The organism is Streptomyces sp. NPDC002888, from assembly GCF_042888465.1.
Taxonomy (GTDB): Bacteria; Actinomycetota; Actinomycetes; order Streptomycetales; family Streptomycetaceae; genus Streptomyces.
The window spans coordinates 56599-112132 of sequence record NZ_JBIAPU010000003.1; the positions used below are offsets into that span (position 1 = coordinate 56599).

At 68.7% G+C, this 55534-nt stretch carries 57 protein-coding genes (2 of these 57 running past the window's edge); 16 read left to right on the forward strand and 41 right to left on the reverse strand.

Annotated features, from left to right (window positions below; translation table 11 throughout):
• The 3 genes in view from ACFYWX_RS05750 to ACFYWX_RS05760 are tightly spaced (each overlapping or abutting the next) and all read left to right on the forward strand, a layout consistent with a single transcriptional unit that may run on beyond the window.
• Positions 1-122: the end of a PadR family transcriptional regulator gene (locus ACFYWX_RS05750; RefSeq protein ID WP_389422703.1), read on the forward strand. It extends 403 nt beyond the left edge of the window; 122 of the gene's 525 nt are visible here — the last part of the coding sequence; its start codon lies off the left edge, out of view; it ends in the stop codon at positions 120-122.
• On the forward strand, positions 119-811 hold the full coding sequence (locus ACFYWX_RS05755; protein WP_389422704.1) for an ABC transporter ATP-binding protein: 693 nt from the start codon (positions 119-121) through the stop codon (positions 809-811). Before ACFYWX_RS05750 ends, ACFYWX_RS05755 begins: the two co-directional genes overlap by 4 nt.
• Positions 808-3138, forward strand: a complete 2331-nt coding sequence (locus ACFYWX_RS05760) for an ABC transporter permease (protein ID WP_389422705.1) — start codon at positions 808-810, stop codon at positions 3136-3138. Before ACFYWX_RS05755 ends, ACFYWX_RS05760 begins: the two co-directional genes overlap by 4 nt.
• Before the next feature lie 93 nt (positions 3139-3231).
• Here the strand turns inward: ACFYWX_RS05760 and ACFYWX_RS05765 are convergent, their stop codons facing one another.
• From ACFYWX_RS05765 to ACFYWX_RS05780, 4 genes are all read right to left on the reverse strand, one after another.
• A complete protein-coding gene (locus ACFYWX_RS05765; protein ID WP_389422706.1) occupies positions 3232-3660 on the reverse strand; it encodes a hypothetical protein in 429 nt (142 codons plus the stop codon).
• Positions 3661-3664: 4 nt separating this feature from the next.
• On the reverse strand, positions 3665-4051 hold the full coding sequence (locus ACFYWX_RS05770; RefSeq protein ID WP_389422707.1) for a roadblock/LC7 domain-containing protein: 387 nt from the start codon (positions 4049-4051) through the stop codon (positions 3665-3667).
• 51 nt (positions 4052-4102) lie between these two features.
• Positions 4103-5017, reverse strand: a complete 915-nt coding sequence (locus ACFYWX_RS05775) for a MarR family transcriptional regulator (protein ID WP_389422708.1) — start codon at positions 5015-5017, stop codon at positions 4103-4105.
• Positions 5018-5224: 207 nt separating this feature from the next.
• Positions 5225-6166 (reverse strand): LysR substrate-binding domain-containing protein, encoded by a 942-nt coding sequence (locus ACFYWX_RS05780; protein ID WP_389422709.1) that lies wholly within the window; start codon positions 6164-6166, stop codon positions 5225-5227.
• Between the two features lie 164 nt (positions 6167-6330).
• On the opposite strand from ACFYWX_RS05780, the gene ACFYWX_RS05785 reads away from it, so the two are divergent.
• Both ACFYWX_RS05785 and ACFYWX_RS05790 read left to right on the forward strand, forming a co-directional pair.
• A complete protein-coding gene (locus ACFYWX_RS05785) occupies positions 6331-6885 on the forward strand; it encodes a peroxiredoxin (protein ID WP_389422710.1) in 555 nt (184 codons plus the stop codon).
• Positions 6886-6891: 6 nt separating this feature from the next.
• Positions 6892-7425: an alkyl hydroperoxide reductase gene (locus ACFYWX_RS05790; protein ID WP_389422711.1), complete on the forward strand. Its 534-nt coding sequence runs from the start codon at positions 6892-6894 to the stop codon at positions 7423-7425.
• Positions 7426-7459: 34 nt separating this feature from the next.
• Here ACFYWX_RS05790 and ACFYWX_RS05795 read toward each other — a convergent pair whose 3' ends face one another.
• The 5 genes from ACFYWX_RS05795 to ACFYWX_RS05815 all read right to left on the reverse strand — a co-directional run bounded on the left by ACFYWX_RS05795 (position 7460) and on the right by ACFYWX_RS05815 (position 13290).
• Entirely contained in the window at positions 7460-8824 is a 1365-nt protein-coding gene (locus ACFYWX_RS05795) for an AI-2E family transporter (protein ID WP_389422712.1), read from the reverse strand.
• Between the two features lie 157 nt (positions 8825-8981).
• Positions 8982-9710, reverse strand: coding sequence for a transglycosylase SLT domain-containing protein (locus ACFYWX_RS05800; RefSeq protein WP_389422713.1), 729 nt, complete (start codon positions 9708-9710; stop codon positions 8982-8984).
• A gap of 59 nt (positions 9711-9769) precedes the next feature.
• Entirely contained in the window at positions 9770-10456 is a 687-nt protein-coding gene (locus ACFYWX_RS05805; protein ID WP_389422714.1) for a transglycosylase SLT domain-containing protein, read from the reverse strand.
• Between the two features lie 421 nt (positions 10457-10877).
• Positions 10878-12203, reverse strand: coding sequence for a PhoH family protein (locus ACFYWX_RS05810; RefSeq protein WP_389422715.1), 1326 nt, complete (start codon positions 12201-12203; stop codon positions 10878-10880).
• A gap of 313 nt (positions 12204-12516) precedes the next feature.
• Entirely contained in the window at positions 12517-13290 is a 774-nt protein-coding gene (locus tag ACFYWX_RS05815; RefSeq protein WP_389422716.1) for an isoprenyl transferase, read from the reverse strand.
• Positions 13291-13956: 666 nt separating this feature from the next.
• Between ACFYWX_RS05815 and ACFYWX_RS05820 the strand changes: the two genes are divergently transcribed.
• Positions 13957-15114, forward strand: a complete 1158-nt coding sequence (locus tag ACFYWX_RS05820) for a winged helix DNA-binding domain-containing protein (protein ID WP_389422717.1) — start codon at positions 13957-13959, stop codon at positions 15112-15114.
• A gap of 11 nt (positions 15115-15125) precedes the next feature.
• Here ACFYWX_RS05820 and ACFYWX_RS05825 read toward each other — a convergent pair whose 3' ends face one another.
• Positions 15126-15914 (reverse strand): methyltransferase domain-containing protein, encoded by a 789-nt coding sequence (locus ACFYWX_RS05825; protein ID WP_389422718.1) that lies wholly within the window; start codon positions 15912-15914, stop codon positions 15126-15128.
• 52 nt (positions 15915-15966) lie between these two features.
• Here ACFYWX_RS05825 and ACFYWX_RS05830 point away from each other — a divergent pair, with 52 nt between their 5' ends.
• The gene (locus tag ACFYWX_RS05830; RefSeq protein WP_389422719.1) at positions 15967-16488 is read left to right on the forward strand and encodes a DinB family protein; all 522 of its coding nucleotides are present in this window, start codon (positions 15967-15969) and stop codon (positions 16486-16488) included.
• Between the two features lie 110 nt (positions 16489-16598).
• On the opposite strand, the gene ACFYWX_RS05835 is transcribed toward ACFYWX_RS05830, so the two are convergent.
• Positions 16599-17471 (reverse strand): LLM class flavin-dependent oxidoreductase, encoded by an 873-nt coding sequence (locus ACFYWX_RS05835; RefSeq protein WP_389422720.1) that lies wholly within the window; start codon positions 17469-17471, stop codon positions 16599-16601.
• A gap of 40 nt (positions 17472-17511) precedes the next feature.
• On the reverse strand, positions 17512-18087 hold the full coding sequence (locus ACFYWX_RS05840) for a dihydrofolate reductase family protein (RefSeq protein WP_389422721.1): 576 nt from the start codon (positions 18085-18087) through the stop codon (positions 17512-17514).
• A 125-nt stretch (positions 18088-18212) separates the two neighbouring features.
• On the opposite strand from ACFYWX_RS05840, the gene ACFYWX_RS05845 reads away from it, so the two are divergent.
• The 4 genes from ACFYWX_RS05845 (at position 18213) to ACFYWX_RS05860 (ending at position 22354) form a co-directional block, all read left to right on the forward strand.
• On the forward strand, positions 18213-18581 hold the full coding sequence (locus ACFYWX_RS05845; RefSeq protein ID WP_389422722.1) for a DUF192 domain-containing protein: 369 nt from the start codon (positions 18213-18215) through the stop codon (positions 18579-18581).
• A gap of 490 nt (positions 18582-19071) precedes the next feature.
• The gene (locus ACFYWX_RS05850; protein ID WP_389422723.1) at positions 19072-19518 is read left to right on the forward strand and encodes a hypothetical protein; all 447 of its coding nucleotides are present in this window, start codon (positions 19072-19074) and stop codon (positions 19516-19518) included.
• Positions 19519-19523: 5 nt separating this feature from the next.
• Positions 19524-21695 carry a hypothetical protein gene (locus ACFYWX_RS05855; RefSeq protein WP_389422724.1) on the forward strand — a complete coding sequence of 724 codons (2172 nt, stop codon included), beginning with the start codon at positions 19524-19526 and terminating at the stop codon, positions 21693-21695.
• The gene (locus ACFYWX_RS05860; RefSeq protein ID WP_389422725.1) at positions 21695-22354 is read left to right on the forward strand and encodes a hypothetical protein; all 660 of its coding nucleotides are present in this window, start codon (positions 21695-21697) and stop codon (positions 22352-22354) included. Before ACFYWX_RS05855 ends, ACFYWX_RS05860 begins: the two co-directional genes overlap by 1 nt.
• 953 nt (positions 22355-23307) lie before the next feature.
• Here the strand turns inward: ACFYWX_RS05860 and ACFYWX_RS05865 are convergent.
• The 3 genes from ACFYWX_RS05865 to ACFYWX_RS05875 are packed head-to-tail and all read right to left on the reverse strand — an operon-like array spanning position 23308 to position 24082.
• Positions 23308-23511, reverse strand: a complete 204-nt coding sequence (locus ACFYWX_RS05865) for a hypothetical protein (RefSeq protein ID WP_389422726.1) — start codon at positions 23509-23511, stop codon at positions 23308-23310.
• The gene (locus ACFYWX_RS05870; RefSeq protein ID WP_389422727.1) at positions 23508-23723 is read right to left on the reverse strand and encodes a hypothetical protein; all 216 of its coding nucleotides are present in this window, start codon (positions 23721-23723) and stop codon (positions 23508-23510) included. The genes ACFYWX_RS05865 and ACFYWX_RS05870 overlap by 4 nt, the downstream gene beginning before the upstream one ends.
• Entirely contained in the window at positions 23723-24082 is a 360-nt protein-coding gene (locus tag ACFYWX_RS05875) for a hypothetical protein (protein WP_389422728.1), read from the reverse strand. The genes ACFYWX_RS05870 and ACFYWX_RS05875 overlap by 1 nt, the downstream gene beginning before the upstream one ends.
• A 164-nt stretch (positions 24083-24246) precedes the next feature.
• On the opposite strand from ACFYWX_RS05875, the gene ACFYWX_RS05880 reads away from it, so the two are divergent.
• Entirely contained in the window at positions 24247-24525 is a 279-nt protein-coding gene (locus ACFYWX_RS05880) for a GntR family transcriptional regulator (RefSeq protein WP_389422729.1), read from the forward strand.
• A 230-nt stretch (positions 24526-24755) separates the two neighbouring features.
• Here ACFYWX_RS05880 and ACFYWX_RS05885 read toward each other — a convergent pair whose 3' ends face one another.
• The 3 genes from ACFYWX_RS05885 to ACFYWX_RS05895 form a co-directional block, all read right to left on the reverse strand.
• A complete protein-coding gene (locus ACFYWX_RS05885) occupies positions 24756-25148 on the reverse strand; it encodes a hypothetical protein (protein WP_389422730.1) in 393 nt (130 codons plus the stop codon).
• Complete coding sequence (locus tag ACFYWX_RS05890) at positions 25145-25426, reverse strand: Arc family DNA-binding protein (protein ID WP_389422731.1); 282 nt, start codon at positions 25424-25426, stop codon at positions 25145-25147. Before ACFYWX_RS05890 ends, ACFYWX_RS05885 begins: the two co-directional genes overlap by 4 nt.
• A 567-nt stretch (positions 25427-25993) precedes the next feature.
• Entirely contained in the window at positions 25994-26626 is a 633-nt protein-coding gene (locus ACFYWX_RS05895) for a DUF2461 family protein (protein ID WP_389422732.1), read from the reverse strand.
• 453 nt (positions 26627-27079) lie between these two features.
• Between ACFYWX_RS05895 and ACFYWX_RS05900 the strand changes: the two genes are divergently transcribed.
• On the forward strand, positions 27080-27643 hold the full coding sequence (locus tag ACFYWX_RS05900; protein WP_389422733.1) for a dihydrofolate reductase family protein: 564 nt from the start codon (positions 27080-27082) through the stop codon (positions 27641-27643).
• Between the two features lie 206 nt (positions 27644-27849).
• Here the strand turns inward: ACFYWX_RS05900 and ACFYWX_RS05905 are convergent, their stop codons facing one another.
• The 14 genes from ACFYWX_RS05905 to ACFYWX_RS05970 form a co-directional block, all read right to left on the reverse strand.
• A complete protein-coding gene (locus ACFYWX_RS05905) occupies positions 27850-28494 on the reverse strand; it encodes an OmpA family protein (protein ID WP_389422734.1) in 645 nt (214 codons plus the stop codon).
• 7 nt (positions 28495-28501) lie between these two features.
• Positions 28502-29089: a hypothetical protein gene (locus ACFYWX_RS05910; protein WP_389422735.1), complete on the reverse strand. Its 588-nt coding sequence runs from the start codon at positions 29087-29089 to the stop codon at positions 28502-28504.
• 34 nt (positions 29090-29123) lie between these two features.
• Positions 29124-29717, reverse strand: a complete 594-nt coding sequence (locus tag ACFYWX_RS05915) for a pilus assembly protein TadG-related protein (RefSeq protein ID WP_389422736.1) — start codon at positions 29715-29717, stop codon at positions 29124-29126.
• A complete protein-coding gene (locus ACFYWX_RS05920; RefSeq protein ID WP_389422737.1) occupies positions 29717-29947 on the reverse strand; it encodes a Flp family type IVb pilin in 231 nt (76 codons plus the stop codon). The genes ACFYWX_RS05915 and ACFYWX_RS05920 overlap by 1 nt, the downstream gene beginning before the upstream one ends.
• A gap of 123 nt (positions 29948-30070) precedes the next feature.
• The gene (locus ACFYWX_RS05925; protein ID WP_389422738.1) at positions 30071-30832 is read right to left on the reverse strand and encodes a response regulator; all 762 of its coding nucleotides are present in this window, start codon (positions 30830-30832) and stop codon (positions 30071-30073) included.
• A gap of 61 nt (positions 30833-30893) precedes the next feature.
• Positions 30894-32393, reverse strand: coding sequence for a sensor histidine kinase (locus tag ACFYWX_RS05930; RefSeq protein ID WP_389422739.1), 1500 nt, complete (start codon positions 32391-32393; stop codon positions 30894-30896).
• A 14-nt stretch (positions 32394-32407) separates the two neighbouring features.
• Positions 32408-33295 carry a DUF5936 domain-containing protein gene (locus tag ACFYWX_RS05935; protein WP_389422740.1) on the reverse strand — a complete coding sequence of 296 codons (888 nt, stop codon included), beginning with the start codon at positions 33293-33295 and terminating at the stop codon, positions 32408-32410.
• Positions 33296-33309: 14 nt separating this feature from the next.
• The gene (locus ACFYWX_RS05940; RefSeq protein WP_389422741.1) at positions 33310-34254 is read right to left on the reverse strand and encodes a type II secretion system F family protein; all 945 of its coding nucleotides are present in this window, start codon (positions 34252-34254) and stop codon (positions 33310-33312) included.
• A gap of 12 nt (positions 34255-34266) precedes the next feature.
• Entirely contained in the window at positions 34267-35604 is a 1338-nt protein-coding gene (locus tag ACFYWX_RS05945; RefSeq protein WP_389422742.1) for a CpaF family protein, read from the reverse strand.
• 28 nt (positions 35605-35632) lie between these two features.
• Complete coding sequence (locus ACFYWX_RS05950) at positions 35633-36007, reverse strand: TadE/TadG family type IV pilus assembly protein (protein ID WP_389422743.1); 375 nt, start codon at positions 36005-36007, stop codon at positions 35633-35635.
• A 1-nt stretch (position 36008) separates the two neighbouring features.
• A complete protein-coding gene (locus ACFYWX_RS05955) occupies positions 36009-36395 on the reverse strand; it encodes a TadE/TadG family type IV pilus assembly protein (protein ID WP_389422744.1) in 387 nt (128 codons plus the stop codon).
• A 2-nt stretch (positions 36396-36397) separates the two neighbouring features.
• On the reverse strand, positions 36398-37636 hold the full coding sequence (locus tag ACFYWX_RS05960) for a CpaE family protein (RefSeq protein WP_389422745.1): 1239 nt from the start codon (positions 37634-37636) through the stop codon (positions 36398-36400).
• A 9-nt stretch (positions 37637-37645) separates the two neighbouring features.
• A complete protein-coding gene (gene cpaB / locus ACFYWX_RS05965) occupies positions 37646-38353 on the reverse strand; it encodes a Flp pilus assembly protein CpaB (RefSeq protein WP_389422746.1) in 708 nt (235 codons plus the stop codon).
• Between the two features lie 65 nt (positions 38354-38418).
• Positions 38419-39264 carry a hypothetical protein gene (locus ACFYWX_RS05970; protein ID WP_389423056.1) on the reverse strand — a complete coding sequence of 282 codons (846 nt, stop codon included), beginning with the start codon at positions 39262-39264 and terminating at the stop codon, positions 38419-38421.
• Between the two features lie 315 nt (positions 39265-39579).
• On the opposite strand from ACFYWX_RS05970, the gene ACFYWX_RS05975 reads away from it, so the two are divergent.
• The gene (locus ACFYWX_RS05975; protein WP_389422747.1) at positions 39580-41250 is read left to right on the forward strand and encodes a chitinase; all 1671 of its coding nucleotides are present in this window, start codon (positions 39580-39582) and stop codon (positions 41248-41250) included.
• 234 nt (positions 41251-41484) lie between these two features.
• Here the strand turns inward: ACFYWX_RS05975 and ACFYWX_RS05980 are convergent, their stop codons facing one another.
• The 9 genes from ACFYWX_RS05980 to ACFYWX_RS06020 form a co-directional block, all read right to left on the reverse strand.
• Complete coding sequence (locus ACFYWX_RS05980; RefSeq protein WP_389422748.1) at positions 41485-41901, reverse strand: contact-dependent growth inhibition system immunity protein; 417 nt, start codon at positions 41899-41901, stop codon at positions 41485-41487.
• A complete protein-coding gene (locus ACFYWX_RS05985) occupies positions 41867-42166 on the reverse strand; it encodes a polymorphic toxin type 28 domain-containing protein (RefSeq protein ID WP_389423057.1) in 300 nt (99 codons plus the stop codon). The genes ACFYWX_RS05980 and ACFYWX_RS05985 overlap by 35 nt, the downstream gene beginning before the upstream one ends.
• A 172-nt stretch (positions 42167-42338) precedes the next feature.
• Positions 42339-42758, reverse strand: coding sequence for a hypothetical protein (locus ACFYWX_RS05990; RefSeq protein WP_389422749.1), 420 nt, complete (start codon positions 42756-42758; stop codon positions 42339-42341).
• Positions 42755-47461: a putative T7SS-secreted protein gene (locus ACFYWX_RS05995; protein ID WP_389422750.1), complete on the reverse strand. Its 4707-nt coding sequence runs from the start codon at positions 47459-47461 to the stop codon at positions 42755-42757. The genes ACFYWX_RS05990 and ACFYWX_RS05995 overlap by 4 nt, the downstream gene beginning before the upstream one ends.
• 170 nt (positions 47462-47631) lie before the next feature.
• Positions 47632-47916, reverse strand: coding sequence for a hypothetical protein (locus tag ACFYWX_RS06000; protein ID WP_389422751.1), 285 nt, complete (start codon positions 47914-47916; stop codon positions 47632-47634).
• A complete protein-coding gene (locus ACFYWX_RS06005) occupies positions 47916-52637 on the reverse strand; it encodes a putative T7SS-secreted protein (protein ID WP_389422752.1) in 4722 nt (1573 codons plus the stop codon). The genes ACFYWX_RS06000 and ACFYWX_RS06005 overlap by 1 nt, the downstream gene beginning before the upstream one ends.
• Positions 52637-53344, reverse strand: a complete 708-nt coding sequence (locus ACFYWX_RS06010) for a hypothetical protein (protein ID WP_389422753.1) — start codon at positions 53342-53344, stop codon at positions 52637-52639. The genes ACFYWX_RS06005 and ACFYWX_RS06010 overlap by 1 nt, the downstream gene beginning before the upstream one ends.
• A complete protein-coding gene (locus ACFYWX_RS06015) occupies positions 53341-53925 on the reverse strand; it encodes a hypothetical protein (protein WP_389422754.1) in 585 nt (194 codons plus the stop codon). The genes ACFYWX_RS06010 and ACFYWX_RS06015 overlap by 4 nt, the downstream gene beginning before the upstream one ends.
• A 96-nt stretch (positions 53926-54021) precedes the next feature.
• On the reverse strand, positions 54022-54414 hold the full coding sequence (locus ACFYWX_RS06020; protein WP_389422755.1) for a hypothetical protein: 393 nt from the start codon (positions 54412-54414) through the stop codon (positions 54022-54024).
• 210 nt (positions 54415-54624) lie between these two features.
• Between ACFYWX_RS06020 and ACFYWX_RS06025 the strand changes: the two genes are divergently transcribed.
• Together ACFYWX_RS06025 and ACFYWX_RS06030 are read left to right on the forward strand one after the other, a co-directional pair.
• Complete coding sequence (locus tag ACFYWX_RS06025; protein ID WP_389422756.1) at positions 54625-55131, forward strand: SigE family RNA polymerase sigma factor; 507 nt, start codon at positions 54625-54627, stop codon at positions 55129-55131.
• 57 nt (positions 55132-55188) lie between these two features.
• Positions 55189-55534, forward strand: the beginning of a protein-coding gene (locus ACFYWX_RS06030; protein ID WP_389422757.1) for a hypothetical protein. The gene runs 935 nt beyond the window's last position; only the first 346 of its 1281 coding nucleotides appear in the window; its start codon is at positions 55189-55191; its stop codon lies beyond the right edge, outside the window.

Genomic DNA, 55534 nt, shown 5'->3' on the forward strand with positions numbered 1-55534 from the left:
AGGGCGACCTCGCCGACCAGCTCATCTGCGACCACGCGCTGTTCCACCTGGAGGCGGACCTGCGCTGGCTCGAGCTGACGGCGGCACGCCTCGACAAACTTCGTGAGGCGGTGTCCCAGTGACGACGTTTCCCCCCGGTTCCCTGCTCGCAGCCGAGAACCTTCGCAAGGCGTACGGGCCGACCACCGCGCTCGACGGCGCCGAGTTCTCCATCCACCCCGGTGAGGTCGTCGCCGTGATGGGCCCCTCCGGGTCCGGCAAGTCGACGCTGCTGCACTGCCTCGCCGGGATCGTGACGCCCGACTCCGGGTCGATCACGTACAACGGGCGCGAGCTGGCCGGCATGAGTGACGCCCAGCGCAGTGCGCTGCGCCGGTCCGAGTTCGGGTTCGTGTTCCAGTTCGGGCAGCTGGTGCCCGAGCTGACCTGTGTGGAGAACGTGGCGCTGCCGCTGCGGCTGAACGGCACCTCCCGCAAGGAGGCCGAGCGGGCCGCGCTCACCTGGATGGAGCAGCTCGAGGTCGACGACCTGAGCAAGAAGCGTCCCGGTGAGGTCTCCGGCGGTCAGGGGCAGCGGGTGGCCGTGGCCCGGGCGCTGGTCACCAACCCCCGGGTGCTGTTCGCCGACGAGCCGACCGGCGCGCTCGACTCACTCAACGGCGAGCGCGTGATGGAGCTGCTGACGCACGCGGCCCGCTCGGCCAACGCGGCCGTCGTGCTCGTCACGCACGAGGCACGGGTCGCCGCCTACTCCGACCGCGAGATCGTCGTACGGGACGGGAAGTCCCGGGACATGGAGCGCGTCGTATGAGACTGCGCCAGTGGTCCAGGGACCTGGGCATGGGGGCCAGGTTCGCCTTCGCCGGCGGACGCGAGGGGTGGGCGCGGATGCTGCTCACCGCCGTCGGTGTGGGGCTCGGCGTGGCGCTGCTGCTGCTCACCACCGCGATCCCGAACGCGCTGTCCGTCCGGCACGACCGGGAGGAAGCGCGCACGGACGTCACGTACAACAACGCGAAAATACCGAAAGGCAACAACACGCTGCTGGTCGCCGATGTCCCCACGACCTTCCGCGAGAAGGACGTGCGCGGGCGGGAGGTGCAGCCCGAGGGGCCCCGGGCGCCGCTGCCGCCGGGAGTCGCGAAGTACCCCGGGGTGGGCGAGATGGTGGTCTCCCCGGCGCTGAAGCGGCTGCTGGAGTCGGACGACGGGAAGCTGCTGCGGGAGCGGCTGTCGGACCGGATCGTCGGCACCATCGGTGAGACCGGCCTGATCGGCTCCCAGGAGCTCGCCTTCTTCCGCGGCGTGGACACCCTCGCGCTCTCGGACGACACCTACCGGATCGCCCGCATCGACCACTTCGGCGACACCGAGCCGACCGAGGAGCAGACGGACCCCATCCTTGTCCTGCTGGTCCTCGTGGTGTTCGTGGTGCTGCTGATGCCGGTCGGCGTCTTCATCGCCGCGGCCGTGCGGTTCGGCGGCGAGCGGCGGGACCGGCGACTCGCGGCCCTCAGGCTGGTGGGCTCCGACAGCCGGATGACCCGGCGGATCGCCGCGGGCGAGGCCCTCGCGGGCTCGGTGGTGGGCCTGGTCCTCGGCACGGTCTTCTTCCTGATCGGCCGGGAGGCCGCCGGCTCCATGGAGCTGGAGGACGTGAGCGTGTTCCCCAGCTATCTGACCCCCTCCCCCGCGCTGGCCCTGCTGGTCGCGGTCGCGGTTCCGGCCGCCGCCGTGCTGGTCACCCTGCTCGCGCTGCGGGGCGTGGTGATCGAGCCCCTCGGCGTGGTGCGTACGGCGAAGCCCCCGCGGCGCCGGCTGTGGTGGCGGCTGCTGCTGCCACTGGGCGGGCTCGGGATGCTCTACCCGATGATCGGCAACGGCCGGAACAGCGGGGAGTTCAACCAGTACCTGGTCACCGGCGGTGTCCTGCTGCTGCTCGTCGGCGTGACCGCGCTGCTGCCGTGGATCGTGGAGGCGGTCGTCAACCGGCTCGGCTCCGGCGGCGTCGCCTGGCAACTGGCCATCCGGCGCCTTCAGTTGAGCAGCGGCACGGCCGCCCGCATGGTCAACGGCATCGCGGTCGCGGTGGCGGGCGCCATCGCGCTGCAGATGCTGTTCTCCGGGGTGGAGGGTCAGTACACCAAGGACTCCGCGAACGACCTCAGCCGCGCCCAGATGCAGGTGGCCCTGTCGGACGGGACCCCGCTCGCCAAGGCGGCGGCCGAGTACGAGGCGACCAAGGGAGTGGAGAAGGTCTTCGCCTTCAACGAGGGCTACCTCGGTGACCGGCGCAAGGGCTCCGATGATTTCACCCCGGTCACCATCGCCGACTGCGCGTCCCTGCGCGAGGTGGCTTCCCTGCCCTCCTGCGAGGAGGGTGACGCCTTCGCCGTGCCGTACGACGGGTACGAAGCGGAGACGCCCGATCTGGCGAAGCCCGGCACGACGCTGTGGTTCGACCCGGCCGACGAGGACGGTGGGGAGAAGCCTGTCGCCTGGAAGGTGCCGGCGGACGTGAAGCAGGGTCGACCGATCGACGACCCGACCGGGATGAAGCGCGGCGGCTTCCTGATGACGCCGAGCGCAATGCCCGCGGGGGCCGAGCAGGGGATCGACGGCCAGATCTACCTCGGGCTCGACCATGCGCTGGCGGACGCACCCGAGTACGTGCGCAACACGACCCACCGGATCGACCCGGCCGCCGACCCGATGATGTGGGCGTCCAGCACGCGCGCGGATTCCTTCGACAAGATCCGCACCGGCCTCTTCGTCGGCGCCGCCTGTGTGCTGGCGCTGATCGGCGCGAGCCTGCTGGTGTCGCAGCTGGAGCAACTGCGCGAGCGCAAGAAGCTCCTGTCGGCGCTGGTCGCCTTCGGCACCCGGCGCCGCACGCTGAGCCTGTCGGTGCTGTGGCAGACGGCGATCCCGATCGGTCTCGGCCTGGCACTGGCCTCGACGGTGGGGCTGACGCTGGGGGCGGTCCTGCTGAAGATGACCGACACCCCGGTGGCCGTGGACTGGGCGAGCATGCTGTCGATGACCGGCATCGGCGCCGCCGTCGTCCTGGTGGTGACGCTGCTCAGCCTGCCGCCGCTGCTGCGGCTGCTGCGGCCGGACGGCTTGCGCACCGAGTAGGCACCCGGTGAGCACCGAATGAACCGAGGGCCCCTCCCCCTGACGCCGGGAGGGGCCCTCGCTCGTTTCGGAGGCCTGTTTCAGAGGCTCGCCTTAGAGGCTGTACTCCTTCACCACCCGCCGTACCTGGGCGAAGAGCATGCCCACGTTCACCGACTTGCGGCACACGACCACGGCGACGACGTCCTGCTGCTCGTTCATCCTCACGAACAGGTGGGTGAGGTTCTCGCTGTTGACGAGGATCTCCTGGAAGAAGTGGTCGTCGTTGGTGATCCCGCGACGCTCCTTGAAGACGTCCTCGATCATCACGACCGTACGGCCCTGGAACAGGTCGAGGGTCGCGCCCGCCAGCAGGTCCAGCACCTCGGGCGGGTGGTTGTCGACGGTCTCGTACGACAGCAGCATGCCCGTGGACATGTCGACCAGGCCGGCGGCCACGCAGTCGGGGGCATCGGTGCGCAGGGACTTGACCAGGCCCATCACCTGGTCGGAGAAATTGGGGGACATTCGCTTCGTCGACATCCCTTCACACTCCCTCGGGGGCCTTCTGAGTGAGGATCGATCCGATCCGGTCGAGGGTCGGCTGGGTCGCCCGGTGCAGCCGCTCCACGTCCAGTCCCTCGTCGCCGAGCACGACCATCAGCGCGGTGTTGCCGACGGCGTAGAAAGCGGCGCAGCCGTGGCTGCCGTAGGTCACCGTCCGGTGCAGGGCGCCGCGGTCGGTCGCCTCGGCGGTGCGGCGGGCGAGGCCGAGCCCGGCCGCGGCGAGGGCGGCGAGGCCCTCCGGGTCGATGGAGTCGGCGGTGTCGGCCGCGATGAGCAGTCCGTCGGCGGCGGCCACCGCCGTGTCGGTGATTCCGGCCACCTGCTCCCGCAGGCCACGCATTTCCAGCGCGAGGGCTTTGTGGTCCATATACGCAACTCCCGTGGTTCGGTTCGGTTCAGTTCGGTCAACTGGCGTGCGTCACTTCGTGGTCGAGTTCCGGAGGCGGAAGAACTCCTTCCAGCTCGATCCGCCCTTCGGCGGGTCGAGCGCTTCGCCGATGCCGCTGGCACCGGGTTGCCGTCGGGGCAGCGCGGCGGGGGCGGAGAGGGGCGGTTCGGGGCCCGGCGGTGGTGTGGGCCGCGGCCCGGGCGGCGGGGCCGGTTCACGCGGCCGTACGCCGTGGCCGTCGGCCGGCAGCCGCACCGGGATCGGCACGGGCGCCCCCGCGCACTCCAGGAACCCCTCGGCGAGCATCCGGGCGATCTCGACGGTGACGGTGTAGACCCCGCGCCCCGTGCGGAAGGCGAGGTCGCGGGCGGTGCGGCGGCCGTCGGCGTGCGCGAGCAACTCGTTCTGCAGGGCGGTCATCCGCGCCCCGACGCAGGAAAGCAGCGCGGGTACGGGGCGTTCCCGGTCGGGGCGCACGGGGTACGGCAGCGCGGCGATCGCGGCCAGTTTGCGGGCCGTGTCCTGGAGCAGCCGGGTCGGCGTCTCACCGACGGCGACCGGGGCGGCGGGCGGCTCGGCACCGGGGACGGGCTCGCAGCCGTCGACGCGGCCCACGGCGACCGCGAACGCCGCGTCCCGCAGCGCCATCACGCACACCACCCGCAACTGGGCGGCCCCGGCGTACCCGTGGGCGATCAGCGCGGCTGCCGGCCAGGGCGAGCCGCCGCACTCGCGCACCAGCTCGCCCCACCGCTCGCCGCCGACCCGGCCGGAGCGCAGCAGCAGCGCCTCCGGGCCCGGCGCGCCGGGGGAGGCGACCGAGACGACGAGTCCGTCACGCAGGTGGAAGGTGCCGCCGGGGGTCCCGAACACCCGCAGTTCGCCGGTGAAGCCGTCACGCCCGCACGCGGCGAGGTCGCGTGCCAGCAGCTCGTAGCCCGACATCACTCCCCTTGCCAGCTCGCACACACGCCTGACGCGTAGCGCTGAGGGGGGAAGATGTATCAGTCCGGGCGCATATTCCAGCGGGGGATTTTCGCAGGCTTTGCCACCTGTCCCTACCTGCCCCCGCCTGACGGAAGTTGCCTTCTCGCGGGGCCCAATTCGCTGTGTTCGGCGCTCATTTGACCGAACGGGAGGGGGGCGGCGGGATCAGTCCTCGCCGTCCACCACCCGTACCGGCAACGGTCGCAGCGCCTCACGCAGGGCGGCCGCCAGCTCCCCGTACTCGGCACCGCGCGCGGCCCCCGTCCGCATGGCCAGCGCGATGCACCGGGTGGGGGCGGGGTCGGCGAAGTAGCCGGTGAGGAGCCGGTCGCTGCGGGTCGTCTCCAGCTTGAGGGCGGTGCGCGGCAGCAGCGTGCAGCCGAGGCCGCCGGCGACGAGCTGGACCAGCGTGGACAGGCCGGCGGCGGTGGTGGTCACCGGGGCGTCCTCGCGGCCCGCCTCCCGGCAGATGTCGAGGGCCTGGTCGCGCAGGCAGTGTCCCTCGTCGAGGAGGAGCAGGTTGAGCTCCTTGAGCGCCTCGCGCGGGATGCCCTCCCGGCCGCCGAGCCAGTGGTCGAGGGGGGTGACGAGCACGAAGTCCTCGTCGAAGAGAGGCAGTTCGACAACACCGGGCACACCGAGCGGCACTGCGAGCAGCAGCAGGTCGAGCCGCCCGGTGTTCAGGCCGTCGATCAGGCTCGCGGTCTGCTCCTCGTGCACCTGGAGGTCGAGGTGCGGATAGCGGTCGTGGACCAGGCGCAGGACGGTGGGCAGGAGGTAGGGCGCCACGGTGGGGATGACGCCGAGCCGCAGGGCCCCGGTGAAGGGCGCCCGGACCGCATCGGCCTCCTCCATCAGGGCGCCTACCTCGGCCAGCACCGCCTTCGCCCGGACGGCGAGCCGCGCACCCGCCGCGGAGAGCAGCACCTTGCGCGTCGTACGCTCCAACAGGGTCACCCCCAGCACCTCCTCCAGCGCGGAGACGGCACCCGAGAGGGCGGGCTGGCTCATGCCGATCGCGGCCGCCGCGTCCCGGAAGTGGAGGTGCTCGGCGACGGCGGCGAAGGCGCGCAGCTGCGCGAGACTGGGCTGACGCCTCTTGCCCACGGCACTCTTTCCCACGGTGCCGACACTCACTGATAGATCCCTCCGATCAACCTGACCGAGTGTAGCTATTTCACTAATCAATGCACCCTGTGCCAACATCGACAACGTCCAACCCATGGGAAACGCCCATATTTAGGGGCGTTTCTTCGCTGCAAGGAGAGCATGTGCTCACTGTCGGTGACAAGTTCCCCGAGTTCGAACTGAACGCCTGCGTCTCGCTGGAGAAGGGCGAGGAGTTCGAGAGGATCAACCACAAGACCTACGAAGGCAAGTGGAAGGTGATCTTCGCTTGGCCCAAGGACTTCACCTTCGTGTGCCCGACCGAGATCGCCGCCTTCGGCAAGCTGAACGAGGAGTTCGCCGACCGCGACGCCCAGGTCCTCGGTTTCTCCGGCGACTCCGAGTTCGTCCACCACGCCTGGCGCAAGGACCACGACGACCTGCGTGACCTGCCGTTCCCGATGATGGCGGACTCCAAGCACGAGCTGATGCGCGACCTGGGCATCGAGGACGAGGACGGCTTCGCCAAGCGCGCGGTCTTCGTCGTCGACCAGAACAACGAGATCCAGTTCTCCATGGTGACCGCCGGCTCCGTCGGCCGTAACCCCAAGGAGGTCCTGCGGGTCCTGGACGCCCTGCAGACCGACGAGCTGTGCCCGTGCAACTGGAGCAAGGGCGACGAGACGCTCGACCCGGTCAAGCTGCTGGCCGGGGAGTGATCTGACATGTCGCTGGATGCGCTGAAGTCCTCGATACCGGACTACGCCAAGGACCTGAAGCTCAACCTGGGCTCGGTCATCGGCAATTCGGACCTGCCGGCCCAGCAGCTGTGGGGCACCGTGCTCGCGACCGCCATCGCGTCGCGCTCACCGATCGTGCTGCGCGAGCTGGAGCCGGAGGCGAAGGCGAACCTCTCGCCGGAGGCGTACACCGCCGCCAAGTCGGCCGCCGCCGTCATGGCGATGAACAACGTCTTCTACCGCACCCGTCACCTGTTGTCGGACCACGAGTACGGCAACCTGCGCGCGGGACTGCGGATGAACGTCATCGGCAACCCCGGGGTCGACAAGGTCGACTTCGAGCTGTGGTCGTTCGCGGTGTCCGCCATCAACGGCTGCGGGATGTGCCTCGACTCGCACGAGCAGGTGCTCCGCAAGGCGGGCCTCGACCGCGAGGTCATCCAGGAGGCGTTCAAGATCGCCTCGGTGATCCAGGCGGTCGGCGTGACCCTCGACGCGGAGGCGATTCTCTCCGAGTAACGCCGGTTCGGCTCCAAGGACCCCCGAGCCCCGCTCACCCTTGGTGGGCGGGGCTTTCGGCGTTGGCGGCGTCCTGCACCGGAGAAGCGTTCTCGCTATGACTTTCCGGCGCCGCCACAGGTGCCGTATCCGCTGCCGTGTCCTCCCTCGGCTGCGGTGTCTGTCGTTGCGCCGGCTCCCGGGAGTAGGCGTGCAGATAACCCACCACCGTGTTGGTCACGGCAACCAGGGGTACGGCGACGATCGCGCCGCCGATGCCGGCCACCATGCCTCCTGTCGCGACCGAGAGGACCACCGCGAGCGGGTGGACCCGCACCGCGCGGCCGAGGATGAACGGCTGGAGGATGTGGCCCTCGATCTGCTGCACCGCCAGCACGACCACCAGGGTCATCACCGCGGTGAAAACGCCCTGCGTGACCAGCGCGACGACGACGGCCAGCGCCCCGGAGGCCACCGCGCCGACCAGCGGGATGAAGGAGAACAGGAAGATGAACACGGCGAGCGGGACGGCCATGGGCACATCGAGGAAGTAGATGCCGAGGCCGATGAAGATGGCGTCGATCAACGCCACCAGCACCGTGCCGCGCACATACGCCGTGAGCGTCGCCCAGGCCCGCGGCCCCGCACCCGCCACGCCCGGCCGGGCCGCGGCGGGGACCAGCTTGAGCGTCCACTCCCAGATGCGCTTGCCGTCGTAGAGCAGGAAGAGGGTGGAGAAGAAGGAGAGCAGGATGCCGGTGAGGCTCTCGACCACGACCGTGACACCCTCCAGTCCCGCCGAGGTGATCGAGTCGGTGTTGGCGCCGACCGCCTCGCGCAGGTTCTTGGCGATGCCGTTGATCTGCTTGTCAGTGACGTGGAAGGGGCTGTTGAGCAGCCAGAGGCGCAGATCGTCGATGCCGTCCTGGACCTGGTCGGAGACGTCGTCGATGTTCTCCATGACCTGCCAGGTCACGAACCAGCCCATCAGGCCGATCACGACGAACCCGAGGATCGCCGTCATCGCGGTCGCGGGCCCCTGGGGCACGCCGAGGCGCTTCAGCCGGGCGACGGTGGGTTCCAGCAGCGCGGTGAGCAACAGCGCGACGACAAAGGCCAGGACGACCAGCTGCACGGCGCTGATGACCTTCATCAGGACCCAGACGGTCCCGGCGAGCACCAGCAGTCGCCAGCCCGCCTCAGCGGCGACCCTGACCCCCCACGGCACGGCCTGCGCGGGATCAGGGCGCGGAGCGGGGGGCGGGAGCGGTTCGGCGGGCGTGACGACGGCGCCGGACGGTGCCGGTTCCGGCGCGGCGGCGTCTTCCCGCCCGGCTTCGGCGCGGCGCTCGTCGAGCCGCTCCCCCACCTCGGACAGACCGGCGCCCAGCCGACCGAGCCACCCTGGCACTCGCGACATGATCGGTCCTCTTCCCCCGTCTCTCGACACCACTTACCCAGGAGTCGTCGGTTCCGGCCGCACGGGCGGCCGTACAGGCGACCGTACAGGGCGAAAGCCCCTCCCCTGAGGACGGGGAGGGGCTGCGCGAGGTTGAGCGGTCCGCGGCGGCGTCGGCTCAGTAGGAGCCGTTGGCCTGCCAGTAGCCCCAGGCATCGCAGGGGCTGCCGTACCGTTCGTTCATGTAGTTCAGGCCCCACTTGATCTGGGTGGCCGGGTTGGTGCGCCAGTCGGCACCGGCGGACGCCATCTTCCCGGCGGGGTAGGCCTGGACGAGGCCGTAGGCCCCGGAAGTGGGGTTGGTGGCCTGGTAGTTCCAGGTGGACTCGTGGTTCACGATGTTGCTGAAGCACTGGAACTGGCCGGCGGGCACGATCTGGCGTGCGATGGCCTGGACTTCGGAGACGGAGTACGACGACTGCTGGGGGAAGCTGCCGACGTCCCGGGTCGAGGCACGGGTGGACTGGGTCTTCGTCTCCGCGCGCTCCTTGGCCTCTTGCAAGGCCTTCTTCGCCTGGTCCGCGGCGTCCTTGGCCTCCTTGGCGGCCTTCTGCTTGGCCACCGCGTCCTTGGCCGCCTGCTTACGGGCCGCTTCCTCCGCCGACTTCCTGGCGGTGGTGTCCGCGGCGTTGGCCTGGACGTCGGCCTGCTGTGTCAGGGAGGCGGTCTGTACCTCGGCCTGCTGGCCTACGGGTAAGTCCGCGAGGAGGGTCGAGTCGCTCGCCGTCGCCTCGGCGTCGCCTGCGGGCTGTGCTGCGCCGCCCTGGGCAACTCCCACGACAGCGCCGACAGTGGTGACGGCGGTGGCCGAGGCCACGGCGAATCCCCGGGCCGATATCCGGCTCACACGGTTTCCTTACTGCTAAGTCGACAGGGGAAAGGTTGACCGGTCGGGTCTGCGTAGGCTCAGTACCAGCTGTTGGCCTGCCAGAACGACCATGCGTCGCACGGGCTGCCGTACCGGTCGTTCATGTAGTTCAGGCCCCACTTGATCTGGGTGGCCGGGTTGGTCTGCCAGTCGGCGCCCGCGGAGGAGTACTTGCCGGCGGGCAGTGCCTGGAAGAGGCCGTAGGCGCCGGAGGAGGCGTTGACCGCGTGGTAGTTCCAGCTGGACTCGTGGTTCACGATGTTGCTGAAGCACTGGAACTGGCCGCTGGGGACCATCTGCCGTGCCATCGCCTGGATCTGCGCGATGTTGTACGAGCTCTGGATGGGGAAGCTGGAGGAGCTGCGGCTGGCCGTGGACTTCGCCTCGGCGCGCTCCTTGGCCTCCTTGGCCGCCTTCTCGGCGGCCTCCTTCTTCGCGATGGCGGTGTCGGCGGCCGCCTTGCGGGCCGACTCCTCGGCGTCCTTCTTCGCGCCCTCGTCCGCTGCGATGGCCTGGAAGTCGGCCTGCTGCGTCAGGGAGGCGGTCTGTACCTGGGCCTGCTGGCCGGCAGGGATGTCAGCGAGGAGCGTCGAGTCGCTCGCCGTCGTTTCGGCATCGTTGTTCTGCGCTGCGGTGCTGCCCGAGGCAACGCCGACGACACTTCCGACAGCGGTGACCGCCGTGGCCGAGGCCACTGCGAATCCCCGGACCGAGATCCGGCTCACACGGTTTCCTTCCAGCATCGCCCGCTTCGGTGACCCTGGCGGACGCAATCGTGCCCCTTGGCTCTGGCCTCCCAACTGCGGGGTCACGGGAGGCGCGGACCCGGTGGGCAACTCCCACGAAGGGAGCGCCGCGTGATGACTCGGGCGGCATACGACGGAAGTATGGAGTTGAAGGTGGTGCTTCTGTGATGCCGTACCGCTGGGGGTACAGATGTGTCGTATGCGGGGCCTGACAGGAGTGAGACTCTGCCGTAACCCGACGCCGGGTGGCAATTCCGAGTTGCGTGTGAAAGCTCACATCCCGTTTGGCCGAGGCGATTCCTGGGTTCCGCCGGACACAGAAGCGCCGCCCGGCTAGGCTCTTCGCCTTTGCCGGGCGGCGCCAACTGGCTGGTAACTACATCACGTTGACCAGAGTTGGTCAGACTTGCCCATCCTCCAGCATTTCGGTCACAAGCGCGGCGATCTGGGACCTCTCGGACCGGGTCAGGGTGACGTGAGCGAAGAGCGGATGCCCCTTCAGCTTCTCGACGACGGCGACGACACCGTCGTACCGGCCGACCCGCAGATTGTCCCTTTGCGCCACATCATGGGTCAGAATGACCCGCGAATTGGCGCCGATTCGGGACAGAACGGTCAGGAGGACGTTCCGCTCCAGCGACTGAGCCTCGTCGACGATCACGAACGCGTCGTGGAGGGAGCGGCCGCGGATGTGCGTGAGCGGAAGCACCTCCAGCATCCCGCGCGCGGTGACCTCCTCGATGACCTCGCGACTGGTGACCGCCGACAGCGTGTCGAAGACCGCCTGCGCCCAGGGGCTCATCTTCTCGGCCTCGGACCCCGGCAGATAGCCGAGCTCCTGCCCGCCCACCGCGTACAGCGGACGGAAGACCATCACCTTCTTGTGCTGGCGGCGCTCCAGGACCGCCTCCAGACCCGCGCACAGCGCCAGCGCCGACTTGCCGGTGCCGGCCCGGCCGCCCATGGACACGATCCCGACGTCCGGGTCGAGCAGGAGGTCGAGCGCGATGCGCTGCTCCGCACTCCTGCCCTTGATGCCGAACGCCTCCCGGTCACCGCGCACCACACGGATGTTGCCCTCGGGTGTGACCCGGCCGAGCGCCTTGCCGCGCTCCGACTGGATGGTCAGACCCGTGTGCACGGGGAGTTCGGAGGCCTCGGGGACGTACACGTGGCCTTCCTCGAAGAGGATGTCCACCTGCTCGCCGGGCAGGGTCAGTTCGGACATTCCGGTCCAGCCGGAGGAGTCCGTGATGGCGAGTTCGGCGCGGTACTCCTCGGCGAGGAGACCGACCGACGACGCCTTGATCCTGAGCGGGAGGTCCTTCGACACTACGGTGACGTCGAACCCCTCGGCCTGCAGGTTGCGGGCGACCGCGAGGATGCGGGAGTCGTTGTCCCCCAGGCGGTAGCCGCTGGGCAGCACGCTGGGGTCCGAGTGGTTGAGCTCGACACGGATCGTTCCGCCGAGGTCCCCGATCGGGATGGGGGCGTCGAGACGGCCGTACCTGACCCGGTAGTCGTCGAGCAGGCGCAGCGCCTGCCGGGCGAAGTAGCCGAGTTCGGGATGGTGCCGCTTGGCCTCCAGTTCCGTGACCACGACGATGGGGAGCACGACCTCGTGCTCCTCGAAGCGAGTCATGGCGTTCGGGTCGGCCAGCAGAACGCTGGTGTCGAGAACATAGGTGCGCCGGTCTGACTTGTGGCGCTTTGCGCTGGTCACCACGGAAGGACGTACCCCCTCGGATGAGGTCGGGGAGCGACGGAGTGGAGCTGGACCGGTCGTCGGCCGCCCTGCACGGGCCGAAAACCGGCCCTCCGCCTTGTCGTCCGTGCTGTGACCGCACGATCGGGCTGGTGCAAAGGGCCTCCCGGGCGGACGGCCCCGTGCCGTCCGCTGAGATCCGACACCCGTGGTTCGGGCGTCGACCTGCTTGCCTTATGCCCTCGAAAATGCGCCGCCATGCCACGGCATATGACGGCGAGCCGGTGAACTCCGTGTTAAGGGGTGTACGCCGTCCGGGGGAACGGTGCGTCCGTCAGCCCCCGTACCGACGGTGGCGGGCCGCGTAGTCGCGCATCGCGCGCAGGAAGTCGACCTTGCGGAAGGCAGGCCAGAAGACGTCGCAGAAGTAGTACTCGGAGTGCGCCGTCTGCCAGAGCATGAAACCGGACAGCCGCTGCTCGCCACTGGTGCGGATGACGATGTCGGGGTCGGGCTGGTCGCCGGTGTAGAGGTGGCGGCCGATCATGTCGATGTCGACGGAGTCGGCGAGGTCCTCCATGGAGACACCCTTGTCCCGGGCGTCGAGGAGCATCGAGCGGACGGCGTCGGCGATCTCCTGGCGGCCGCCGTAGCCGATGGCGACGTTGACCAGTATCCCGTCGATGTGGGCGGTGGTCTCCTCCGCCTCCTTCAGCGCCGTCTGCATCTGCGACGGCAGCAGGTCGGGCGTGCCGACGTGGTGGACACGCCAGCGGCCGTCGGCGGCGAGGGTGCGGACGACGTCCTCGATGATGCCGAGGAGCGGGACCAGCTCTTCCTTGGCGCGGTCGAAGTTGTCCGTCGACAGCAGCCACAGGGTGACGACCTCGACGTCCGTCTCGCTGCACCAGCCGAGGAACTCCTCGATCTTCTCGGCGCCGGCCCGGTGGCCGTGGACGGTGGTCGATCCCGCGGCCTTCGCCCAGCGGCGGTTGCCGTCCATGATGACGCCGATGTGCTTGGGCACCTGAGCGTGGTCCAGGTGGCCTTCCACCCGGCGTGCGTACAGCCTGACCAGCAGGCCGCGCAGCTTGTCGCGCAGGTTCACGTGATTGTCAGCCCCTCCGTACGGTGGCGGTCCCCGCGGGGGAAGGGTACCGGGGTGTGCGGTACGCCTTGGGCAGGGGGTGCGCGTGAGCGGGTGCGAGTTGTCACGCGGCGTGTCGCGGCGGCCCTTCGGAGCGCGTTCCCCGAATGTCTCCTGAAATGCCCCCGGGGACAAAAAACGGGCCGGTCCGTGGGGGGGAGACGGACCGGCCCGAGGGGGGGACTCCACCATAACCCTTCGTAAGTGATGCTGCGCGCATCGGCGTGCCACAACTACTCTCCGGAGTCACCCGGCGACGCGCGAGGGGGGCGGATCGGGGGATTCGGGACCGTTTCGGGGGCTGTTCATGGCCGAAAGAAAGCGGATTCTCGGGGCATTACGGCGAGATGTGCAGAGATTCCGCAGGTTCGGCGAATCTTACGTGTCGGTCACCGGATCGGCCCTGTGTCCCCCCGACGGGGGACCGGGCCGCGAACGGCCGTTTGACGGTGGTAGCACCGCGCAGCCCCCTCCTCTGCGCGGTACCGCCCGCGCAGCTTTGCTCACGCGAATTACCTTGGTCTGAACTTACGTGAGAAGGAGTCGCGGAAGCGAGCCGCGGGCGATAACGATGTGGACACCGCGTGTAGGACATGTTCTGACCTAGTGCGGGCCTAGCGTCGCCTCATGACGGTGAGCATCACGTGGGCCGAGGCGAGCGCCCGGCGCTTCGAGCGACAGTTCCTGGCCAATCCTGTGAGCGCCGGTACGCCGACGGCCGTCGCCGACGTCGTCGCCGCGATGCTGGGCGCGCACGCACAGGTGTCGTCGGCGGCCGAGGTGTCGGTGGGCATGCGGGCCGACGGGGTGACCCGGGCGGACGTACGGGCGGCGCTGGCGGACGACGGCACACTGGTGAAGACGCACGGACCACGTGGGACCGTGCACCTGCTGGCCTCTCGCGAACTGGGCCTCTGGAGCGGTGCGTTGACCGCAGTGCCGACCGGGCCGAGTCCCTTCGCACCCGACGTGCGGCTCACGGAGCAGCAGGCCGCGCAGGTGGTGACGGCGATCGGTGACGCGCTGGAGGGCCGGTGTCTGACACTGGACGAGCTGGGCGAGGAGGTCGTCGCCCGCACCGGGTCCTGGGCCGGCGACCGGGTGATGCCGGCCTTCCAGGACCTGTGGCCCCGCTGGCGACAGGTCACGCACCGGGCCGGGCAGGCGGGCGCGCTGTGCTTCGGGCCGAACCGGGGCCGCAAGGTGACGTACACCCGCCCGCCCCGCTTCGCCCCGGTGCCCGGGGAGGAGGCGCTGCGGCTGCTCGTACGCCGCTATCTGCGCGCCTACGGCCCCGCGACGCCCCAGCACTTCGCCAAGTGGCTGGCGGCTCCCGGTGGTTGGGCCGCCCGGCTGTTCGCCGGGCTCGCGGAGGGCGGCGAGATCGAGGAGGTCCTGTTCGAGGGCGCGCCGGCCTGGGTGGCGGCGGGCGACACGGTCTTCCCCGACGAGCCCGTACGAGGGGTGCGGCTGCTGCCCTACTTCGACGCGTACGTCATCGCCGCACAGCCCCGCGAGCTGCTGTTCCCGGGGGCCGCGTACCGGCGGGCGCTGGCGGGCGGGCAGGCCGGGAACTTCCCCGTGCTGGTCGTCGACGGCGTGGTGGCCGGGGTCTGGCACCAGCGGCGCCAGGGACGTCGTACGACCGTCACGGTGGAGCCGCTGGGGCGGCTGACGGCGCGGCAGGAGCGGGAGCTGAGCGAGCGGGTCGCGCGGGTGGGGGAGGTGCTGGAGGCGCGTGCGGAGTTGGTGGTCGGGGAGGTGACGGTGGGGCCGCATGCGTGAGGGGCAGGGCGTCAGCCCTTGGGCTTGCGGACGTCGAAGAGGTGGCGGGTGCTGTGGGCGACGAACGGGCCCTCGGACTCGACGCGCTCGTGCAGGGCGCGGAGCTGGGACTCGTAGGCCTCGACGGTGAAGCCGGGGACCATCCAGATCACCTTGCGCAGGAAGTGGACGACGGCGGCGATGTCGTGGAACTCCACCCGCAGGCGCTCCGCGCGCAGGTCGACGACCTCCAGGCCCGCGGCCTCGGCCCCGGCGCGTTCGTTGTCGGGGTGGCGGTTGGAACTCGTCGCCTCCGGCTGCGGGCCGAGGAAGTGCTCGACCAGTTCGAAGACGCTCCTCGGTCCCACGTGCTGGGCGAAGTAGCTGCCGCCGGGCCGCAGGACCCGGGCGATCTCGTCCCACTGGGCGCTGACCGGGTGGCGGCTGCTGACCAGGTCGAAGGTGCCGTCCGCGAAGGGCAGGGGCGCGTCCTCGGGCGCGGCGACCACGGCGATGCCGCGCGGCCGCAGCAGCGTGGTGGCCTTGGCGACGTTCGGCGGCCAGCCCTCCGTGGCGACGGTGAGGACGGGCGCCTTCACGGCCCGGCCGAGGGCGAAGTCCAGGACCTCCCCTCCCCCGGTCTGTATGTCCAGCGCGGCGGTCGCGGCGGCCAGCCGTTCGGCCAGCGACACCGCGTACCCCCAGGAGGGCCGGGCCTCGGTGGCCCGCCCCTCGAACCAGGAGAAGTCCCAGCCCGCGGTGGGTACGGCGGCACCCTCGGCGACGAAATCCTCGAACGTGCGGTGGTGTCGGGTGGTCATGGGGTTGATCGTCGCAGGCCGTTGTCAGTGCCCGCTGCTAATTTTCGGCGGCATGACGGACACCACGAATGTCGAGGTCACGGGCATGCCCTACGCGGGTGGCGAGAAGGAGACTCTGCACGCGAGCCTGAACCGGGTGCGCGACGCGGTGCTGTGGAAACTGGAGGGGCTCGACGACGAACAGCTGCGCCGCCCGATGACCCCGTCCGGCACGAGCCTGCTCGGTCTGGTGAAGCATCTGGCGTCCGTCGAGTACGGCTGGTTCGTGGAGAGCTTCGGCCGCGAGGTCGAGCCGCTCTGGTTCGACCCGTACAAGGGCGAGGACATGAGCGCGGGCGAGGGCGAGACGACGGAGCAGATCGTCGCCTTCTACGGCCGCGCCCGCGCCGCCGCCGACCGCACGATCACCGAGCTGCCCCTGGACGCCGTCGGCCGCCCGCCGTGGCGCGACCACGCCGTCACCCTGCGCTGGGTCCTCGTCGACCTGATCGAGGAGACGGCGAGACACGCCGGGCACATGGATGTGGTGCGGGAGCTGGTCGACGGGGCCACGGGGGTATACCGCAGGGGGTGAGGCGCCCGGGGCCGGGGACCAGGTGCCCTGTACGGGAGTCAGGGGGCCATGGGGATCACCGCAGGGGGTGAGCCGCCCGGGGCCAGGGAGCCAGGTGCCCTGTACGGGGGTCAGGGCACCAGCGGGCGTACCTCCTCCGCGACGAACCGGACGAAGGCCTCGGGGTCGGGCTCGTCCGCCGTCGGCTGGAGGATGACGGCGTCCGCACCCGCGTCGGCGAGACGTTGGACCGCCTTCGCCACGCTGCCCGCGTCTCCGGCGACGGCGGCTTCCGGGACGTCGGTGAGGCCCTCGGCGGCCAGTTCGGCATCCAGGCGTGCGGTCGCGTCGGGGCCGGTGGCGGCGAGGAGATAGACGACGACCTTGTGTGGATCGGTGCGCCCTGCCGCCTTCCGCCCCTCCTCGATGAGCCCGCGCGCCGTGCGCAGACGCTCCGGTGAGGTGCCCGCGGTCAGGAGCGTGCCGTCGGCCGCCTCGCCGGACAGCCGCAGCGTGCGCGGGCCGGTCGCACCGGCGAGGACGGGCACCGGACCGGCCGGCGGCCAGTCGAGGGCGACGTCGTCCAGCTTCACGTACCGCCCCTCGGTGGTGACCCGCTCCCCGCCCAGCAGGGCCCGCATCGCCATCAGGTGCTCGCGCAGGAGGGTCAGCGGCGACGCGGCCCGCGCGCCGACCTGGCCCATCCAGTCCTGTACGCCGTGCCCGACGGTGAGGGTCGCGCGGCCGGGGAACATCCGGTGCAGGGCGGCGGTCTCCATCGCGGTGACGGCGACATTGCGCAGCGGCACGGGCAGCAGTCCGACACCGACGTGCAGCCGCTCGGTCCAGGCGAGCGCGGCCGCGGCCGTGGAGATCCCGCCCTCCAGGAAGCAGTCCTCCCACAGCCAGAGCTGTTCGAGTCCGGTCTCGTCGGCGAGGCGGGCGAGGGCCCGCAGTCGCTCGGGGGGCAGTTGGGGACGGAACACAGCGCCGAGTTCGGTCATGAGGACTTCCTATCCACGGCGCACACGATCTACAACTCTTTTAGGCGTCGGGCCGATTGCTTCGCTCGTACCGCAGGAGTACGACGCCGTTGCCGAAGGTCCGGCTCTGGGCCAGCCGGAGCGAGGTGGGCGTCGATGTGCGGGGGAAGAGGGGTTTGCCGTCGCCGACGAGGACGGGATGGACGTACACCCGGAACTCGTCGACCAGGTCGTGGCGCAGGAAGGCGGCGGCGATGTCGGCGCCGCCGAGCGCCAGGTCGCCGCCCGGCTGCTCCTTCAGCGCTCTGACCTCCTCCGGGACGACGTCCCGCACGATCGTGGTGTTCCAGTCGGCGTGCTGGAGCGTCCGCGAGTACACGATCTTCGGCTTCTCCCGCCAGATCTCGGCGAACTCGGCGACGACGGCGGAGGCGGCGGGATCCTGGTCGGCCGTGGGCCAGAAGTCGGCCATCAGTTCGTAGGTGACACGGCCGTGGAGGAGGCCGCCCAGGGGACGGATGGTGTCGTTCATGTGCTGGTGCAGTGCGTCGTCGACCCGGTGCCAGCTGATGTCGCGGTCGGGGCCTTCGATGAAGCCGTCGAGGGAGACCGACATCATAAGGATGATGTTCCGCATGGGGTGCAAGGTAGCCGGGCGGGCGCGGGCGGCCCTGTTGCCACGCCTTGTTGTGGGGATACGTTCGGTTCGCGCGACGGACGGCGGTGGCCGGGGTGGGCGAGGTGGTCGGGGGTGGGCTGGGCGTGAGGCGGCGGTGGCCGGACGGGCCGGGGACGTTGGTGGTTCTGGGCGACGGTGACGGTGGTTTGCCGGTTCCGCTGGAGATCGCGGCGTCGTACCGGGCCCGCACCCGGGGGCTGTTGGGCCGGGACTCCGTCGACGGGGCGATGCTGCTCTCCCCCGCCAACAGCGTCCACACGTTCCGTATGCGGATCCCCATCGACGTCGCCTACCTCGACCGCGACCTCACCGTCGTCGCCGTCCGCACCATGCGCCCCGGCCGTCTCGGCCTGCCCCGCCTCCGCGCCCGGCATGTGCTGGAGGCGGAGGCCGGGGTGATGGCGGGGTGGGGGGTGGCAGTCGGGGTGCGGGTGGACGTAGTGGCTGTGTAGTCCCGCCGGCCGATGGCCCGCCTGGTGCGTGGGGGTGTGTTGGCGGCGTGGACGTCAGGGGCTGCTCGAAAAACGTCGAGCCGCACGAGTGCACGTCCTGGCCCCGGCCGGCGGCCCCTCGAAGCGCTCGGCTCTTGAGGACGGGAAGGGGCGGCTCGATCGAGTGGTCGTCCAATGCCTCGCCCTCGACTCAGCGCTCAGGTGCGATCGCGGCAATCACACTCGTACTCAGGCGCCGAAGGCCAGCCAGACCGCCCCCGACGGCGACATTTTCCGGACAATTTCCAGACTCTCCACTGGAGTTCGGCTCCCCACCGGGCGCACCGGACCAGGCCCGCCCCCGGGCCGGAGCGGGCGGCTTCTGAGCGCGGCGTCCCGGACACCGAAACGCCGTTAAGGGATGGAAGGTACGCAGAGGGCGGGTAACGTGCGCCCGGATCACCGGCTGTGACATCGGCACTACACAGAGGACGCGGGGGAGGAACCACGCATGGCGTGGGAGGAGTGGGAGCAGATGAAGGCCACGACGGCCGGGCAGCAGTCCACACGGATGCAGCTCAACCAGTACCCGGCCGACCAGGGAGGGGACGGCACCCAGGGAGACCTTGTAGTGGGGCACAAGGATCTCGAGGCGGTCGGCAAGGCGGCCCATGACCTGTTCACGGACTTCACGACCTACAGCGGGCACGCGCGTGTGGCCTCCGAGGCGGCCGCAGGCGGACTCAAGGGCGAGGGTTTCGCCCTGGGTGGTGCGCTGGAGCATGTGACGGAACGCTGGAGCGAGCAGACCAAGACCCTGCTGGACGCCTGCGCCCACATCTCCAACCACCTGCGGTTCACCAAGAACCAGCACGCTGCCGACGAGTCGTACATCGCCGGCACGGTCAGCAGCATCGCCCTGCTGGACGAGGGCTTCGACGACCGGAAGGGCCACTGAAGCCGATGGACCTCGACGCCCTGCGCCACGGCAACTTCGCGAAGCTCGGTGAAGCGGTCACCGACTGGGAACAGATGACGGAGAAGCTCGCGGATCTGCAGAAGGATGCCGAGACCAACCTCAAGGCCAAGGCCCACAAGGCCAAGTGGGCGGGGGCCAACGCCACCGTCAGCCGCGAGTTCATCACCAAGACCGCCGCCGAGTTCGCCGACGCGCACACCCAGGCCGACTCCATCACCAAGATCCTCAGCGACACGCGCGGCGAGCTGATCGGCTATCGCACCCAGGTGAACGACGCCATCGCGCGAGGCGCGAAGCAGAGCCTGACCGTGATCGACACTGGCGAAGGCTCGTTCACGGTCACCAGGAACACCCGGCCCGACTGGGCGTCCGACCCCAGCGGGAAGACCGACGCGGTGGATCAGAAGGCGGTGGACGACCTCCGCAACGAGATCCAGGGCATCCTGAGCAAGGCGACGGAGAGCGACAATAGCGCCGCCAAGGTCCTGACACTGCTGGTCGACCAGGCCAAGTACGGCTTCGCCGACGCCTCCTACCCGGACCGGGATTCCGCTGCCAAGGTCGTCGCGGCCGCGGAGAAGCTGGCAAGGATGGCCAAGAATCCGGCCGACATGACCCTCGAGGACATCGCCGACTTCAACCGCACGATGGAGCTGTACAACGGCGACTCCCTGTTCGCAGAGCAGTTCGCGACGCGGCTGGGCCCCAAGGGGACGCTCCAGTTCTGGACCGAGATGACCCACGCGCACGCCGGCGCCAGGGACTCGGAACTCGACACGATGAAGAGCCTGCAGAACAACCTGAGCCTGACCCTGGCCACGGCGTCCTTCTCGGACTCCGACGCCATGCAGGACTGGAAGAAGGACCTCATCGCCGAGCGGAACACCAACTTCCGCGCAGCGGACTCCTTCAGTCCCGTCGGCGCTCTCGGCTCCCAGGTCATCAGCAGCCTCATGCGGCAGGGTCAGTACGACACCGAGTTTCTCGACGACTATCGGGAGAAGGTGTTCAAGGCTGACAAGGCAGCAGGGGACGCGGGCACCCATGATCTGTGGGTGAAGGGCTACGACACCCTGGACCTGGTCTTCGGTGACGGCAACGGCCGGGACCCGCTGGAGGGGCTGTTCGAGGGCCTCTCCCACAATCCCGAGGCCGCAACGCACGCGTTCGAGTCCAAGTCGGATCTGGACCACATGCTGGGCACGACCGTGTACACGGAGCGGGGGGAGTCCCTGGGGCGGGCGCTGGAGGCCGCCACGACCGGGGCGGTCGTGGGCGACACGAGCCAGCTGGCTCCGCCGCACAGCGAGACGCAGGTGCGGATCATGAGGCACATCATGGAGGCGGTCGCGCAGCCCGGCGGAGGTGCGGACCTCGTGAGCAAGGGGTTGGGGGACAGCTTCGGCAACATGGCGGCTTCCTACATGCCGGAGATCAGCCAGACACTCTCCGGCCATGGTGCGGAATCCATCTTCCTCACGAACAGCGACGACCCCGACGGTCTGGAGAAGATCCCGAACGTCGTCAGGTTCCTCTCAGCGGTGTCCACCGATCCCGAGGGAAGGGCGGGGATCATCCTCGGAGAGAGCATCTACACCAGCACACTCCTCGAATCGCACCTCACCGACCCGGCATTGTTCGACGGCTCCCAGACACAGGTTCTCGCGGACATCGGCAAGAACGCGGGGACCATCGAGGGCATCGTCGCCCACTCCCTGGCGGACGAAGAAGTGCGATCAGCCGTCAAGGGCGAGACGGAATACAACGACGCTCTGAAGACGAAGGGGGATTTTGCCAAGACCTGGATCGCGATCGGTCTGGCCAACGTGTCGGTCCCCGAGGCATACGGAGGAGCGGCCATGGGGGCCGTGGGCGGAGGAATGCTCGGAGCCGTCGCCGGGCTGGCCGTCGATCGTGTGCTCGAGGGGCAGAAACTCGAAGGGGCCAAGGACGAGGCCCTCTATGCCAGCGCCATGGACTTCTACGACTCGCGGGACTCGGTGAGTCAGCAGGCGCAATGGGCCGCGCAGGACACGATCGACCGGAACGGACTGAGCCTTCCCGAGCAAGGCACCAGCGACCTGGTCCGTGAGGCCGTGAACCAGGGCTATGACGCCAGTAGCGAGTTGCTGACTCGGACGAAGGAGCGCCCCTAGTGGACAAGTCGGCGTGGCGTAGGGGAACCATCGCCTCCTGGGAGAGCGGGAAAGGCTTCCTGCTCGGCCTCCTGATTCTTTGTCTCGTGGGTGGCGGCACGTGGCTCTTCACGATCAAAGGCCTCTATCTTCTGCCGGAGAAAATGTGCGAGGGCACGCTTGAGCGGGGCATGGTGACTCAGGTCCTGCCGCAGGTGCGATCGGCGGAGGACGGCTCCGGCCGCCGAGGCGGAGGAGAAAGCTTCAGCTTCTCCTGCTACGTCCATACGAGCAGCAATGCGTCCCTGTGGGGCCGAGCCCAAGTCCGCCCCGTCTTCCATGAGCAATGGGTCGAAAGCTATCGGGGGAGCGGTGACCACCGGATTATCAGTGTGTCCGCTGACGGAATAGAAGCTCTGGCTCAGCTCGAGGCCGACGACGCCGTCGCGGCCCTCTTCGTGCCCTGTGTTCCTCCTGTCATTCCCCCCTACAACGCCTCCGCGCCCTACGCGGTCATCACCGAGGTGAGTGTGAGCGGAGACACCGAGGCCACCGGTAGGACACTGGGACAGGCCCTGACCGACATCGCCTACAGCCTCACTGAGCACGCCTACGAGCTGGCCGAGTGCAAGAAAGCCCGCAACTTTCCCGAGGAACTACCCCGCTACGAGGACAGCTGAGGAGTAGGGCTGTGGAGGACGAGGAGATCTTCAGGCACTTCGACGGCTGTGGTCAGGTCGAGCTGCGGATCGGCCGCTACGCGGCCTTTGCACAGATGCGCCGAATCGAGGAGATTGCCCACCAGTTCGGCTACCGGCTGCTCTCCAGCGTCAATCGCCGCAGGTTCGGCTGGCAGCTCGTCTACCGACGGGACGACGCCGCTCTCGCCCGCCGTCGCGCAGAACGGACCATCGAGCGGCTGCGTGCGGGTGGTCCGGTGCTGCCGCCCTTCGAGGAGGCCCCGCCTCCGCCACCCCCTCCGCCGCCCCCGGTCGGCCCCCCGCCCCCGCCTTCGCAGCGGTTCCAGGTACCCGAGGGGCCTCCTCCGCCTTCCGTCGGGGGACCGGCCCGGCCGCGGGTTCCTCCTCGGCCCGTTATTCCACCCCCGCCTGCTGTCCCCCCGCCCCCTCCCTCGGACGACTTACCCGCTTGAGTACCGGCCTGAGTAGGAACAGAACGGGGAAATGGCGCAAGACGCTGGTGAGTGGTGGTGTCACCGTGGTGGCGACCGCCGGTGCCGCGATGCTCGCCGGACCGGTTGCCGGAGTCGTGGCCGCCACGGCCGTCCCGCTCATCATGGAGTCCGCCGGATCGGCCGTCAGCACCGCTTACGGCACCCACACCCTGCAGTACCTGGAAGACAACGAGTACAAGAACGATCCGAAGGCGCTGCAGGCCGTGCAAGGGGTCGAGAAGGTGGGCGAGCGAGCTACTGGGACGCCCGCCTACAACTACGCGGAGGCCACGGGAATGAGCGAGAAGGTCGTTCAAGTCATCGGCGATTCGGCCTGGACGGCTTCCGTGTGTTGCTTCGGCCGGCTCACGCCAAGACGTCCGGTGCGCGGGTTGGCCCGCGTTCCCGCGCAGCGGACGTCCGGGGCCTACGTGCCCGGCTCGGATGGGGTGCCGGCGTTCACCGCTTCCCCTCCCCCACCGGCGGGCGGTGGCAGGCGCAGCCGCAGCGGCGCACCAGCAGCAGTCCCCCGCCGTACGGCAGCGGAATGTCCCTCAGCCTGCGGCACGCGACGTGTACGTCCTCGTACCCGCGTTGACGGGCCAGCGTGCACTCCGGCGACAGCTCCCGCGTGTCCGCCGCCGCGCCAGGTCGCGCGCTCACCGCTCGTCCCCGGCTCGGCGGGACTGCGGCAGGACGGTGAGGACGTCCGGCTGCGGCGGGTAGTGCGCGGCGCATGGCCCGCACGCGTACACGACGAACCCCGGCCCCGAGTTCTGGTGCACCACGCTGACCACGACCGGATTCTCGGTGGTCACCTGGCAGCGCACGCACATCCGCACCGGCGGGCGGGGCGCCTTGTCCTCCGTGCCCATCACGCGGCCATCTCCGCGCCGATCACATGCCGGTCGAGGTCGACTCCGAAGTCCGCCGCGAGGACCAGGGCCACACGGCGCCGCCTCTGCCGCGCCCACTCCAACTCCCGTTCCCGGTGGGCCCGCTCCGCCGCGAGCACATAGGGGCGGACCGGCGCCGTCGCCCGGCCGTCGAGCAGCACGGGCAGTCCGTACGGGGAGCGGTGGACGGGAAGCCGTACGGCAAACGGGCCGGGTGCCGCAGGATCGCCGGCGGGGGACGGTCCGGCGGGGCGCGCGTCCGCCCTCCGCCTGCCGGTACCGGGCGCGCACACGTCCAGGATCCAGCGCAGCAGCGCATGGATAATGCTCACTGTCATCAGCTCCTCAGAGGCTGGTGGCCATGCCCCCGGACGGCGCCCACCGTCGCGGGGGTCTTTCTTCTGACGTCGACGACTCTACGGCACTTAGTACGTCTTGGTACGTCCTTTCACGTGATAGGTCGTCCTATGCTGGCCTGAGCTGACCTTTTACGCTCCGGGGCATGATAGAGATCGACCGGGAGAGCATCACCCCGATGTACTTGCAGCTTGCGTCCGCCCTGCGCGAGCGCATCCGGCGCGGCGAGATTCCGGTTGGCCGACGCATCCCTTCTCACCACGAGTTGGAACAGGAGACGGGCGGGGTGGTCAGCCGCCGAACCATCAAGTCAGCCATCGAGGCGCTGCAAGCCGAGGGAATCGTTCAAGGAGTTCAGGGCAAGGGCGTGTTCGTCATCGCCATGCCCGCCGACACATCCGAGGGTGACGAGGCCAACGACTGACGAGCAGGTCGCTGGTTCAGGATGCCGGTGGTCCAGCGCCCCGCCCGCGCCGGCCATCATGCCCCCATACCGGACACGAGAGGACCCATGACTCGGCCGACCCTGTATCGGCGGCTGCAGGACCGCCGCGATCGCTAGCGGCGGAGGCTACCAGCCGGGCGCAGTCTGCCCCGTACCCGAGGAGACGAGCACGGGGGCGGAGTGTGGGGTGAATCCGGCAGGGCAGCGTGTCAGCGATTCAGGTCCATGACCCCGACTCCGAGCCTGTCGTAGGCATCCGGCGCGACAGTTGCCACCAGTGCGCCTTCGGGCAGCGTCGCGTTCGGTCGCGCCGCGTGTACGGCTGCCGCGACCCCGAAGGGGACGTTGTCGCGGGACAGTTCGGCCACGGTCACGGCCATGGCGTAGTCGTCATCGAGTAGACAGAGAACGTCCAGCAGTACACCCGCATGCGCGACGACACCCGGGCGCTCGCGCTCGGCCTCCAGGAGGCACAGTACGGGCGCCCACAAGCGGACGTCGTCACTGGCCGCCGCGGCATGGATCAGGCCAGATACCTGCTTGTTGCCGCCCATCGCCAGGAGTGTGGAAGTGTCGAGGACGTAATGTTCGGTCAGGTTCAACGCGACGACTCCGCCTCCGCGAGCGCGGCCCGGTGAGCCGCGGTGGCCTCACGCATCTTGCGCCGCATTTCTGCCGACTCCTCGTCCGTCACATAGTGCCCGAACCGCTCGGCGAGCAGCGCACGGGTGCGGGTGGCCCGCTCGTTGATCTGCTCGGGAGTCAGCATCTGAGCGGCTATCTCCCGCATCAGGGCCCGAACGCTGATCCCGCGCGCCTCCGCCACGGCGGCGAGCTGGTCACGGACTTCTGCGGGCACGCGGATCATGACGTCAGACATGACACAAGTATACGTAACGTATACGCCGAGCGCCGCAGGCCGAGAGTTCCCCGAGGAAAGGAATGTAGGGTCCCACGCTTCGCTGCATACGCCGAGGCTGTGACCTGCGACTTCTCGCGGTGTCTCATGCTGCTTCATCTGCGGTTGTCTCGGCTCGCGGTGCGTCCCCGCCAGGTTTGCTGAGGCCGCTCCGGACGGGCAGATCGCTGACCTGCGGTGTCTCACGGCCCGCTGTCACCCGGGACGGCTGTGCGGTCGGCTGTGTGGGGGGTGCCGTACGGCGGGAAATGCGGAGGTCGTTCTGCCGCCGGACGTTCGACCGCAGCATCACGCTGCGCGGGGGCATCGCCCGGTCCGCGCCTGCATTCCCAAACTCCTGCCGGATGCGCTCTTCGGGGCCCTCGATCCAGGGCCCGTCTTCGACGGTGCCGTCCCTCTGGCCGAGGTGCCGGACGGTTATCGGGCGATGGACGACCGGTCGGTGCTGAAAGTGCGCATCACCGTCAGAGTGCGGGGGTCGGCGGCACGGGTGTGGTTCCTCCCGTGCCGCGTGGCGCCCTCGTGATGTCAGGCGGCGCGCTTCACGTGGCGGACCAGCCACATCAGCAGGGCGTCCAGGTCGGCGGCGGCCGAGAGGACCCGGTCGACCGCCTCGGGGGTGTGCAGCCACTGCTCGCAGCCGAGGGGACGGGCGGCGATCAGCGAACGGTGGCGCAGCAGGTTTGTACGGGAGTGGTCCGTCGGATAGCCGCGCGGGGGGCGTTTCATCACGTCCCCGGAGATGTCGTAGCCCTTCTTCCGCACGTCCTCGACGATGGCGGACAGTTCGCGGCCGCTCCCCTCGGAGGCCACGGCTTTGCGGAACATGTCCACCTGGCCGGGATCGGGGTACCACCAGGCGCCCTGGATCTGCAGGCCATCCAGGGAGAACCGGAGACCGATCTCGATCTTGCGGCCGAGCCGGATCACCGCGCCCTGGTGCTGCCACCACCAGGAGTCGGTGCGGTAGTGCCAGACGGAGAAGTCCTCGTACCGGGGGTCGGTGTCCGCGACCTCGTTGAGCAGGGCGATCATCGGCTGCCGGACCAGGTGTTCGCGGTCCGCGCGGTAGCGCTCGCGGGTCGCGTGGGTCGGTTCGCCCTGGAGCTGCAACAACACGTCCATGGCCTGCTCTGGCCAGCCGGTGAAGTGTCCGCGCATGCGCGCAGGTTAGCTCACCCGTGATCCGCGCGCGCCGAGAGTGAGACGGGAAGGGAGGCGTAGCCCCAGACAAGGTGGGAGGTGCTGCGGCGGGGCTCGCCGGCTGGTTCGACGTGCCGTGCGCGGTGGGCGAGTTCGTCGAGAAGCACGGAGAGTGCAGTCGATATGCAGCGGGCGGTGAGATTGTGCAGCCGAACTTGAGATCCCACAGGAGGTGTAGGGTCTCGGCGCCGATGACATGTCGATCTTCTGTGACCTGGTGGTTCTCTGTTGTCTCACCGCGATGTCACCCAAGATCAGTCTCAGATCGATGCCATTTCCTCGGCGGAACGATGAGTCTGCGGCTGAGCCACCGAGCACGAGGACTACATGTGAGCTCAGATCGCGCACCGATGAGTTTCCCGCGCCGCGCCGGTCTGTACGCGTGAGACCGACTCACGGAAGGCTGGCGCCATGCGGAAACTGATCTACGGCATGAACCTGACCCTGGACGGCTACATCGCCGCGCCCGGCGACGACATCGGCTGGAGCGTGCCGAGCGACGAGCTGTTCCACTTTTGGTCCGACCAGTTGCAGGCGACCGACCTGTCGCTGTACGGGCGCAAGCTGTGGCAGACGATGAGCTCCTACTGGCCGACCGGCGACCAGCAGCCCAACGCCACACCGGCGGAGATCGAGTTCGCGCGCCGCTGGCGGGACATGTCGAAGGTGGTGTTCTCCTCGACGATCGACAAGGTCGACTGGAGCACCCGCCTGGTCACCGACGACGCGGTCGCCGAGATCACCCGGCTCAAGGCCGAGGACGGCGGCCCGATGGACATCGGCGGCGCGACGCTCGCCGGGGCGGCCATGCGGGCCGGGCTGATTGACGAGTACGTGCTGGCCACCGCGCCGGTCCTGGTGGGCGGCGGCACGCCGTTCTTCACCGCGCTGGACAACTGGGTGAACCTGAACCTGGTGGAGACGCGGACGTTTCCCTGCGGCGTGATCCTGACCAGGTACGAGACGAGGCGCTGAGCGCCCGTCCGGGAGTCACGGGCCGTATGTCCGCGGGTGACACCCCCTGAGTGACCCGGACTACCGCCCGAGCCACCCAAACGAGTGAAGCCCCTGAACTGCAAGTCTCATGGCCACTTCATAAGTGCAGCCGATATGAAGCGGAGCATGAGACTGTGCAGCGAAATCTGAGGCCCTACAACACCGTGGACGACCTGTTAGAACGTTCAGCTCGCCCCCCTCGGGAAGGTGACCTCAACCCTTCGGTTCTTCTTCCGTCCCTCCTCCGTGGCGTTCGAGGAGATCGGGTACTGCTCCCCGTAACCGCGCACGTCGAAGGTGACGTTCGGGTCGTTCAGCTCGTCGTCCAGGACGGCCTGTACGGCGTTGGCGCGCTGCCGGGAGAGGACGTCGCCGTGGGCGGAGGACCCGAGGTTGTCGGTGAAGCCGAAGACGCGGATCCTCGTGGCGTTCTGGGTCTTGATCTCCTCGGCGATGGCGCCGATCCTCGCCTTCGACTCGGCGCTCAGCTTGGCGCTGTCCTTGCTGAACAGCACCTCTGCTTGCAGCGCGAACTTCACGTCGGTGTTGGTGTCCTCCCGGCGCTCGTCACCACTCTGGTCCTCCACGACGGACTTGATGTCGAGCACCTTGGCGGAGGCGAGGGTGGCACCTTCGGGGAGTTTGAGATCGGGGTCGTTGGGGTCGACCTGGACGGGGGCCGCGACGGTGGGTTCGGTGCCCGGGGGAACGCTGGGAGAGTCGTCGGCGTGGGCCGATGCGCCGAAGAGATTGGATGCGACCATGACTGAGACCGCGGCGACGACCAACGTGAGGCGCGGAGTCGTCGTGCGAGCGAGGGAGTGGGTCATGGGGCCCTCACCCGGTGATCTTGATCGTGCCGCTGGCGAACGTCGGCAACTGCAAGGTGACTTCAGCAGTGCTCTCGGGAGGAGCAGGGAACTGCATGAACACCGGGAGAGACTGGCCCCCCTCTAGAGTTCCGAGGCCCACGGTCGTGAGCGGTCGTCCGTCCGTGTCCCGCAGGACGTAGTAGCGCTTCTTCCCCTTGGAGTCCACAAGCGTTGCGCCACCGAATGAGGGGCCGTGCTTGATGACCTCGGTTTCGTCACCACTGGTCTGGGCCGGGATGACCACCGACTTGGCCCCGTCGTTCTTCAGGTTGCCGCTGACGGTGACGAAGCCGCCCGAGTCCCTTTCAGCGGACGTGATCTGGAGCAGCAGCCCTTCCGTGCCCTTGAGCTCCGCCATCGGCGCGTCCGACTGTCCCTCCTGAGCGCTCGGCTGGGATCCGTCACCTTTGGAGGCGGACGCCGACTTCTCCGGCTTCTTGTCATCGCCTCCGTCTCCGCCCCCGCCGCAGCCGGCCACACCGCTGGCCAGTCCAGCCGCGACAATCAGCGCGGCCACCCCCCTGCGGGCCTTCGCAGTGAACCGAATGCTCATCGCTCTGCTTCCTTCTCCACTCGTTCTTCGCTTGTCAGTCGGCCAGGTGGACGTCGAAGAGGTCTTCGGGCTTCGGAAGGCTCTTGCTGTCGGCCGGGTCCAGCGTCCACGTCCCGCTGCCCTTGCAGGTGAGCTGGGGCAATACGTCGCTTCCGGCGTCCTGAGCCGGGGGCTTGTCGCAGAGAGGCTCGATGACGGCCCTTGCCTCCGCTGTCGCGAACATGCCTTCCGTGCCAGGGACGATGGAGTCTCCGACGGGCTTGTTGGCCGTGGCGACGACTTTGTAGGCAAGCGGTCCATCGGTGTCGCACAATGCCTTGGCGTCGTTCAGCTCCGCCAACTGATGAGCACGTGGACACGAGTCCGGATCATGGTCCAGCTTGCCGTCGAAGACGTCCTGCCATTTGGCCGGGTCGAGCAGGTCCCTCACCCATTGCCCCGCGAGTTGGTCCCGGGTGTCCTGGGCCGCCGCGAGCGCCGCCGCGTCCGCTGCCGTCTGGGCACCGTTCCGGCTCACCGCGCCTTGGCCGACCGCTAGATAGGCGAATGCAAGAAAGAGCAGGCCCGCCACCACCGTGATGTAGATGGGGAAGGCCTGCCCTGCATCACTGCGCCTGCACGCAGGCATCAGGTGATTTCGTTGATCTTCTGCTGGATCTTGTTGAGGATCGTCTGCCCGATGTTGGTACCGGTGATCGCCAGCACAATCGCCACAACCACCGCGATGATGCCCAGATACTCGACCGCCGTCTGCCCCTGGTCGTCGGCCCGGCGCCGAACCGCCTCGACCGTCGTGTTCTTCCAGCCGTTCACACGGACCTTGGCCGCGACGGCCGTCTTCAGCATCAGGTCGCTCATGGTGTTCCCTTCGGGGGGTCGCCTTACCGGGACCGTAAGCCGAAAGTCCCCGCTCGCCCCAGGGTCCCAGGGCCCAATCCCGGGCCCAGGCAAGGCCCAGCCCCCCGCTCCCCCTCGCCCGCATCACCGCTCACCCCGCCACTTCGCCGTCGCCTCCGTGCGGTTCGTGCTGTGGAGCTTGGCGAAGATGCGGTTGATGTGGTTCTTGACGGTCTTCTCGCTGATGAAGCAGGTGGCGGCGATCTGCTGGTTGGTCATGCCGGATGCGATGAGGTCCATGATCTCCGCCTCCCTCGCGCTGAGTCCGAACGTCGACCGTGCCGATGACGACTGTCCCACAGACGGTTGCAGTTGCGAAAGCGGTTTCGCAAAAGTGGCTGAGTAAGGGGGAATAGAGGGATCATCACCATGTGCACTCGCACTCCCCTGAAGATGAGCCAGCAGCGCCGCCGCCGCCGTCGGCGTGAAGTGCGGCCGACCCCGCCTGATGTCCCGTACGGCGGCCACCAGCTCGTCCACCGTGAACTCGCCGTGGACCAGGTAGCCGCCCGCGCCCCTGCGCAACGCCTCCTGGACGATCTCCGACTCGCGGCTGTAGGTGAGCATCATGACGGGGGCGAGGCGGACCAGGTGTGGGAGTGCCTGGATGCCGTCGACGCCGGGCATGCGGACGTCCAGGAGGACCACGTCGGGGCGGTGGAGGTGGGCGGCCTCGTACGCCTCGCGGCCGTCGGCGGCCTCCGCGACGACCGTGATGTCCTCGCGGCCGGAGAGGAGGGCCGTCAGGCCCGCGCGGACGACGGGGTTGTCGTCCGCGACGACCACCCGCAGGGGGGCGGGCGGCGGAAAGTCCTCGAAGGGGCTCGGTGGGGGTGGCTGAGGCATCGCGCGGCCTCCTCTCGTGTCGTCGTCGTCCGTACGGTCGTCCGTACAGTCGTCCGTACGGTCATACGTGGGGAGCCGCCAGGGACGTCAGTGTCGCCAGCGGAAGTTCCAGGCGGACCTCCGTGCCCCGGGAGTGGGCGCCGAGTCCGACGCGGAGCCGAGCGCCCACGGAGGCGGCCCGTTCGGCCATGCCCACCAGGCCGAAGTGGCCGGTGCGGCGGAGTTCTTCGAGGGTGGTGTCCGGTGGCAGGCCACGGCCGTCGTCGTACACCGTCACCCGCAGACAGTCGCCGTGGACGCCCGCCTCCACCTCGACCCGGGTCGGGGACGCGTGGCGGTGGGCGTTGTCCAGGGCTTCCGCGGTGATGGTGAGGAGGTGGCGGGCCACCACGGGCGGGACCAGCGGGGCGGTCCCTGAACCCGTCGGGCGGTACGTCGCCGCGACACCCGTGCGGGTGCTGAAGTCCGCCGTACGCGCGCACAGTTCCGTCAGTACGTCCGTACCCGCCGTCGGGTCGGGCTCGCGGCGCAGGTCGTCCAGGAGTTCGCGGGACTCGGCGGCGGCGCGGCGGGCGCAGCGGGCGACGAGTTCGGCCTGTTGCCTGATCAGGGCGGGGTCTGGGCGGTCGGCGCCGGCCGAGGCGGCGAGGCCGTCCGCCGCGAGGGCCACGCCGTGCAGGGTCTTGGCGACCGAGTCGTGCATCTCGCGGGCGAGGCGGGCGCGTTCGGCGCCGACCGCCTCCGTCGCCGCGAGGCGGGCGCGGACCTCGGTCAGGGCCTGGGTGGCGGTGCCGAAGCGGAGCATCAGGCCGCGCAGGCTGGAGCCGACCGCGCCGGTGATGACACAGAAGCCGGGCAGGAGGAGGGTCTCCGCGGAGGTGGAGTCCAGGCCCCTGGTCGTGGTGCAGACGAGCAGGAGTATCAGCGACTGGAGGGAGGCGAAGCAGGCCGCTCCGCGCCAGCTGTAGACGATGCCGGCGAGGAGGGGGGTGCAGACGCTGACGTAGGCGAGGGTGGTGTCCGGGCCCGCGGAGATGAGCAGGAGCGAGCCGAAGAGGGTGTCCGCGGCGAGGAGGGCGGGGTGGCGCAGGAGGAGGGGGCCGAAGCGTTCCCAGTCGCGGAACAGGACGTAGGAGCCCATGAAGGTGAGGACCACGGCGGTGGCCACCAGGCGGGTGGGGACGCCGGGGGCGGCGTTGAGGAGGGCGGCGGGGGCGGCCAGGGCGATCATGGCCAGGCGGAAGCCGAAGGCCTGGCGGCACATGGCTTGGAGGGCGTTGACCTGGAGGGGGATGGCGGGGGTGGGTGGTTCCGGTGGGGCGGATGCTGGGGCGCATGCGACGTCGACGGTCGCCGGGATGCCCTCCAGCGCCGCCGGGATACCCTCCACCGCCACAGGGATGCCCTCCAGCGCCGCCGGGATACCCTCCACCGCCACAGGGATGCCCTCCAGCGCCGCCGGGATGTTCTCCGCCTCCGCCGACCGCCCTTCCAACACCCACCCCACCGGCGGCGGCTCCGCCCTCGCCGACAGCTCCGTGCGGTCCTTCGTCGTAGTCATCCCCTCGCCCTCCCCTACTCACCCGTGAGCGTGCCGAAGTCCGTGCCGGAGCCCAGGAGCAGGCCCGCGCCGAGCAGGAGCATGGTGGCCGGGACCATGAAGGTGGTGATCATCATGGTGGCCTTGGGGACCGCGCGGGCGGCCTTGCGACGGGCGTTCTGCGCGTCCGTGCGGCGCATGTCCTTGGCGATGGAGACGAGCGTGTCGACGATCGGCGCGCCCAGTTCCTCGCCCTGCTGGAGTGCTGTGACGAACATGGCGACCTGCTCGGAGTCGTTGCGGCGGCGCAGTTCCGCGAAGGCCTCGCGGCGGCTCATGCCGAGGTCCATCTGGCGGAGCGTGATGCGGAGCTCGTCGGCCCACGGGCCCTCGTAGCGGGAGGCCACCCGGTCGAGTGCCTGCCGGAAGCCGAGGCCCGCGCTGACGACCACCGCGAGGACGTCGAGGAAGTCGGGGAGGGTACGTTCGATGACGTCCTTGCGGATGCGGATCGCCGACCAGATGCCGACCTCCGTCCAGAACGCGCCGAAGGCGAGGAGCAGCAACGCCACGAAGAAGTCGCCGCGCATCAGGAAGACCAGGAAGCCCGTTCCGCCCAGAGCGCCGTACACCGCGCGGCGGGCCGCGTAGCGGTCGATGGTCAGGCCGCCGGGGTTGCCCGCCAGGTCTATCTTGCGGCGGTACCTGGCGACCTGCTTGGGGCCCATGAGCCGCAGTACGGCGGGCGCGTAGCGCATGCCCATGCGGTCGACGACGGAGTCGACGACGCCGGTGCGGGTGGCGCCGACCTCCAGGGCGAGGGCCAGGTCGGAGGGCAGTTTGGCGTCCGCGCGGTACATGCGGATGCCGGCGAAGACGCCCCAGACGCTGAGGCCCATGACGAACGCGAGCAGGAGTCCCACGGCTCCGCCCCCTCTCAGACGTCGATCCGCGACATACGGCGGATGAGGATGAAGCCGACCGCGTACAGCGCGAACGCGATGATCACCGCGCCCTGGCCGAGCGGCGAGCCGGTCATGCGTTCCAGGGCGCCGTCCCTGACGCCGTTCATGAGGAACAGGGAGCCCACGCCCATCACCGGAACGGCGTACGACGTCATGCTGACCTGGGAGAGCTGGGTGCGGATCTCGCGTCGCGTCTCCTTGCGCTCCTCCAGCGTCTCGGTGAGGTTGCGCAGGGCGCCGACCACCTGTCCGCCCGCGCGGTTGGACAGGACCAGGGTGGTGACGAGGACGACCAGTTCGCGGGACGGAAGGCGGTCGGCCAGCTCACCGAGCGCGTCATCCATGGAGTGCCCGATGGTCAACTGGTTGGCGACCCGCGCGAGTTCCTCGCCGGCCGGGGCCTCCAGCTCCTCCGCCGCCATGCCGATCGCGGTGCGCAGGGCGAGGCCGGCCTGGGTGGCGTTGGCCAGGATGCGGGCGAGTTCGGGGAGTTGGTTGATGAACCGCTCGATGCGTTTCTGGCGCTGCCAGTTGAGGAACTGCACGGCCGCCCAGATGCCGAGCAGCCCCGCGATGGGGCCGAAGAAGGGCGCCAGGGCGGCCTGGCCGATCAGCCACAGGCCGGCCACCGCCGCCAGCATGCAGGCGAAGAACTCGCCCGGGGTGATGTCGAGGCCGGTCGCCGCCAGCCTCAGCTCCAGCGACCGGCCGAGGCGCGTACCGCGCAGCCGTCGGTCCAGGTTGCGGAAGCGGCGTCGGCGGCCGGTGCCCGAGAGCTGTCCGGTGGCGGCGAGGCGGTCGACGAGGGCCGCCTGCTGCGCCCGGCCCCTCGCGTAGAGGTGCAGGCCCACGACGGCGAGGGTGCAGGTCAGCAGTGTGACGCCGGTGGTGAGGGTGACGAGGGTCTGGAGGTCCATGGGCTGTCCTGCCTACCTGGCTTCTCGGGTGGCCAGCTGGTCCACCGTGTGGGCGACGCCGAAGGCCTGAGGGATGGGCTGGCTCGCCATGTAGAGGCGGTCGGCGGTGCGGCGTGGGAGGGGGAAGTACTGGAAGGCGCCGTAGACACGGCCGTCCGAGGTCATGGGCCGGGCGTCGAAGCGGGCCACGGTGGCCAGCCGGTACGGCTCCCCGCCGTGGCTGTCGAGCACCGCGATCTCGGTGATGCGGCGGGCGCCGTCGGCGAACCGGGTGAGCTGCACGATGACGTCGACGGCACTGTTGATCTGGTCGTGCAGCGCCACGAACGGCACCGCCACGTCGGACATCGACGCCAGCGTCTGCAGTCGCGTCAGCGCGTCCTCGGCGCTGTTGGCGTGCACGGTGGCGAGGGAGCCGTCGTGGCCGGTGGACATCGCCTGGAGCATGTCGAGGGACTCGCCGCCGCGGACCTCACCGACGACGATCCGGTCGGGCCGCATACGCAGCGAGTTGCGCACCAGGTCGCGGATGGTGACCTGGCCCTGCCCCTCGACGTTCGGGGGCCGTGACTCCAGGCGGATCACATGCGCCTGCTGGAGCTGGAGTTCCGCCGAGTCCTCGATGGTGATGATGCGTTCGCCGTTGGGGATCAGACCGGAGAGGGCGTTGAGGAGGGTCGTCTTGCCGGTGCCGGTCGCGCCCGACACGATGACGTTGAACTTCGCCTGCACCAGCCCCGCCAGCAGCAACAGCATGTGGTCGTCGAGCGAGCCGAAGCCGATCAGCTCGTGCAGCGTGAAGGAGCGCGGGAAGCGGCGGATGGTGAGGATCGGGCCGGTCAGCGAAAGCGGCGGGATGATGACGTTGACGCGCTCGCCGGAGGGCAGGCGGGCGTCGACCATCGGGTTCGACTCGTCCACGCGGCGGTTGACCGTCGAGACGATGCGCTCGATGGTCTGCATCAGCTGGTCGTTCGAGGCGAAGCGGAGCGGCAACTGCTCGACGCGTCCCGCCCGTTCGACGAAGATCGCGTCGGGCCCGTTCACCATGATCTCGGTGATCGACGCGTCCTCCAGCAAGGGCTCCAGGATGCCGAGGCCCAGCGCCTCGTCGACCACCCGGCGGATCAGCTGGGAGCGCTCCACCGTCGACAGGACCGGCCCCTCCCGGCTGATGATGTGCCCCAGCACCCGCTCCAGGCGCGCCCTGCGCTCGGCGGCCGCGAGCGAACTCATCTCCGCGAGGTCGATCTCCTCCAGGAGCTTGGCCCGGTAGGAGGCGACCAGATGGCCGTCCTCACCCCGGCTGCCGTGCTCCTCGGGGGAGTTGATGCGTGCCCGCAGGCTCATGGGTCCGGTGCTCCTCGTCGCTCGTCGCTCAGTGGTCGATCGGCATCGTGGCGGTCTTCACGGCGGGGTCGAAGTCCCAGATGAGGACGACGGACGGGATCTCGACCGTGGCAGTGACGGTCACCTCGTCGCCGCTGCGGGCCGGGACGCAGTTCGTCCCGTCGGCGAGCCAGTCACTGACGGCCTCCTGGCAGCCCTGCGGTGCACTGTCCCCGAGCGAGGCTGCCCGCGCCCCCGCCCGCGCCGCCGTACCGGCCTGCTGGGCGGCGTACGCGATGATGCCCAGCTGGATCCCGGCCAGGGCGACGAGGATGAGGATGGGTACAAACCCGAGGTACTCGATGGCGACTTGTCCCCGGTCCCGCCGCCCCCGCCGAGGGCGCCCCGCACGCTCGTACGACATGTCAGTGCTTCGCCTCCTCCACGGCGCCGGCGTGGCCCTCCGCCTTGAACGGGAAGGAGATGCTGCCCGGGAAGAGGACCGGGACCTCGACGGTCACGCTGGCATGCACATAGCCGGTCCCGCCGCAGTCCTCGACCGTCCCCTTCCACGATCCCGACAGGTGCTTCTCTCCCGCCTCCTGGCACGCTGCCAACCGCGCACCACCTGGCGACACCGCCGTCCCCGCCCGTACCGCCTCGTCCGCAGCATTCCCCGCGAGCGTGTAGGCGTACCCCACGAGCACGCACTGCCACACCAGCACCAGGGTCACGATGATCACCGGTGTCATGCCGAGGAACTCGATGGTGACCTGCCCCCGGTCCCGGTGGAGCCGCCCTCTCAAGGCCATGGTCATCCCCCTCCGTCCCTGCGCCGCCGGAAGCCGACCGACCCCCGGCTGCCGCGGTGGCCGCTCTCGTTGGCCTTGACGAGGCCGAGTTCGCCGGCGAGGCCCCACAGGGCCTGTTTCACCGTGCTCTTGTTGTCGAGGGCGTGGATGCGGCCGGCGTCGACGGCGCCCTGGAGTTCCTTGAAGTTGGCGGGGATCGCGGTCGAGGCGATCGCGGTGCCGGTGATCTTCTGGATGAGGGCGGGCTGGATCTCCGTACCGCGGGTGTGGCGGTTGACGACGATTGTTGTCTCCTCCGCCTTGCGGATCTGGAGGCGGTCCCACATGCGGACGATGCGTTTGGCGCCGCGGACCGCGAGCACGTCCGGGGTGGTGACGAGCAGGGCCGTGTCGGCCATCTCGACGGCGGCGGCGCCGGCGCCGCCGAGCTGGGCGCCGCAGTCGACGACGACGACCTCGTAGCGGGAGCGCAGGGCGCTGACGATCTGGCGGGCGGCGCGGTCGGTGACCTCCTCGCCGCGTTCGCCCTCGCCGGGGGCGAGCAGCAGGGCGAGCCCGGTGTCGTGGCGGAAGACGGCGTCGGCGAGGACGCGCGGCGAGATGTCGGTGATGGTGGCGAGGTCGACGACGGAGCGGCGGAACTGGACGTCCAGGTAGGAGGCGATGTCACCGGTCTGGAGGTCCATGTCGAGCAGGGCCGCGTTGCGGCCGGACGCCTGGGCGGCCAGGGCGAGTTGGATGGCGGTGAGGGTGGTGCCGACGCCTCCCTTGGCGCCGCTGACCGTGACGACGGTGCCGCCGACGCCGGTGAACACGTCGCCGCCGTGCCCGAGATGGCGTCTTACGCCCACCGACCACTGGGCGACGGCCTGGACGCGGTGGGCGAGTTCCTCGTAGCTGAGCGGCTGCGCGACCAGGCCGCGGGCGCCGGAGTCCATGGCGGCGGAGAAGAGGTTGGGGCTGGCGTCGGTGGTGATGAGGATGACGCCGACGGCCGGGAAGCGCAGGGCGACCTCGCGGATGAGTTCGAGGGCGGGGACGGGCCCGATCCGCTCGTGGACGACGACGACCTCGGGCAGTTCGTCGACCGACTCGGCGGCGAGGCGGGCGAGGGTGTCGATGAGCTGGGTGGAGTCGGCCACCGGGGCCACCGGTTCGGCGTCCGGGAGCTGGCTGAGCAGGGTCGTGACGGAGCGGACGGCGTCCGGGTCGCCGACTGCCGGGAGGATCCTCGTGGGCATGGCGGCCTCTCACTTGTCCTTCGTGAGTTCGTACGTACGGTCCTTGTCCGGCACCGTGCTGTCGCCGCCGGGCGCCACCAGCGCGAGCCGCACCCGCTTGGCGAACGACTCGGCGTACGTGATGCGCTGGGCATCGAGGGAGGAGAGCGCGAAGGTGATCGGGACGGCGTCCGTGGGTTCCCGGGTGCGGTCCTCCGGGTCGGGTTCGAGGGCCTTCAGATCGCCCACGTCCAGGACTTTGGCGTTTGTTACGATGATCTTGGACTGAGCGGGGTCACCCTCCCGCTCACCCTCGAAGGTGGCGTACACGTTGACCGTGGAGCCCGGCGTGATCTTGCCGGCGACACCGGTCGCCGCATCGATCATGATGGCGACCTCCTGCTGCCCGGGCTGCAGGGCGGGTTGGTCCACCATCATGTCGCTCTGCAGCAATGAGCCCTTTTTCAGCGTCGTCACGGCGATCTTCCCGCGGATGTCGGCGAGGTCCGTGACCGCGTTGGCGGACAGCCAGCGCTCGGGCATCTCTATCTTCTCGAACTGACCCGTGGTGAGGGCGGTGTAGGGCGGCACGTTGTTCTTCAGCTGGTACGCGGTGACCTCGGGGCCGACCTTGGACTTCACGTCGCTGATGACGGAGAGCACGCCGACGAAGGCGCCGATGGCGCACAACACCGACAGGAGCAGGAGAATCACGCCGCGGCGCTGACGGGAGTTCATGAACCGTGCAACCTCGTTGGGGGTCGGGTCGAGCGGGCGGGGGGTTGGGGAGACCGGTCGAGGGTTCAGCCGACGGCGGCCTGATCCCCGTACAGCTGGATTTCGTACCCAGGTGACGCGCTCTCGTACACGGGCGGGGTCGCGGAGCAGAACACGCAGCGGTCCCCTATCACGTCGACACCGCACCAGTGGCAGACGGTCTGCCGCACGGACGTGACCAGTTGGTAGAGCACAGACAGATCGGGCAGGTAGGCGCAGAACTCGATCAGCTTGCCGGTCCCCCACCACTCGGCGGACTCGGCGGGCAGCGGCACCTCGCGCAGCCCCTGCGCGTGCCAGGCGGGGGCGAGTGTGGCGGTGACCCAGTCGGACTGGAGCTGCCCCTTGCCGACCAGCAGCGAGGTGTCGAAGTCGGGCCCGGCGAGGCGTGCTTCGGGCCCGATCTTCACCAACTGGGGCTGTGGATGGGCGACCACGCCGAACTGGCTGCCCGGGACCCATGACCTGGCATGGGACTTCAGGTTCACCGGCACGCGGTCGAGGCGGGCGACGGAGCCGAGCAGCGCGCCGGCGTGGATGTAGTGGGTCAGCAGCCGCCCGGCCGAGGCGAGCACACCCGGGCTGAGGTCGCAGGAGGCGAGTTGCCGCAGCTGCCGTACGAGGACCGCGAGTCCGAGGGGAGGCAGCTCCGGCCGGAAGAGAGCGATCCGATCGCTCTCGAGCAGCGACCGCACGGTGTACAACCGCCGCTCCAGCGCGGCCGGAACGGCCCCCGAGTACGCGACGACCACATACCCGTGCTGCTCGATGGCGGCCTGCAGCACGCCCACCGCCCGGTCGAGCGGCATGCTTGCGAAGTCGTTCAGGACGACGGCGGGCAGGGTCCGCTCGTCCTGCGGCGGCAGCGCCATGTCGGCACTGGTCACGGCAATGGCAGTTGGCACGCGCAGCTCCCCTATCCCCGCCCCTCGGCGCACCCGGTGTTACTCCGGCGCACCGAGGTGACTTCATTGCGTGACTACCTCAGCACTGTATCCACGCGCCTGTGGACGGAGAACAGCGTTTGCGCAGCCGGTAGGCAACTGACATCACACAAGTCGCGGCAAAACGGGGCAGGTTGCACACACGAAGTCTCCACAACCCTCGCCCTTGACACTTCGATTGGTCTGGACCAAATTCTGGTCTGTACCAATCTCCTTGGACCTCCCACTCCCTACGGAGGCACCATGAACCGCGCACGACTCGTCAGCGCCGCCGTTGCCGCAGCCCTCTGTCTGTTACTCCCGGGCCGGGCAGCCGCCGCCGACACCAACAACGCGAAGAACGCCGGCTTCGAGTCCGGCCTGAGCAACTGGACATGCTCGGCGGGCAGCGGTACGACCGTCTCGTCCCCCGTGCACAGCGGATCGACCGCGCTGCAGGCGACCCCGGCGGGCCAGGACAACGGCCGCTGCACCCAGACGGTGACGGTGAGACCGAGTTCGACGTACACGCTGAGCGCGTGGGTGCGGGGCGGGTACGCCTACCTGGGCGCGACGGGCACGGGGACGACGGACGTGTCGACCTGGACGCCGGATTCGTCGGAGTGGAAGCAGTTGCGGACGACGTTCGCGACGGGGGCGTCGACGACGTCGGTGACGATCTACACGCACGGCTGGTACGGGCAGGCGGCGTACTACGCGGACGACGTGTCGGTGTACGGCCCGGACGGCGGGGGTGGCGGCGACCCGGAGCCGACTGTCCCTGGGGCACCTGGTGGTGTGACGGTCTCCGGTACGACGTCGTCGTCGGTGTCGCTGGCGTGGAACGCGGTGTCGGGGGCGACGGGCTACAACGTCTACCGGAGCGGCACCAAGGTGACGGCGGTGACGGGCACGTCGGCGACGGTGACCGGCCTTGCGGCGTCGACGTCGTACTCCTTCCAGGTCACGGCGACGAACGCGGCGGGTGAGTCGGTGAAGTCGGCGACGGTGACGGGTCGGACGACGGCTCCGACGGGCGGGGGCACCGGCCTGCCCAAGCACGCGGTGACCGGCTACTGGCAGAACTTCGACAACGGCGCGACGGTCCAACGGATCTCGGACGTCCCCTCGGCGTACGACATCATCGCGGTGGCCTTCGCGGACGCGACCGGGGCACCGGGCGCCGTGACGTTCAACGTGGACTCGGCCGGGCTGGGCGGCTACACGTTCGACCAGTTCAAGGCGGACGTGAGGGCGAAGCAGGCGGCCGGCAAGAAGGTCATCGTGTCGGTGGGCGGCGAGCGCGGCACGGTGTCGGTCAGCGACTCGACGTCGGCGACGAACTTCGCGAACTCCGTGTACTCGCTGATGCAGACGTACGGCTTCGACGGGGTCGACATCGACCTGGAGAACGGTCTGAACGCGACGTACATGACGCAGGCGCTGAGGTCGTTGCAGGCGAAGGCGGGCCCGTCGCTCATCCTGACGATGGCGCCGCAAACGATCGACATGCAGTCGACGTCCAACACGTACTTCCAGACGGCGTTGAACGTGAAGGACATCCTGACGGTCGTCAACATGCAGTACTACAACAGCGGCTCCATGCTGGGCTGCGACGGCAAGGTCTACGGTCAGGGCTCGGTGGACTTCCTGACGGCGCTGGCCTGCATCCAGCTGGAGGGCGGGTTGTCTCCGTCGCAGGTGGGGCTGGGGGTGCCGGCGTCGACGCGGGGGGCGGGCAGCGGTTATGTCTCGCCGTCGGTGGTGAACGCGGCGCTTGACTGCCTGACGAGGGGCACGGGGTGCGGGTCGTTCAAGCCGTCCCGGACGTATCCGGACCTGCGGGGCGCTATGACGTGGTCGACGAACTGGGATGCGGCTGCGGGGAATGCTTGGTCGAGCGCGGTGGGGTCGCATGTGCATGGGTTGCCGTAGACAGACAGACGGCTTGCCATAGGAAGCCAGCGCACCCGATCCTCTGATCCGCACCTCGACATCCGGTTCGGGGTGCGGACCATTGATGACCGCTGCTCGGCGCATCCTGGCGAACAGGTGGCGATGCTTACTCGGTTCATTCTGTCCGCGGACTCGCAGCGCAGGACCGTCTCTGCGAAGAATCATCTCATGGACGCACACACTGCAAAGGTTCGGTGAACCGTCCTTACGCGGTCACGTCTCATCGCGGAGATAGGAAAGAAAACTCTCGATATCCGACTTCACATAGCTGGATACGTAAGGCAACGCCCCCACGATTGCTTTAAGTTCACGAGCAAGGTCAGGGCAATCTCTCCAAACCTCCGGATCGCGCCTGACCAACACGTACAGCAAGTCGCCGTCGTAAAATCCGCCCGCTGCCTGATCGAGGACGTCGGCTCGCAACTTCTCCACACCCAGGGGAAGCAGCCAAGGGAGCCCTACCTCCTGCCCGATGAGGCGGGCCAGCTCGTGCGGTTCCAGCGTCCCGATCGGTCGTCGACGCAGATCATGAACGTTCCTGACCATCGAGGTCGCATCTGCCGGCGGGGCCGGCCAGCGCTGACCGTCCAACTGTTCAATCGACTTGGCGCGATCGATGGGCTGCGACATCGTCAGTTCCTTTCCTGCCCCCCGTGGCTGCCATGAAGGAGGGTCGTACCAATCTCGCTTTGAACAGAATGCAACGGCCCCATCGACGGCCGATGGAGTGCAGGAAACCATTCAGGCGATCAAGCTCTTCAATGGCTTCCTCGCGCTTCTTCAGTAGCACTTCCATGCCACGGTCTGTGATGGATGCCAGCGGACTTCTCAGCTCCGCTTCCAGAGCCAACCGAACGTTGTCCAAGCCATTGCGAGCCTGCCTCAAATCTTCAATGTGGTCTGGTCGCCCGCCGCGTCCAGGTCAAAGCCGCGGGGCCCTGGATTCAGAGAGGAGGCCGTCCACCCCCTGCAAGTACTGGCGGCTTCCCGCACAGACATGGCCTCATCCAAGCGGTGCTGCCCCTGCAACTGACCAGCCCAAAATGAGGTTGGAAAAGCTTACTGCCTCAGTCTTCCGGGATGTCGACCTGCAGCAGATGTTGGATGATGATCTCGAAATCCGACAGCGCTTTGAGACAAAATTCTTGATCTTGAACATTGATAGAGTGAACAACGTCTCTGAAGCTGGGGTCGGCGAGCCCGTGCGCCTCAAGTAGAATCCGCGTTGGGACCAGTACCCAGTTTCTGCGCGTTCTGTCGATTTCCCAGTCAACTTGCGTCGGCAGAGCCCTTACGGCAGCTTCAATGAGCTGCGCCACCCCTTCTTCTGGGAACGCGTAGCGCCACCCCATGTAAGGAACCTGAGCGTAGCCATATACAGAATTGAATTCCGTAGGCAATTTAAACCATGCGAGTTCTCCAAACCTGCTCAGCGCTTGCACTGCCTGTTCGCCACGACTCGACACAATCATCCATTCACTTGTCACCAGAGAGGTCCAGAGTATCCCCCGTCTTGGACGATCAGCTTCTTTCCTGGATTCTCTAGGCGAATGGCTCGCTCATAGTCACCGTATGGAATTGGTTTTGAGCTCATCGCGGGATCGTACACATATCGCCCGTCCGCATAAACATCATGATAGCGATATTCCGTCACTACGCGACCTGCACCTTCAGGAATATTAATGGCTGAACTTTCGCGCATTGTGAAATTGATGATCTCCCCTCGCCCTCCAGCCTCTCTGAGAATGTACTCTGCAATCTCCGAACAGTCGATATTTCCACCAATCGGAGCAGATCTCATGGCTGCGGTCGCTCCTTCGTCGGGCGGATGGTTCGGGTTCGGCTCCCTGAAGTCGTAGGTCCCGCGCCCATTCTTGCCACGAGGGCATTCGGGAGCAAGTCCGAGTGAATCAGATTGTCCGTGTGGATTATGAACATAGGTGCTTGGGTTGGGTGCTGGGACGAGCCCGAGGGGATCAGAGGTGAGGTATCGGGCCGTTTCGGGGTCGTAGTGGCGGAAGTAGTTGTAGTGGAGGCCCGTTTCCGGGTCGTAGTACTGGCCGGGGAAGCGGAGGGGTGTGTAGGTGGTGCTGTTCGCGGCCCACGCGGTGGTGCCCCACAAGGTGCTTCGGGTGCGCCAGGCCAGGTCTCCCTGCTCGTCCAGCAACTCGGTCGGGGTGCCGACGAGATCGGTGACGATGGAGAAGAAACGGGAGTCGATCTCGTCCTGGGGTGCGTCGGCGGTAGTGATGCGCTCTGTCTGGGCTACGGGGTGCAGGCCTCGGTGGTCCCAGGTGAGGGTGACCGGGTGGGGCAGGGCGACGGACGTGGTGGTCTGTTCGCACAGGGTCGTGCCATCCCAGGTGAAGTCCACTCGTTCGACGACCGTTTCGCCGTCCTCCGCCAGGCGGAGCTTCGCCGTACGGCGGCCCAGAGGGTCGTACGTGTAGCGCCAACGTGTGCCGTCCGGGGTGGTCACTCCCGTGAGGCGGTCCTCCGCGTCCCACTCGTACCGCCAGGTGTCCGGCTTGCGGGACAGGCGGGTCTTCTGGCGCAGGGTGATGCGGCCCAGCTCGTCGTGTTCGTAGCGGACATTGCCGGCTCGGGTGATGCGGGTGCCCTCGTAGTCGCGCGTGCCGGTTGCGTCCCCGCCGGGGTGTGAGGACGGCCATTGCGCCGTCGTCTGGTTGCCGATCGCGTCGTACGCGTACGTCTCCGTCCAGTTCGCCGCGTGGACCGCCGTCACCCGGCCCGTCGCGTCCAGGTCGAAGCGGCGGGAGCCGGACAGTTGGTCGTCGATGCCGATCAGGTTGCCGTCGGCGCGGTAGGTGTAGGAACGGTGTTGCACCGCACGGTCGCCGGCGCCCGTCACCGACTGGGTCGTCAGGCGTCCCAGTGGGTCGAAGGTGTGCTCCAAGGTGACCGTCTCGCCGATACGGCGGGACAGTTCGCGGCCTGCCGGGTCGTACGTGATGTCGATCGAGCGGCCGGACGCCACCATGCCGGTGCGGCGGCCAGCAGCGTCGTACGACCAGGTCGTCGTCGCGCCGGCCGGGGTCGTACGGCCCGTGCGGCGTCCCAGCTCGTCGTAGGTGTACGCCAGCGTGCGGCCGTCGACCGTCTCTGAGCGCAAGCGGCCGAAGCGGTCACGCAGGAGGGTCAGACGTGTGTCGTCCGGGCCGATCGCCTCGGCCAGCTGGTCCGTCATGTCGTACGCGTACGTCGTGACCCGGCCGGCCACATCCTTGCGGATCATCTGGCCCAGCTCGTTGTGCTCGAACCCCGTCACCTCGCCGAGCGCGTTCGTCCGGGAAATCAGGCGGTCGACCTGGTCGTACGTGTACGTGAGCGTGCGGTCGTCGAAGTCCGTCTCCGTGATCAGGCGTCCGGCCGCGTCGTACTCGTAATCCCACATCAGGCCCTGCGGGTTGGTGACCTTCGTCAGGCGCAGTTCCAGGTCGTGGTCGAACTCGTAGCGCACGCCGTCCGGGCCCGTGCGGGCCGTCAGCAGGTCGAAGTGGGTGTACTCGAAGCGGGAGATGCCGCCGATCGGGTCCGTGTGGGTGGTGCAGTTGCCCTCGCCGTCGTACGTCCATGACTCGGTCGAGCCGTCGGCTGCGGTACGGCGGGCCAGATGGCCCTCCACCGTCCACTCCAGGCGGGTCACGGCGCCCGTGGGGTCGGTGAGGGTTACCGGGCGGCCGAAGGCGTCGCGTTCGTAGCGGGTGGTCGCGCCGAGGGCGTCCGTGATCTCCAGGGGAAGGCCTGCCCTGTCGCACACGATCGTGGTCGTGTGGCCCAGCGGGTCGGTCACGGAGGTGACATGGCCTGCCTCGTTGCGGGTGAAGTGCGTGGTCCGGCCCGGCGGGGCGGTCACGGAGGTGCGGTTGCCCCGGTCGTCGTACATCTGGCGGATCACCGTGCCGTCCGGACTGACCACCTTCACTGGCAGGCCGAGTTCGTTGTACTCCGCCCTTGCCTCACGGCCGTCCGGGCGGGTCAGGGCGAGGAGGTTGCCCGACTCGTCGTAGTGGAACGTGGTGCGGTGGCCGAGGGGATCAGTGCGGGAGAGGAGGCGGTGGTAGCGGTCGCGTTCGAAGCGGGTGACCGCGCCGAGGGGGTCGGTCTCGGCGACGATCTGGCAGGCGTCGTTGACGACGTAACGCCGGGTGTGGCCCTCGGCGGTGGTCGTGGTCGTCACGCGCAGGCCGGTGTCCGGGTCCGTGTCGCCGTAAGAGAGGCGCAGGGTCAGGTGGCCGTGCGTGCCGCCCTCGGCGATGCAGCGGTCCTGGTCGTCGTACTCGTACGTGTAGCCGCGGTCGTTCGTGTCCGTCCAGGAGGTGACGCGGCCGGACTGGTCGTAGGTGAACCTGAGAGGGAGCCCGGAGGAGTTGATGACCTCGGTCAGGTTGCCGTCGGTGTAGGCGTAGCGCTTCAACTCCTCACCCGTGGCGGCGAGGTGAAGGGCCGTCACGCGGCCCGTCTGCGTGGCGACCCGGACGTGGTGGCCGCCGCTGGAGATCACGGCCAGTGGCGTGCTCTCGGCGTCGTACTCGAACGTGATCCAGTTGCCGTTGCGGTCGTCGATCTGTTCCAGGACCGCCAGGTCGTCACCGCGGTCGGCGAAGTGCCAGACGCGGTGGGTAGTGGGGTCGGTGACCGTGTAGCCGCCGTCCTCGCGGTCCAGCGGCCAGCGTGGGCCGTGGGAGGGGAGAGTGGGCAGGCCCGGGGCCGGGTGCGGGTAGGTGAGGAGCAGGCCGTCCTCGGTGACGAGGACGACGCCCTCGGAGGCGATTTCCAGGCGCTGGTCGAGCGTGGACGACCAGGAGGGGCCGAACCATCTGCCGTAGTGGTAGCCCGACTCCACCCGCCGTCTGAAGACCAGAGGGAGGGCGCCGGGCAGCGCCACGTCGGTCTGCGGCAGGTACATCTTGCCGGTGGTGAGGTCGACCGGGTCCGTGGGATCGTGCTCGACCTTTTCCCGGGGGTTCTGGGTGTCGTGCTCTTCCGGGTGCCGTCTGGCGGCGTCCGCGGCGCCCTTGGCTTCTTTGCTTGCCGCCTGTTCCATCCCCTCCTTCACCGCGGTCCGCAGCCCGCCCCGGGCCAGGCCGAGCCCCTTGGTGCCGATCAGTTCGGGGATCAGGCGGCCGATGCCCTCGGACGGGTCCTTCTTGAAGCCCTCCCACGCCGACTTCACCGCACGCTCGGGATGCGCGGCAGTGGAGACAAGACCGGAGAGCGTCATGCTGACGTTCTGCAAGTACTGGGCGGGATGGGTGATGTTGTAACCGTCCAGCGGGTTCAGGCCCCGGACGAAGTTCACCAGACCCGCACCGCCCTTCACCACACCACCGGCGACGTGCAGGATCTCCGTGTTGACCGCCACGTAGCCGTCCTCGGCGTTCGCCCGCAGACGGTCCAGCGCCGGCGGCTCGGCGGGCGCGTGAGCGAGGGCCGCCTGCACGGAGGTCGCCGCGGTCCGGCCGGCGTCGTTGCGCTGGCGGCGGGCCTCGGCAAGGATCTCGCGAGCGCGCTTGATGTCGGCCGTGCCGGGATCCTTGAAAGGCTCCGGGCGCGGGCCCGGGTCCTCGTTCGCCTTCACCTTCGCGTTGTAGGCATCGACGCGCTTGTTGTACGACGTCACCGCGTCGTCGGACGCCTTCCTGCCCTTCTTGAACAGGTCGATGGCGTCCTGAGCCTGGCCCTGCGCCCACTTCACCGTGTCCGCGAAGTCCTCCAGCGCCTTCGCCGCCTTGTCACAGGCGTCCGCGGCATGCAGCCACTTGGTGGGATGCATGGCGAACTTCTCACGGAAGGTGTCGGCGGCCTCGCCCTTCCAGTGCGAAGAGTCCAGCTTCCGCATACCGTCGCCGACCTTGTCGAACGCCGTATGGAAATCCTTCAGATGCGAGGCCGACGCCCGGATCGTGCCCGGGTTGCCGTGAATCAGCTCGTTCGCCTGATCGCTCTGCCCAAGCTGCTGCTCGCCCGGAGTGGCACCGAGATCCGAGGCCAGCTCGTCGCCGAAGTCCTCGACCTTGTCGGCCCAGTCATCCGCACCGACCTTCTCCAGACCCGCACCGATGAGGTCGGTGCCCTTGTCGATGCCCTCACCGACGAGCTTCTTGCCCGCGTCCCAGCCGTCCTCGAGCTTGTCCAGACCGCCGTTGACGAAATCGCCGAGGCCCATCAGCCGGTCTCCCCCACCCTGCTGTCGCTCTTGTCGATGCTGCTGCCCTTTTCACCGCTCACTGCCGCTAGTTAAACGGATCACCAGCCGCCCGCAGATCCTGCATGCCGACAAATCGGCACGCGCCGGTCACGTTGTGCACCGATAGCGCTAGCGCGCATGGTCACCTGTCACTGCCGGCGATCAAAAGGGTCTACTTCCGAGAATTCCTTCATACCGACCCATCGACACTCGCCGGTTGCCTTGTGCACCGCGATGGCCGGCGGACCATAAAGGGCATGCCTGTCGTCCCCGGTAGCGAGATATTCGACAGAATTATAGGTGAAGTAGAAGGATTCGCCCTTTTCTCCCTTGCAGCTGTCCTTGTCAACCAGGGCAGCCTCGCGATCCGATCCGACAGTCTCCTGACGGAGAAAATCCGCCGCCAGTCGTTCTGCTTGCTCCAGCGTATACATCAGTTCGTCCTCATAAGTTTGAATGACTTGTAGCCCATAGGATCGACAAAACCTGTCTGGACGTCGATGAAAAGTACCCGGCCCTGTTGGTTCACGATATTGAAAACATGGCCCGCCCCTTGCTCCGGTAGCGCGGCAACCAGACCGCGAGCGCCGTCTCCGGAGTTTCGGACGTGGTCAACCATGTCCCAGAAATTGGTGTCGTTGAAGGTTCTTCCATACGCATTCTGCAGTCGATCAAGGGACTGGATTCCCCCCATGTCCCCTGGCACAGACTGTAGTCCCTCGCCGCCAAGGTACCGATCAAACGCTTCACCGACGTAGGTACAGTTTTCCATCCCTCCCTCGGGATTGAAGTGCTTTGCCCAGTCGGAAAGATTCGGTGTCTCATACGGCTTCGGCGGGATCGGTGACTTCTGAGGGGCGAGCCCGAGCGGATCGCAGGAAACCGAGGGCCGGTCCACGTATCCGACAGGGTTGGCCGCCGGCGCCAGGCCGAGGGGGTCCTGGCTGATGTACTGGGCGACTTCGGGGTCGTAATACCTGAGGTAGTTGTAGTTCAGGCCCGTCTCGGAGTCGAAATACTGGCCCGGGAAACGGAGTGGTGTGTAAGCGTTGCTTCGGACCGGCCAGGACAGTTTTCCCCAGTTTGTGGCCTGGGACCGCCAGGCGATTTCTCCGGACTCGTCGATCAGTTCGCAGGGAGATCCCGAGAGGTCGGAGACGATGGCGAAGAAGCGGGCGTCGATCTCTTCCTGCGAGGCCGCGGCCATGGTCCGGCGCTCGCTCTGGGCGACCGCTTCGGGGCCGTGGAGATGCCACGTCAGGGTCACCGAGTCACTGGAGTCGCCCCAACTGGTCGTCTGCTCGCACAGCGAGACACCGTCCCAGGTGAAGTCCACCTGCTCCAGTACGTCGACGCCGTTCTCCGCGATGCGCTGCTTGCCAGTGCGTCTGCCGAGGGCGTCGTATTGGTACCGCCACACCGTGCCGTCGGGAGTGACGACCTGGGTGAGCCGGTCCTCCGCGTCCCAGCTGTACCGCCACGTGTCCGGCTTGCGGGACAGCCGCGTCTTCTGGCGGAGTACGACACGTCCGGCCGCGTCGTGCTCGTAGCGGATCCGGCCGGCACGCACGAGGTCGGCGCCCTGGTAGGCGCGTTCGCCGCAGCCGTCGTCTCCGAACGGACGGGCCGGCCAACCGGCCGCCACCTGGTTGCCGAGCGGGTCGTAGGAGTAGGACTCCTCCCATCCCTCTCCGCTGACCCTCGTCGTCCTTCCCGCCAGGTCCAGTTCGTACTGCCGAACGCCGTTGAGCTGGTCATGGACCTTGGTCAGGCTGCCGTCCGCGCGATATTCGTAGGTCCTCGACTGAATACGTCCGCGGGGGTGGTCCACTGCTTGGGAGATCAGCCGGTTCATGGCATCGAACGACCGGGACACACTCAAGGACTCACCGAACCGGCGACCGACTTCGCGGCCGACCCGGTCGTACTCCAGTGTGATGTCACGACCGTCCGCCGTGAGCCGGCGAGGCTGTCCCACGGAATCGAATTCCCAGACGCTCTCGGCGCCTGCCGGCGTCCTGCGTCCCGTCAGCCTGCCGAACTCGTCGTAGCGGTACGCCACTTCCCGGTCGTTGATCCGCTCGGAGACCAGGCGCCCATGCCGGTCGCGGAGGAGAGTCAGGTTCGTATGGCCATTGGCTGCCTGGGCGATCCGGTCGGTGAAGTCGTAGGTGTACGTCATCACCTCCCCGTCGACGCTCTTGCGGACGACCTGCCCGAGGTCGTTGTGCTCGAAGGAGACGACCTGACCGAGGGCGTTCGTTCGGGAGATCAGCTCGCCGGCGGCGTTGTACGAGGACCGGGTGACGCGTCCGCCGAAATCGGTTTCCGTGGTGAGCCGGCCGACCGCGTCGTACTCATAGGTCCACGTCTGCCCGTGGGGGTTGGTCACCCGGGTCAGGCGCAGTTCGTTGTCGTAGGCGAACTCGTAACGAGAACCGTCCGGTTCGACGCGCGCCTTCAGCAGGTCGAACTGGGCGTATTCGAAACGGGTGACTCCGCCGACCGTGTTGGTGTGCGTGAGGCAGTTTCCCTCGCCGTCGTACGTCCACGATTCCTCGGTCCCGTCCGGATTCCGCCGACGGGTGACATGGCCCTCGACGGACCATTCCATCTCACCGGTCGCGCCGAAGGGGTCCGTGATGGCCGTGACGCGACCGAAGGCGTCCCGCCCGTATCGCATGGTGTTGCCGGCGTGATCGCGGACCTCCACGGGCAGACCGGCTGCGTCGCAGCGGATTTCGGTCACCCGGCCGTACTGATCGCGCACCGCGCACAGATGCCCGTGCTCGTCGTACGTGAAGGATTGCCTGCCGCCTGTCGAATCGGTGACCGAGGTCCGGTTGCCGAGGGCGTCGAACTCCTGGCGGAGCGAGCCTCCGTCAGGGCGCACCATGCGCGTGAGCAGCCCACGGGTGTCGTAGGAGAACGCCGTTCGCCGCCCGTCCGGACGGATGATCTCCGTCAGGTTCCCCAGGGGGTCGTACCGGAGGGAAGTGGTACGGCCGACGGCGTCCGTCTCGGACAGCAGGCGGTTGAGCCGGTCACGGGTGAAGTGCCGGGTGTGCCCTGCCGGATCCACCATGGCGACGATCTGGTGGAGGTCGTTGACGTGGTACTGGCGTACGGCGCCTTCGCCGTTGACCGCCTTCGTGGTCCGCAGCCCGGTTTCCGGGTCCCTCTCGCCGTAGGACAGCCGGAGGCTCATGTGCCCGTCCGTACCGCCCTGCGCGATGCACCGGTCTCTGTCGTCGTACGCGTACGTGTACGCGTGCTCGTTGGTGTCCGTCCACGACGTGACCCGGCCCGCGTCGTCGTAACCGAACCTGAGCGGCAGCCCGGACGAATTCCTGACCTCGGTGAGATTCCCTTGCGTGTACCCGTACCGGACCAGCTGGAGATCGGCTCCGTCCTCGCCACCTCCGGCCAGGTGCAGGCCGGTGACCCGCCCGTCGGCACTGTCGATCCTCAGACGGTAGCCACCGCTGTGGACGATGGCCGACGGCACTCCCGCCTCGTCGTGGTCGAAGGTGATCCAGTTGCCGTTGCGGTCGTCGATCTGTTCCAGGACCGCCAGGTCGGGGCCGTGGTCGGCGAAGTGCCAAGTGCGGTGGGTCTGGGGGTCCGTGATGGTGTAGCCGTCGTCGACCCGGTCCAGGGGGAGGCGGGGGCCGTGGCTGGGCAGGGTGGGCAGGCCGGGTGCGGGGTGGGGGTACGACAGCAGGAGGCCGTCCTCCGTGACGTGGACGACTCCCTCCGCGTCGATCTCCAGGCGCTGGTCCAGGGTGGAGGACCAGGACGGGCCGAACCAGCGGCCCAGGTGGTAGCCGGACTCCACGCGTCTTTTGAGGACGAGGGGCAGTGCGCCGGGGAGGGTGACGTCCGTCTGCGGCAGGTACATCTTGCCGGTGGCGAGGTCGATCGGGTCGGTGCCCTTGCTCTCCACAGCTTCGCCGGCACGGGAGGTCTGCGCGGCATCCTCGTTCACCCGGCCCCGAGCCGTCTTCCCGCCCTTGCTCGCCGCCCCCTCCATCCCCTCCTTCACCGCGGTCCGCAACCCGCCCCGCGCCAGCCCGAGCCCCTTGGTTCCGATCAGCTCGGGGATCAGGCGGCCGATGCCCTCCGACGGGTCCTTCTTGAAGCCCTCCCACGCCGACTTCACCGCACGCTCGGGATGCGCGGCAGTGGAGACAAGACCGGAGAGCGTCATGCTGACGTTCTGGAGGTACTGGGCGGGATGGGTGATGTTGTAACCGTCCAGCGGGTTCAGGCCCCGGACGAAGTTCACCAGACCCGCACCGCCCTTGATCACACCACCGGCGACGTGCAGGATCTCGGTGTTGACCGCCACGTAGCCGTCCTCGGCGTTCGCCCGCAGACGGTCCAGCGCCGGCGGCTCGGCGGGCGCGTGAGCGAGGGCCGCCTGCACGGAGGTCGCCGCGGTCCGGCCGGCGTCGTTGCGCTGGCGGCGGGCCTCGGCAAGGATCTCGCGAGCGCGCTTGATGTCGGCCGTGCCGGGATCCTTGAAAGGCTCCGGGCGCGGGCCCGGGTCCTCGTTCGCCTTCACCTTCGCGTTGTAGGCATCGACGCGCTTGTTGTACGACGTCACCGCGTCGTCGGACGCCTTCCTGCCCTTCTTGTACAGGTCGATGGCGTCCTGAGCCTGGCCCTGCGCCCACTTCACCGTGTCCGCGAAGTCCTCCAGCGCCTTGGCCGCCTTGTCACAGGCGTCCGCGGCATGCAGCCACTTGGTGGGATGCATGGCGAACTTCTCACGGAAGGTGTCGGCGGCCTCGCCCTTCCAGTGCGAAGAGTCCAGCTTCCGCATACCGTCGCCGACCTTGTCGAACGCCGTATGGAAATCCTTCAGATGCGAGGCCGACGCCCGGATCGTGCCCGGGTTGCCATGGATCAGCTCGTTCGCCTGATCGCTCTGCCCGAGCTGCTGCTCGCCCGGAGTGGCACCGAGATCCGAGGCCAGCTCGTCGCCGAAGTCCTCGACCTTGTCGGCCCAGTCATCCGCACCGACCTTCTCCAGACCCGCACCGATGAGGTCGGTGCCCTTGTCGATGCCCTCACCGACGAGCTTCTTGCCCGCGTCCCAGCCGTCCTCGAGCTTGTCCAGACCGCCGTTGACGAAATCGCCGAGGCCCATCAGCCCGTTTCCTCGCCTTGCCGCTCCTGGAAGTGCTGCTGCGGCGGCGGCTGCTCGGCCCGCTCCTCAGCCGAGGGCCCGAAGGTCGCGTCCAGAAAGGTCTCGTACTGCTCGTCACTCACGCCCGTGGCCTGCTGGACGTTGAGCGGGCCGGGGATGGGGCCGCTCATCGCCTGCGAGGTCATCACGTCGCGACCCGCGTCCTTCCATCCCTGCACGCTGTTGTCCCACGCCTGGTCGAAGGACTCCTCGCTGTAGTCCGGGTTCTTGAGGGAGTCCATTCCGGTGCTGGCGATCTGGCCCCAGCCCATCTGGGTGACCTCGTCCTCGGAGGCGTACGGGTTGCCCATCAGGGAGTTGGCACCGATCTTCAGGGCGCCCTCGACGTACTGGTCCGTCTCGTACATCGTGCCCGCCGACAGCCCAACATTCTGCGCGAAGACGTTGCCCTCGATCACAAGGTTGCGCACGCCCCACTCCCAGCGCTCGCAGAACGACTTGAAGGTCGAGGTCAGTCCTTCGTGGCCCAACTCCAGGCCGGAGAGGGCGAGCTCCTCGAAGCCACGGCCGGAGCCGGCGAGGCTGTCGATGCCGAGTTCCTTCAACTCGGCGAGGGTCAGGGTGATGCCCTGCGCGATGGCCTCAAGGCCGACCGCCTGGAGGTCCTTGCCGCCGCTGCCCTTGTCACCGTCACCGTCACCGCTCACTGAGGCTCCTCCCCGTTCCCCGGCTCCGCGTCCACGGCCGCCGCGTCCGGCACGATCCCCACCACGGGCGGGAACAGCACGCCGTCGCCGTCGCTGCCCACGTCCAGCGCCACGCCCGTCGGAACCCCCGTCGCCGGGACACCGGCATCCAGCAGCCGCGCCCCCAGCACACGCCGGTACTCCCACTCCCGCGCGCCTTCACCCCTCGCGATCGCGAACCTGGCCAGCGCCGACTCGTCCGAGAAGGCATAAATCCATCGGATGCCGCCGAAGTCCCCGACCAACGGGGCCTCGTCCTCGTCGAGCGGCACGAGTACGGGCGTACGACGGAACTCGCCGAGCAGCGCGGCGAACTCGCGGCGGATACGGGCCATGTCGGCCGGGGTGCCCGGGGAGGGGGTGGGTGGTGGTACTGCTTCACTGGCGAGCGGGGTGCTGTCACCCGCGTCGACCGGCTCCGTCATCTCCGCGTCGACCGGCTCCGTCATCTCCGCGTCGACCGACTCGGTCATCTCCGCGTAGTCGTCCAGCCGGGACCTGCGTCCACGCTTCTCCGGGCTGCCGCCCCCCTGATCGGCCATGCCCGGAATCATCACACCGGCGCGTTGCGGAACGCAACGCGTACCTTGTCAACGGGCCACCGCTCAGTGCCGGTGAGCCACTGATGCCGGTTCCGGTCAGCCCATCGGTCGGTAGTACCCCAGCACCCCTGCCAGCTGAGCGAACCACTGGCCCAGGCGTTCGCGGGGCTTCGCGTCCACCACGCACTCGTAGAACCTGCCGTCCAGGTGGACGACCGCCATCATGAGGGCCTTGCCGTTGGGGCTGGCCTTGTAGTGGACGCTGCGGATTTCGTGCCAGGGGAACTCGGCGGTGATGTCGTGGTCCTCGAAGGCGACGCCGGCCGGGTCGACGACGATGGAGTTGTGGCGGTCGACGGCCAGGAACTCAGGGCCCGAGGGGGCCGCGGGCTGAGGTGCGGGGTAGGCGTACTGCGGGGGCGGGGGGCCGAAGCCCGGCGGAGTCGCCGGTGGGGGTGGTGTCTGGTGGCCGTACGGTGGCTGGGTCATTGGCGGTCCCCCGGGGCTCAAGCAGGTGTGTCCTCGGACGAGAACTTACCCGTCGTGTGCCGGCCGACCCCGACCCGCCCCGCCTCGGCAAACCCTCTGCGCCCCCTGTGAAACATTTCCCCTCCCCCACTGCATCAATGAGGTGAGGACGACGGTCCGACCGGTCCGAACACCACACGACCACACGACCACGCAGACAGGGGAACAGGCATGAGGCAGGCCCGCGCGGACGAGTACGCGGAGTTCGCGGCGGCGCGGGCCGGGCATCTGTACCGGTCCGCGTGTCTGCTCACCGCGGGCGACACCCATCTCGCCGAGGACCTGGTGCAGGAGACGTTGGGGCGGTTGTACGTACGGTGGGGGCGGGTGAGCCGCGTCGGGAATCCGGCGGCTTACGCGCAGACCGTCCTCACCCGGACCTTCCTCGCGCATCAGCGGCGGCGCAGCAGTACCGAGCGCGCGACGGACGTGTTGCCGGAGCGGGCGGGGGCCGAGCGTGATACCTCGCTGCGGCTCACGCTGCTCCAGGCTCTCGCGCGGCTGCCCGCCAAGGACCGGGCCGTGGTGGTCCTGCGGTACTGGGAGGACCGGTCCATAGAGGAGACCGCCGACGCGATGAACGCCAGCTCGGCGGCCGTGCGGACCCGGTGCGTGCGCGCCCTCGGCCGGCTGCGGGAGCTGCTCGGCGAGGACATCGGCGAGTACGCCAGACCCTGACGCCCCCAGCACCCATTCACTCCCTCACACCAATCTTCCGGAAACGGTGGTTCCGCCATGCCCGTAAACCAGCACAGCGACCCCAACAGCAGCCCCTTCGAGGACCAGCTCTCCGCCGCCTTGCACGAGGCCGGAGGCGCCTTCGACGCCGATCGGGGCGCGCTCGCCGCCGCCGGGCAGGTGCGTGGGCGGCGGCTGCGGTTGCGGCGGCGGGCCGCTGTCGCCGGTGGGGCGGCCGGTCTCGCGCTCGTCGGTGTCGGTGGGGCGCTGCTCCTGCCGGGGGGAGGGTCGTCCGACCCGTCTACGGCCGGCGGCAACGTGGCCGCCCCGCCGAAGGCCAAGGCCTCCGCCACGCCCACCCGAGGGCCCGTCTCCGGGGACGAGCTCGTCCAGATGCTCGAAA

Bases quoted from the DNA above. Each gene is read 5' to 3' on its own strand.
- ACFYWX_RS05840 (WP_389422721.1), bottom strand. From the start codon at position 18,087: ATGCGGAACATCATCCTTATGATGTCGGTCTCCCTCGACGGCTTCATC.
- ACFYWX_RS05950 (WP_389422743.1), bottom strand. From the start codon at position 36,007: ATGTCGTACGAGCGTGCGGGGCGCCCTCGGCGGGGGCGGCGGGACCGG.
- ACFYWX_RS05855 (WP_389422724.1), top strand. From the start codon at position 19,524: ATGGACCTCGACGCCCTGCGCCACGGCAACTTCGCGAAGCTCGGTGAA.
- cpaB (WP_389422746.1), bottom strand. From the start codon at position 38,353: ATGAACTCCCGTCAGCGCCGCGGCGTGATTCTCCTGCTCCTGTCGGTG.
- ACFYWX_RS05940 (WP_389422741.1), bottom strand. From the start codon at position 34,254: ATGGACCTCCAGACCCTCGTCACCCTCACCACCGGCGTCACACTGCTG.
- ACFYWX_RS05945 (WP_389422742.1), bottom strand. From the start codon at position 35,604: ATGAGCCTGCGGGCACGCATCAACTCCCCCGAGGAGCACGGCAGCCGG.
- ACFYWX_RS05875 (WP_389422728.1), bottom strand. From the start codon at position 24,082: ATGACAGTGAGCATTATCCATGCGCTGCTGCGCTGGATCCTGGACGTG.
- ACFYWX_RS05895 (WP_389422732.1), bottom strand. From the start codon at position 26,626: ATGCGCGGACACTTCACCGGCTGGCCAGAGCAGGCCATGGACGTGTTG.
- ACFYWX_RS05760 (WP_389422705.1), top strand. From the start codon at position 808: ATGAGACTGCGCCAGTGGTCCAGGGACCTGGGCATGGGGGCCAGGTTC.
- ACFYWX_RS05870 (WP_389422727.1), bottom strand. From the start codon at position 23,723: ATGGGCACGGAGGACAAGGCGCCCCGCCCGCCGGTGCGGATGTGCGTG.
- ACFYWX_RS05830 (WP_389422719.1), top strand. From the start codon at position 15,967: ATGACGGACACCACGAATGTCGAGGTCACGGGCATGCCCTACGCGGGT.
- ACFYWX_RS06020 (WP_389422755.1), bottom strand. From the start codon at position 54,414: ATGACCCAGCCACCGTACGGCCACCAGACACCACCCCCACCGGCGACT.
- ACFYWX_RS05915 (WP_389422736.1), bottom strand. From the start codon at position 29,717: ATGCCTGCGTGCAGGCGCAGTGATGCAGGGCAGGCCTTCCCCATCTAC.
- ACFYWX_RS05970 (WP_389423056.1), bottom strand. From the start codon at position 39,264: ATGGCGCTGCCGCCGCAGGACGAGCGGACCCTGCCCGCCGTCGTCCTG.
- ACFYWX_RS05980 (WP_389422748.1), bottom strand. From the start codon at position 41,901: ATGTCGCAGCCCATCGATCGCGCCAAGTCGATTGAACAGTTGGACGGT.
- ACFYWX_RS05835 (WP_389422720.1), bottom strand. From the start codon at position 17,471: ATGACCGAACTCGGCGCTGTGTTCCGTCCCCAACTGCCCCCCGAGCGA.
- ACFYWX_RS05995 (WP_389422750.1), bottom strand. From the start codon at position 47,461: ATGGGCCTCGGCGATTTCGTCAACGGCGGTCTGGACAAGCTCGAGGAC.
- ACFYWX_RS06005 (WP_389422752.1), bottom strand. From the start codon at position 52,637: ATGGGCCTCGGCGATTTCGTCAACGGCGGTCTGGACAAGCTCGAGGAC.
- ACFYWX_RS05770 (WP_389422707.1), bottom strand. From the start codon at position 4,051: ATGGACCACAAAGCCCTCGCGCTGGAAATGCGTGGCCTGCGGGAGCAG.
- ACFYWX_RS06000 (WP_389422751.1), bottom strand. From the start codon at position 47,916: ATGTATACGCTGGAGCAAGCAGAACGACTGGCGGCGGATTTTCTCCGT.
- ACFYWX_RS05795 (WP_389422712.1), bottom strand. From the start codon at position 8,824: ATGTCGCGAGTGCCAGGGTGGCTCGGTCGGCTGGGCGCCGGTCTGTCC.
- ACFYWX_RS05910 (WP_389422735.1), bottom strand. From the start codon at position 29,089: ATGAGCATTCGGTTCACTGCGAAGGCCCGCAGGGGGGTGGCCGCGCTG.
- ACFYWX_RS05920 (WP_389422737.1), bottom strand. From the start codon at position 29,947: ATGAGCGACCTGATGCTGAAGACGGCCGTCGCGGCCAAGGTCCGTGTG.
- ACFYWX_RS05820 (WP_389422717.1), top strand. From the start codon at position 13,957: ATGACGGTGAGCATCACGTGGGCCGAGGCGAGCGCCCGGCGCTTCGAG.
- ACFYWX_RS05975 (WP_389422747.1), top strand. From the start codon at position 39,580: ATGAACCGCGCACGACTCGTCAGCGCCGCCGTTGCCGCAGCCCTCTGT.
- ACFYWX_RS05825 (WP_389422718.1), bottom strand. From the start codon at position 15,914: ATGACCACCCGACACCACCGCACGTTCGAGGATTTCGTCGCCGAGGGT.
- ACFYWX_RS05960 (WP_389422745.1), bottom strand. From the start codon at position 37,636: ATGCCCACGAGGATCCTCCCGGCAGTCGGCGACCCGGACGCCGTCCGC.
- ACFYWX_RS05930 (WP_389422739.1), bottom strand. From the start codon at position 32,393: ATGACTACGACGAAGGACCGCACGGAGCTGTCGGCGAGGGCGGAGCCG.
- ACFYWX_RS05905 (WP_389422734.1), bottom strand. From the start codon at position 28,494: ATGACCCACTCCCTCGCTCGCACGACGACTCCGCGCCTCACGTTGGTC.
- ACFYWX_RS05880 (WP_389422729.1), top strand. From the start codon at position 24,247: ATGATAGAGATCGACCGGGAGAGCATCACCCCGATGTACTTGCAGCTT.
- ACFYWX_RS05890 (WP_389422731.1), bottom strand. From the start codon at position 25,426: ATGTCTGACGTCATGATCCGCGTGCCCGCAGAAGTCCGTGACCAGCTC.
- ACFYWX_RS06015 (WP_389422754.1), bottom strand. From the start codon at position 53,925: ATGGCCGATCAGGGGGGCGGCAGCCCGGAGAAGCGTGGACGCAGGTCC.
- ACFYWX_RS05955 (WP_389422744.1), bottom strand. From the start codon at position 36,395: ATGGCCTTGAGAGGGCGGCTCCACCGGGACCGGGGGCAGGTCACCATC.
- ACFYWX_RS05790 (WP_389422711.1), top strand. From the start codon at position 6,892: ATGTCGCTGGATGCGCTGAAGTCCTCGATACCGGACTACGCCAAGGAC.
- ACFYWX_RS05775 (WP_389422708.1), bottom strand. From the start codon at position 5,017: ATGTCGGGCTACGAGCTGCTGGCACGCGACCTCGCCGCGTGCGGGCGT.
- ACFYWX_RS06025 (WP_389422756.1), top strand. From the start codon at position 54,625: ATGAGGCAGGCCCGCGCGGACGAGTACGCGGAGTTCGCGGCGGCGCGG.
- ACFYWX_RS05900 (WP_389422733.1), top strand. From the start codon at position 27,080: ATGCGGAAACTGATCTACGGCATGAACCTGACCCTGGACGGCTACATC.
- ACFYWX_RS05925 (WP_389422738.1), bottom strand. From the start codon at position 30,832: ATGCCTCAGCCACCCCCACCGAGCCCCTTCGAGGACTTTCCGCCGCCC.
- ACFYWX_RS05765 (WP_389422706.1), bottom strand. From the start codon at position 3,660: ATGTCGACGAAGCGAATGTCCCCCAATTTCTCCGACCAGGTGATGGGC.
- ACFYWX_RS05850 (WP_389422723.1), top strand. From the start codon at position 19,072: ATGGCGTGGGAGGAGTGGGAGCAGATGAAGGCCACGACGGCCGGGCAG.